We start from the raw sequence: 56,187 nt of genomic DNA, 5'->3' as shown, positions 1-56,187 counted from the left end.
GATGGGTGATGCCCTCATAACCGAGCAGCTGCTTGGAACGGGCGATGATGCGGGCGTGGATGACGGCATCGCTGATGCCGTCGTCCTCGACCTTCAAAAGCGTCACGGCCGCACCGCGGCGCTCGGCATCGGTGACGGTCAGCGACAGCAGCGGGTGCGACTTGACCCATTCGTCAATCACGGCGCGGTTGGCGGCCGAGCGGCGGTTGAGCTCGACGATAGTGCCGACCCGGGCTTCGGACTGCAGCAGGCCGAAGGTGGTCTCGGCAAAGGCGAGCGCGCTGTAGGTGTTGATGACGCCGCCGAGCATGCGGTCTTCGGCCGGATCGTAGAACGGACCGGCATCGACGGAGCGCTTGGCCGAAAACGGCTGCCGCGGATCGATCGGCGGGGCGATCTTCAGCTGGCGCGGGATCGCCCAGGCGGGATCCTGCTGGTTCTTCTCGATCAGCGCCAGCGCATGCGGGGTGAAGGAGGCGACGAAATAGCCGGAGATGCCGCCGATCGCCTTCTGGAACGGCATGAACAGGCAGCATTTCGCCATGACGGCGCTGACGAGCTCGGGCTCCCAGGGCATGGCGCCGAGCATCGAGGTGGCGTCGAACACCGCATGGCGGTTGGCCGGATCGCCGTCGAGCCAGGAGAGGAGCTCGCGGATCTCGCCGCTGGTATAGGCATTGGCGCCTGTCGTCTCATGACCGACGCCGACGAAGATCGACACGCCGAGGGCCGAAAGCTCGGCCGCCGTCGGGATCACCCCCTCGGAGGCGGCGAAATGAATGCGGCTCTCGCAGCCCTTTTCGGCGAAGCGCTGCATCTCGATCAGCTGCGTCGCCCAGGACTGGCGGAAGAAGCCGGCGGCCTTGGACGGATCGCTCTCCGGCCGCGGCGTATCGACATAGATGCGCTGGCCGGCGTCATTGGCATTCATCAGGTGCTGGATGCAGACGGTGAAACCGCTATGGCCGCCGCCGAGCCCGACCGCCATGCGGTTCTCCTTCGGGAAGCCGAAATAGCGATGGATCGCCCGCATCATGTCGGTGAGGATCTTATCGGCCGGATAGCCGCGATGCATGCTGCGGGAAATCTCGGCCGTGGTGAAGCCGCCGATATCGTTGCCCCTGTCGTCGAACTTGCGATAGGTCTGCTCGATCCAGGCGTCGAAAGCGATGCGCCGCAGGCGGCTATCGACCTCGTCCGTCGTCGCATCGGTGATCGGCCCGACGCCGAAGAACGGGTTGGACGGCAGCTTCGGCGCACCCGACGCGGTCTGTCGAAGGGCGTTCAATCGCTGTTCCTGCATCTGCGCGATATCTGTCATGGCCTGCCTGTCTCTGTCCGGAGCTGAAGTTGCCTTCATGGTGAAGCCACTGTTCCGGCGAGACAACCTCATATGCGCCGAACGACAGGCGAAACGCGTCATTGGTGGCCGTATCGTTGATGATGGCGCGATGGGCGGCGGGATGCGATCCGCTTTCCAGTCTGCAGATCGGCGGTGCTGGGATGACTGAGGAGAAGAGGTGGTGCCGCGAGCTGGATCGCCGGTGCGTCTGGCAACAAAGCCACCCACACTCTCCGTCATCCCAGGGCTTGACGGAGGAGAAGTGGTGCCCGGGATGGAGGAGGAGAGGTAGTGCCGGGACCAAAAGCGCGCCGGGCGCGATGAGCGAACCGCGAGTGCGGCGTCACAAAGCGTCACAGCCGCAACCACCCCCCACACAAAAACGGGCTTGCCGCGCGCAACCTTCCGGCGTATGTCTTGCCCGTCGCGAAAAGCGACTGCCTCCCTTGATCCGCTCAGTGGCGGAGTAAACAGGTGGACGAATGGGTCGTCCAGGCGGTCGAGCACACGCCCTCCATGCGCCTCGGCCATGGTGCGGCCAGCACCTCCCTGAAACCAGTGCCTGACCAGATCAGGCCTCATCGTGAGCCATCGGCGCACTCTGTCGGCGCTTGTGCGCTCGCGTCGACCCGGAACGCACCCATGACCAGATCCCTCATCGTCATCTTCACCGCCATTGTCCTCGATGCCGTCGGCATCGGGCTGATTTTTCCGATCCTGCCGTCGCTGCTGCAGGACATCACCCATGCGGCAAACGTCGCGCCCACGATCGGCGCGATGACCGCGCTCTACGCGTTGATGCAGTTCATCTTCGCCCCCGTGCTCGGAGCGCTGAGCGACCGGCTCGGCCGCCGGCCGGTGCTGCTGATTTCGCTGGCGGGCGCCGCCGTCAACTACCTGTTCCTCGCCTTTGCCCCCAATCTGACCCTGCTGTTCATCGGCCGGGCGATCGCCGGGCTGACCAGCGCCAATATCTCGGTGGCCACCGCCTATATCACCGATATCTCGCCGGAGGAGAAACGCGCCCGCCGCTTCGGCCTGTTCAACGCCATGTTCGGCCTCGGCTTCATCATCGGCCCGGTCGCCGGCGGCGTGCTCGGCGATCACTGGCTGCGGCTTCCCTTCCTCGCAGCCGCCGCGCTGAACGGCGCCAACCTGCTGCTTGCCATCTTCGTCCTGCCGGAATCGCGGCCGGGCAGCCGTGAGACGATCAATCTTGCGGCGCTCAATCCGCTGAAACCGCTGCGCGCGGTGCTGGAGGTCAAAAGCCTGCTGCCGATCGTCACCCTGTTCTTCATTTTCAGCGCCACCGGCGAGGCCTACGGCACTTGCTGGGCGCTGTGGGGCAGCGATGCCTTCCATTGGAACGGGCTGTCGATCGGCCTCTCACTCGGCGCCTTCGGCATCTGCCAGACGTTTGCCCAGGCTTTGCTGCCGGGGCCGGCCGTCCGGCTGCTCGGCGAACGCGGCGCCATCCTCACCGGCGTCGCCGGCGTCTCACTCGCGCTCACCGTCATGGCCTTCGTCGGCCAGGGCTGGATGATCTTCGCCATCATGCCGATCTTCACCCTCGGCGGCATCGGCGTGCCGGCGCTGCAATCGCTCGCCACCCGGCAGGTCGACGAGAACAGCCAGGGCCAGTTCCAGGGCGTGCTGGCCTCGGCCGTCAGCCTCGCCTCGATCGTCGCGCCGCTCGGCTTTTCCAGCCTCTATTTCCTCTTCAGGGCGGAATGGCCGGGCGCCATCTGGCTCTCGGTCGTCGCCGTCTACGCGCTTGCCGTGCCGCTGGTTCTGGGGTTGCGGCTGAAGATGCCGGAGCGGGCGGCGGTGAGTTAGCCGGTCGTGGTGCGCTTCTGTTGGCGCGTGGTAGCGGGGAGCCCCTCTCTGCCCTGCCGGGCAGGCACTCATCTCTCCTCCCTCATTCCTGTGACGAGCACAGGAATGAGGGAGGTTGAGGGGACGCTCCTGCCAGAGGCCGGCAATGGCAGCGTGCGTCTGTTGGCTGCGTGGCAGGGGGCACCCCCCTCTGTCCTGCCGGACATCTCCCCCACAAGGGGGGAGATCGGATAGACGTTAGGGCTTCCCCAAACAATTGCCATTTGGAATATCGGCAGAGTGGGACCGAGCCTTGGCCACTTGCCGATCTCCCCCCTTGTGGGGGAGATGCCCGGCAGGGCAGAGGGGGGCCACAGGACGCGACGCCTCCGAAGCTAAGCCGCCTCCCCCTTCTCGGCCACGCTTTCCGCGAGCTTGCGCGCCGCGACGAAATCGACCTTGCCGGAGCCGAGCACCGGCACCTTGCCGATGGTGACCTCGGCCGGGACCATCATGTCCATCGCCCCCTTCGATTTGGCGAAGGCGAGGAATTCGGCGCGGGTGGCGGTTTCGGCTTCGGTGAGCAGCACCAGGCGTTCGCCCTTTTTGGGGTCGGGGAGCGACGAGACGACCGAGAGCGCGCCGGGCCAGAGCTCGGCGGCGAGCGTTTCGACGGCGGCGAGCGAGATCATTTCGCCGCCGATCTTGGCGAAGCGCTTGGCGCGGCCGCGGATCTTGACGAAGCCGTCCTCGTCGATGGTGACGATGTCGCCGGTGTCGTGCCAGCCATCGGCGAGCGGCTCAAGCACGCCGGGCTTTTCGGCGCGGAGATAGCCGGCCATGACATTGGCGCCGCGCACGTGCAGCCGGCCGCCCTCATCGATGCCCGGCACCGCTTCGAGCTTCCACTCCATGCCCGGCAGGATTTTGCCGACCGTGCCGGAGCGGTTGTACATCGGCGTGTTGATGGAAATAACAGGCGCGGTCTCGGTGACGCCGTAACCTTCCAGGATGCGCAGGCCGAATTTTTCCATATAGGTCTGGCGGGTCGAGGCCTTCACGGGCTCGGCGCCGGAGAAGATGTAGCGGATCGAGCGGAAATCATAAGGATGCGCCGTCCGGGCATAACCGTTGAGGAAAGTATCGGTGCCGAAGATGATCGTGGCGTTGGAGACATAGATCAGCTCCGGCACGATGCGGTAATGCAGCGGCGAGGGATAGAAATAGACCGGCACGCCCGAGATCAGCGGCAGCACCGTGCCGGCCGTCAGCCCGAAGGAATGGAAGACCGGCAGGATGTTGAACACCTTGTCGCCGCTGTGGAAATCGATGCGGGCGGCGGCCTGGGCGGCGTTCGACAGGATGTTGCGGTGGGTCAGCACCACGCCCTTCGGCGTGCCCTCCGAGCCCGAGGTGAAGAGGATGACGGCCGGATCATCCGGCTGGCGCTTCACCAGCGGCCGGCCTTTGCGCAGCAGCCCGCGGATCTTGTCGAGCGCGCCGATCTCGGCTCTCAAATCATCGAGCCAGACGATCGTCACCTGCTTTTGCAGCTCCTCGACAACGGGGCCGAGCTTGGCCTGGGCGACGAAGGCGCGCGAGGTCAGCACATGTTTCACCTCGGCCGCCCGGCAGGCGGAGAGGATATTGGCGGCGCCTGCGGTGAAATTCAGCATCGCCGGCACCTTGCCCGCGCTCATGACGCCGAGAATGGTGGCGGCGGCGCCATTGGCATTCGGCAGCATGACGCCGATGTTGTCCTCCGGGAAGCGGGCGCGGAACTTGGCGCCGAGCACGGCGGCACCGGTCAGGAGCTTGCCATAGGTGAGGCTGCCGGTGACCGGATCCTCGACGGCGAGCTTTTTCATGCCGAACTCCTGGGCCGCCTGGATGACGCGGCCGAGCACGGTCGACGAGGTATCGGCGGTCTCGAACAACAGGTTCGACATCACCTGATAGAGCGCGGCACCTGCCGCCGTGCGGCGCTTGCGGCCCTTCAGCTCGGCCGGCACTTCGAGCTTCACCGGCTCGAGAATGGTGACCTTGACCTTGGGAAACAGCCGGCGGCGGATCTTGCCGTTATCGAGATAGGAGAGATAGCTCTTCTCCAGCCCGTCGATCTTGACCGGCACCACCATCGAGCCCGTCTTGTCGGCGACCATGGCGGCGCCATCATAAACCTTCATCAGCGTGCCCGTCACCGTCAGGCGGCCCTCGGGGAAGATGCCGATCGGGCTGCCGTCCTGCACCACCTTGATCAGCGAGCGGGTCGCCATCGGCTTTGTCGGGTCAAGCGGCAGGAACTTGCACATTTTCAGGAAGGGCCGCACCCACCACGCCTGGGCGATTTTGTAATCGACGGCGAAGGTCGGCTCCTCCTCGGTGATGGCGAGCGCCAAGGCACCGTCGAGCAGGCTGACATGGTTCAGCGCAATGATCGGCGCGCGGCCGGCCTTCTTGATATTCTCCAGCCCCTCGACCTCGAGGCGCATGAAGGCGCGGAACAGGATCGAGATGAAATCGCGGAAAGGGTTGGTCGGCAGCGTCTTCAGCATCAGCCAGGCGACGGCAAAATTGAGAATGCCGAGGCCGATCAGGATCTCAGGGATGGAGGCGCCGAGCGCCTGGATGACGGCGACGAGGCCGAGGCCGACGGTGATGAACAGCGCCGAGAGCACGTTGGCCGCACCGATGACGCGGGCGCGGCGGTCCTCATGCGCCCAGGTCTGCAGGGCGGCGAAGGTGGGAACGGCGATGAAGGCGCCCGAGATCGCCATGCCGGCGAGATCGATGGCGACGCGGATGGTGTTTTGACCGGCGAAGAAATCGAGGATCGTCGTCGCATGGGTCGTGGATTGCAGGCCCCAGAGGTTCCAGGCGAGATCGAGGCTGAAGAGGCCGAGCAGCGCGGTGCCGACCGGGGCCGGCAGGAGCACGATGCGGCCCGACGACATCCAGGCGGCAATGCCGGAGCCGACAGCGACGGCGATGGCGAAGACGGTGAGATAGGCTGGAACGACGAGCTTGGAGCCGCCGAGCAGCTCGGTCACCATGGTCGGCAGGATTGACAGCACGAAGGCGCCGACCAGCCAGAACCAGCAGTTCATCAGCGCCGAGCGCCACAGCCGCTTGTCCTCGCGGATTTCCCGCACGAGGGTGTAGCTGGAGCGGATGACATTGCGGTCGATTTCCAGATCCGACGCCTTGGAGCCGGTGGGCGGGATCAACCGGCTCGCCAGCCAGCAGAGCAGCGACAGCCCCATCATCATCGAGCCGAACAGCAGCACATTGTCGCCGCTGGAAAAGGCGAGTGCGGCGATGATCGTGCCGGCGAGGATGGCGATGAAGGTGCCGCCCTCGATCCAGGCATTGGCCTTCGGCAGGTCGCGACGTTCGAGATGATCGGGCAGGATGCCGTATTTGATCGGCCCGAACAGCGCCGAGATGATGCCGAAGCCGAAGAGCGCCGCCATCAGAACAAAAATCGAGGAGAAGCCGAGGCCGACGACGGCAAGGGCGGCAATAGCTATCTCGCAGCGTTTCAGCAGTTCGGCCACCTTGGCCTTGTCGTGCTTGTCGGCGATTTCGCCGCCCAGTGCCGAAAGCAGCAGGAAGGGCACGATGAGGATGACGCCGGCAAGCGTCACCAAAGCCGCGCCCTCGCTTGCCGACATCTTGAAGAGGATGAGGAAGACGAGCGTATTCTTGAGGAAATTGTCGTTGAAGGCCGTGAGGAACTGGGTCCAGAACAGCGGCGCGAATTTTCTAGACGTCATCAGATTGTGTTGCACGGCGGGAGTCCTTCTTTAGGCAGCTCGAGAAGGCCACAGAGTTGTTACCCATTGGTTGAATGCGGCAACAACTCTGCGCTGTAGTTAAGGAAGATCAATCTTCATCGCTACGATTGAATTTGACGAGCAGCTTTTCGGTGCGGGCATCCTCGACCTTGCGGATCAGCTTTTCGGATTCGGCATTGTCGCGCAGCGTCTTGGTGATGTTCACCGTCGTCTGCACCAGCATCAATATGCCCATGGCGAGATAGCCTTTCCCCCAGAGATCGAGCGGCATCATGTAAAGGCCGAGCGCCAGCATGAAGGCGGCCGCGCCGAAGGAGATGTAGGAGAAGCTGACCCAGCTGGCGGAATGTTTCTGGAAACTGTCGTTCATTGCAGTGGCCCTTCAATTTTTAGGGGTGAATGGTTGAATGGATGAATTCAGGCGGCCGGCGTGATGCGGCTCTTCAGCCGGGCGAGCACGTCATCGGCAGACGAAGTGAGCGGAGCGCCGCAGCCGGCCTTGGCAAGCTTTTCGATGATGCCGGCCGGCCGCGTGGCGCTTTCCATGTCCTTTAGGGCGGCGGCCGTCAGCTCGTTCTGGCTCTGGCGCAGACGAAGGCGGGCAAGCGTCTCCTCGGCATCGTCGAGTGTCGCCAGGCCGGAGCCGGCGACCGCGACATCGAGCTTCTGCGCCTCTTCAGTCGCCCGCGCCAGCCGCTCGCCGCGCTGCAGCTCCTGCAGCCGCGCCTCGGCGGCGCGGACGATGCCCTTCAGCTTGACGATTGCGGTGGTGAACTGCGCTTGCGCCTTTTCCGACGCATCGCGCTCGGCTTCGAGAAAGGCGATCGCCTCGGCCGCTTCCCGCGCCAGCCCGTCATTGCCCTTGCCGAGCGCCGCGATGGCGCGGCTCTCGAGATCGGCGATGCGGCCGACGATCGTCTGATGCTGCGCCCTCTCCTGCTCGTTCTGGGCGATGGCGACGGCGACGCTGCGGCGCGCCGACTGGATCGATTGCGCCGCATCGCGGATCTGCTGGGCAAGCAGCGGCACGGCGTGGCGATCGGCAAAGGCCTGCTCGGCATCATGCGCCCTGCCCCGCAAGAGAATAGAAATCAGTTTGAACATTTCTTGCCTCCGGTTTATGAACGTTGTTCACGAGTGCTGTTATGGCAGAATCATGAACGACGTTCAAGATAATTTTTGAACGTCGTTCAAAAAATCGAAATGGAATGGTGAATGGCCGGCAGGCGAGAAGAAAAACGCTGGGAATTGAAGGCGCGGCTGATCGAGGCGGCGCGCGAACGCATCGCCCGCGACGGGCTGACCAACCTGCGCGCCCGCGACATCACCCAGGACGCGGGCTGCGCGCTCGGCGGCCTCTACACCGTCTTCTCCGACCTCGCCGAGCTCGTCATCCACGTCAATTCGTCGACGCTGAAGGCCTTGGAGGCGAAGCTGACGCTGCCCGAAGCCCGCGACAAAAGCCCGACCGACCGGCTGCGCAACCTCGCCCAGGGCTACCTCGCCTTCGCCGTCGAGCACCGCAACCTCTGGAAGGCGCTGTTCGACCACTTCCCCCCCGACACCAGCCCGACGCCGCAATGGCACCTCGACGAACACCTCTTCCTGATGGACGTGATCGCCGAACCGCTCGCCGAACTGCAGCCCGACATGCCCCTCGAAGACCGCGCCATCCGCGCCCGCACCCTCTTCAGCGCCGTCCACGGGGTCGTCAGCATCAGCCTCGAAGGCCGCTTCGTCGGATTGCCGCTGGAACGGCTGGCGCGCGAGGTGGACGAGCTGGTGGTGACGATTGCGGCGGGGGCGGAGCGGAGACGGTAATTGGTGGAGGTTGGTGCGGCTGCGGGGTGGTGAGGTTGGAGCTTGGCAGAAACGCTCCCACACACTCCGTCTTCCTCGGCCTTGAGCCGAGGATCCATGCCCGCCCAACAAAACCGCCAACGATTTTACCGACCGGGAAATTTCGCGGCCTCAACCCATTCCATGTCGCCAAGATATCCCGAGCGGTAAATTTCCCTGGGCCGGCGCCAGCTACTCGCGCACAATCCGCAGCAGTGGCTCAAAGCTGTACAGAGCCGGACGCCTGCCTGCGGAGGGCTCCAATGTTCTAATGAGCTCCTTCTCGACTAGTATGCGCGTGAACCGGTGCGCAGTTGCTTCCGGAATCCCCGACTTGCTTGTAAATACATTGTTCCGGAAGACGGGACGCGAGAACAAAAAATCCAGAGCCGAGGTGCTCCATTGAGATGTGAGGATCTGCGGAAACTCCCGCTTAAGCTCGTCATAAAGGTCGCGAATCCGTTCTGCGGTAGCAAGGTTCTTATTAGCCTGGGTTTCAAGCGCCTCTAGAAAGAACACAACCCATTCGGTCCACGCACCGGACTTCGAAACCTCGCGCATCCTGTCAATATATTCGTCGCGTCGATCCTCGAAGTAGCTACTAATGTAGAAGTGAGGAGCGGATATTGCTCCATATTTCCATAGCATCAGGGTAATGAGCATTCGCCCGATCCGGCCATTGCCGTCCTTGAACGGATGCAATGCCTCAAACTCAAGGTGGGCGACGGCCGTCTTGATCAGTATCTGCCAATTCCTATCTTCGACGAATGAGAAAAGTCTCTCCATACCATCATTGAGCTGCTCCGGACGCATCGGGACAAAATGCACTTTGCGGCGCATGCGGTCGGCCAGGTAATTTTGCTCAACCTTGAATTCACCGGGAGAAAGATGTGCACCTCGGCCAAAGCCGAGCAGAACCTTGTGAGCGCTCTTGATAAGGAAGCTTGAAAGGGGCGCGGCTTGCTCAATACTGCGCTGCGCCGCGGTCAGGGCTCGGCTATAGAGGAAGACTTCGATCGCTTCATTTCGATAATGGCCTTCCGGCTCGTTACCGCCTTCCTCCCGATCTGCCTCATACCGCAGGACTTCGTCGAGAGTACTTACGGTTCCTTCCATTCGGGATGAGACGACAGCTTCCTGATTGCGCAGTGGCGCAAGCAGGATTTCGCTATTGTGCATGCCTTTGAGCATCTGATCGTAGCGGGCAAGCGCGGCTGATGCCGAAGCAATGGGCATTATAAGCTGGTTGGCGTCAATCCTCTCTGGAGGAAACTGGTCGTAGTGATATTCTACAGCATCTGATAGGTCGAGGTTCGGATGTTTGACCATGCTTGACTTTCAGATTTCAGGAAATTTGCCAGGCAAACAGCCTTGTCTGCATCATTATCAATTCAACGAGGCTTGTCTATCAAAAACCGCAGATATTGAAAGACAAACTATTTTGAGTGTGCCTCGTGAGAGTCAACCCGGCTTGAGATCTGAAATTGCTCTTTTTTGAGAGCCAACGAGATTTGACTCTTGGACCGGGAGGCAAAACTCTACGCTGCTCCTCCCCGTGCTCTATCCGAAGCTCACACCAAAGCTGGCAATGAAATGGGCAAACGCACCACGCCACCGCAAAAGGAAACCCCATGAGCCGCATCTTCATCACCGGTTCCACCGATGGCCTCGGCCTCGCCGCCGCCCGCACCCTCATCCGGGAAGGCCACGAGGTCGTCCTCCACGCCCGCTCCCGCGAGCGCGCCGCCGCCATCGCGGAGACCTCAGCCACCGCCCTCGGCCTCGTTATCGGCGATCTCGCCAGCGCCGCCGAAACGCGCTCCATCGCCGACCAGGTCAACGCCATCGGCCGGATGGACGCCGTCATCCACAATGCCGGCATCTACCTCGAAAGGAGCCGCGGCGAAACGCCGGATGGCCACGCCAAGACGCTGGCGGTGAACGTGCTCGCCCCCTATCTCCTCACAGCCTGGATCACCCGCCCCGCCCGCCTGATCTATCTCACGAGCGGCATGCACCGCAGCGGCGGCAGCAGCCTCGACGATATCGACTGGAAGCGGCGGCCATGGAACGCCAGCCAGGCCTATTCGGAAAGCAAGCTCTACATCGCCACCCTCGCCGCCGCCATCGCCCGCCACTGGCCGGATGTTCTGAGCAACGCCGTCGATCCCGGCTGGGTGCCGACCAAAATGGGCGGCGCCGGCGCGCCGGATGATCTTGAAATGGGGCATCTCACCCAGACGTGGCTCGCGACGAGTGACGACGGTGCGGCCAAGGTGAGTGGTGGGTATTGGTATCATCGGCAGCGGCGGGAGGCGGCGGCGGAGGTTGGTGATGTCGGGATTCAGGAGGCGTTGGTGGGGAGGCTGGCGGAGTTGACTGGGGTTCGGTTGTTTTGAAAGCGAGCGATAAAAGCCCAAGGCCGGTTGAGCGGGCGTTTCCGCAGTTCGAGTGCGTTACCCTCTACCACGCCGCCACCCTCGGCGGTCAGGTCGGCGGGCGTGCATCGCCACTTGGCTGTGGCCCTCATGTCGCGTCTACTTGGATGAGCAACGGATTCGCAGTTATTCCGTTGTTTCCTCAACACTAGGGATCGAACGCGCATATTGAGCTAGTGGCTGTCGGAAAGCCCCTTCCAACTTGCGTATGTGCTCCGACAACCAGGTCAGCATTTCCGGCCAGTTGTCGACGTCGAAGCCATCGAGTGGATGGGAATAGGATATCCGGCTCTGTTTCTTCTCGTCGAGCCGAGACCAACTCATCTCCCCTCCGAATTTAGCCTCGATTGCAGACTTGTCGGCTTCGAGCCGATCGAATAGCCACTTGTTCTGATCACGGTCGGCGCGCGCGAGGTTCACTTCGACACGAACTTCGTCGCGTGCAAAAACCATCGTAAAAGGACAACCTCCAACGCCAGAGCCTGCATTGAGCCAATGATCACGACTAGGATTAACATTGGCAAAGAGGGTGATGCCATCCGCACGCAATCTCTCCAAAGCGCGAGCCCAGAACTGCAGCCGGAGCTGGTGTCGACGCGCTTGAACCCCCTGCGCGTTTGTTTCCTCCACCTCCTTTGAAGAGATGCCGATCATGTAATCTGCAGCCTCCGGAGTTGGGATGATCTGCTGCAGGTCAATAAACAGCTCATCACCGAAGCTGTACGGAACAACGCGAAAGCACTGCGCACGAATGCCTCGACTAAGCAGCCACAGCACTGTCGCGGTCACCTCCCGACGGAAATTGGCAGCTATGAACATCATTCGCTGGCCGTTACCGGGATTCAGCACCGTCTCCTGAAGCTCGTCCACCTCCATGAATTCGCAGACGCGTTCAGCTGCCGAACCTCCCCCGCAATAACGGTCGAGGTACTGCTGGTAGATCTCGATAATCTGCAGTTTGTTCAGCCCCGAGACATAGGCGGTGTACTTAAGCGCCTGCCAAGTCACGTCGCGGCCTGAGTCATCAAGCTTGTTCTCGATGACGACGAGATTGCCCGCCTTGTCGAGCGCAAGAAGGTCTAGCCGCTCACGCGTCTCGTCGAACCCGTCAAACTCTTTCTGGATGATAAGCAGTTCTTCGCCAAGTGCATCTGGCTGGTGCACCAGCCATTCCTGCAGATGATCCCGCTCGCGCAATGCAAGCTCACCGAAACGTCTTTGCGCTAGGCGCGCGATTCTATTTTGGCTTCTATCAACACGAAACATTAGGCCACACTCGCAGGCCTACCGGCCAATACCTTTTTGAGAGGCATGCTTTCATCTCTCGATCATTCAACTTCCCGCTGCGTCTTCAGTAGCATGGCGTGATGCCGTTGTGTCAAATCCGATTCGGAAGATGATAAGGACCACGCACGCTCACAGGCGAAATTCGCTCGAAGGTCGATCAGGTATGGAATGCCTTTTTGGCGGGTGGCATTGCAAATCTGCTCGAGGTGATCGAGCAGATTACCTATCTACTGTTCGTGCGCGGCCTGGACGACAGCCAGACGTGGCTTGCGACGAGTGATGATGGCGCGGCCAAGGTCAGCGGCGGTTATTGGTACCCTCGGCAGCAACGGGAGGCGACGGCGGAGGTCGGCGATCCGAGTTTCAGGAGATGCCGGTGGGGAAGCTTGCAGAGTTGACCGGTGTCAAATTGTTCGAGGTACGCGGGTAAGGCAAACCCGCTTCTTATCGCATTTCTTTTTGTTCTAAGCTCTCCGACATTCTTAATGCATCAGAAATAAATTCCGCTCATCAATTTGTAGGAGTTATTTGCCCGCACTCAAAACGTGTGGCATGTCTATGCCAGCGGGGATCGGGGAATTGGGTAAAGCAGTTGTCGGCGAATTTTGATCATCTGCGGGGGATCAGTACCGAGCTCCACCGTCTCGGTGTGCTGGCGGAGCGCTTTTTTTCAGAAGACGCAAACACCTCGCTGATCAAAAGCCGTCAGTTCGGCGAATACATGGTCAAGGAAATCGCGGCTCTGTCCGGCGTGTATAATGCTGCCGACCGCGAAACGACACATGATCTTCTCCGTCGCCTCGCGACCCAGCAGGTGCTGCCCCGCGAAGTAGCAGACATCTTTCATGCGGTGCGCAAAGCAGGAAACAAGGCGAACCACGATTTCGGAGGCTCATCCGCTGAAGCGCTGTCGGCTCTGAAATTCTGCCGCGCGCTCGGCGTCTGGTATCGGCGAACCTATGGCCGCGATCCGAATTTCAAACCTGGCCCCTTCGTGCCGCCTAGGTCGTCGCAGGCAGTGGATCAGGCCACGCAGTCTGAACTCGATGCCCTCCGACGCCAAGTACAGGAAGCTGAGGCGAAGCTCGCTGCCGCGCATGCCTCAGCGGAAGAACTGGCCAAAGCACGAGCCGCCGCCGAGGAACTCGCCCGTCAAAGAGCCGTAGAAAGTGCCGCCTCGGAGAAGACGACTCTCGAGCTGGAAGCTAACCAAGCCGATATCGCTCGGAATCTGGCGGAACTGCAGAAACAGGCGGAGGCGCAGCCGCAACAGCTGCAAATGGAGTTCAAGCAGGCGGGTCTGCAGGCCGCAAGCCGCCTGGAACTCGATGAAAGACAAACCCGACGTCTCATAGACGTGCAGCTTGTCGACGCCGGCTGGGAAGCCGACAGCAGCACCCTTGTCCATCAGAAGGGAGCGCGGCCGGAGGAAGGACGAAACTTGGCGATTGCCGAATGGCCGTCAGAGGGTGGACGAGCCGACTATGCCCTCTTCATTGGGCTTATCTGTGTCGGTGTCATCGAGGCAAAGCGCGAGAGTGTGGATGTTCCGTCGACGCTGCATCAGGCGGAACGTTATGCTCGGACGATCGAGCTTCCGCCGGAGCACCAACATCTAGACGGGCCTTGGAAACATGGGCTTGCAGATCCTTTCCGCGTGCCGTTCGTCTTCGCCACCAATGGTCGCCCTTTCGTCCGCCAGTGGCAAACCAAATCTGGTATTTGGTTCTGCGACCTGCGCCGCGACAACAACCATCCGCGACCGCTCACGGCATGGTTCTCGCCAAAAGATTTGCTCGACATCCTGGAGACGGATGTCGACGCAGCCGCCCAGGGCTTAGCCGAGGAAAGCTTCGGCAAGGGCAAGATGCGCCCCTACCAAGAGGAAGCGATCGCCGCAGTCGAGGATGCGATCGTCGCCGGCAAGCGCGACATCCTTGTCTCGATGGCGACCGGCACTGGCAAGACACGCACCAGTATTGCGCTGATGTACCGCCTGCTCAAGCACAAGCGGTTCCGCCGCATCCTCTTCCTTGTCGACCGCAAAGCTCTTGGCAAACAGACGAACGACGCTCTCGAAACGACTGAGATCGAGGGCATGCTGAACTTCGCGCAGATCTACAAAGTCGCTGGCCTCGAAAAGAAAGTTCCCGAAGACGAGGATCAGGTGCAGGTCGCCACCGTCCAGTCCCTGATTGCCCGCATCTTGAACGAGCCCGACCCAGCCAAGCGTCCGACGCCCGGCACCTTCGATTGCATCATCGTCGACGAAGCCCATCGCGGCTACACGTTGGATGCGGAGCTGAGAGAAAACGATATTGGCTTCCGCAATCTTGATGACTATCAGTCAGCCTATCGCCAGATCCTCGACTATTTCGATGCCGTGAAAGTGGCGCTGACGGCAACGCCCGCTCTGCACACCCGCGAGATCTTCGGGCATCCGGTGTTCCATTATGGCTACCGCCAGGCCGTGGTCGAAGGCTATCTGAACGATCACCTGCCGCCGAAGCGTATCACCACGGCACTTTCGGAAGCCGGCATCCACTTCGATGGCGGCGAAGAGGTTGAGATCATCGACCGCACAACCGGAAAGATCGACCTGTTCGAACTTCCGGATGAAGTGTCGCTCGATTACGACGTCGCCGATTTCAACAAGCGCGTCTATTCGGAAGCCTTCAATCGCATTGTCTGCCGTGCCATCGCCACGGAAATTCCTCCCACCAAACCCGGCAAGACGCTGATCTTTGCCGCCCGCGATGCCCATGCCGATGATATCGTGCGCCTGCTGGTCGAGGAATTGCAGGAGGAACATGGCAAGGACGCCGTGCCGCATGCCATGGTGATGAAAATCACCGGCAATGTCGACAAGGCCGACGATCTGATCCTGAAGTTCAAGAACGATCCCTATCCGAAATATGTCGTCACCGTCGATCTCTTGACCACCGGCGTCGATGTGCCCTCCATCTGCAACCTCGTTTTCGTCCGCCGCGTGAAGAGCCGCATCCTCTACGATCAGATGATTGGCCGCGCCACGCGCCTTTGCCCGGAGATCGGCAAAGAGCATTTCCGCATCTTCGATGCCGTCGACCTCTATGCCGAGTTGCAGGAGATGACGGACATGCGCCCGGTCGTCGTCAAGCCGGATGTCTCGCTCGGCCAGTTGGTCACTGATCTGCAGAACGCCGAAACGGAAGAGGACAAGAGCTGGGTCGCAGGACAAGTGATCGTCCGCATGCGCATGATGAGCAAGCGCATGGATGCCGAGACGCGCGAAAGCTTTGAGCGCCACACCGGCGAAAGCCCGGAGATGACTGTACAGCGGCTCTCCACCCGCTCCGGCGCCGAACTGCAAAACTGGCTGGCCGCCCATCCCCGCGCCGTCGAGCTCCTGGAGCGCCTTCCGGTGCAGACGGCAAGGGGCAATGACGGCGTCATCATCTCCACCCATGAAGACGAGCTGCTGCGCATCGAAGAAATCTTTGGCAAGAACACCACGCCAGAGGATTACATCACCGGATTTGAGCGCTTCGTCCGTGAGAACATGAATCAGGTTCCGGCGCTGATTGCCGTTACCCAGCGCCCGCGTGACTTGACCCGCAAGGAATTGTCGGAACTCGCCGGCCTTCTGGACGAGAGGAATTATTCCGAAGCGATGTTGCGCGCCGCCTATGGCAAAGCCCGTAACGCCGATATCGCTGCCCATATCATTGGCTTCGTGCGGCAGGCAGCCCTCGGCGACCCGCTGATCCCCTACGCAAAGCGCGTGGAACACGCGATCCTGAAAATTGAGCAGTCACGCCCCTGGACGCAGAAGCAGAAGGAATGGCTGCGCCGCATCGGTCGCGCACTGAAGGACAAGCCGGTGGCGGATCCGACGCTGCTCGACCATGGCGTCTTTGCCGACAAAGGCGGTTTCAAGCGCATCTCTCAGGAATTCGATGGCGAACTGGACGACGTCCTCCACACCTTCAACGAAGCAATCTGGGCGCCACCTGCCGCCTGAGTTGACGTAAGCCCCACGCCCGTTACAAACGCTCCTCATCGATCCGCGATCAGAAAAGACTCAGCCATGAATGCCAATGCCATCGTCCAGAAACTCTGGCGCCTCTGCACTGTCCTCAGGAAGGACGGCATCACCTATCAGCAATATGTGACAGAGCTGACCTATTTACTGTTTCTGAAGATGATGGCCGAGCGCAATCGCGAGACGGGCAGCCTGCCGAAGACCATGCGCTGGGCGGATCTTGTCGCGGAGAACGGCCTGCGCAAGCTGGAGCATTATCGCAAGGTGCTGGTCACGCTCGGCGCCACCAGCACCCGCCTTGGCAAGGAGGATGCCCTTGTCCTGCCGCCGGGCGACAACGCCGCGCCGGAAGAGCGCAAGCGTTATGCCGATGCAAGGCCGCTGCCGGAAATGGTGCAGGAAATCTTCGACAACGCCTCCACCTTCATCCGCGAACCGCAGAATCTCACCACGCTGGTTACCGCCATCGACGAACTGGACTGGTTCTCCGAAGAGCGCGACCAGTTCGGCGATCTCTACGAAGGCCTGCTGCAAAAGAACGCGGAAGAGACCAAGCGTGGCGCTGGGCAGTATTTCACTCCCCGTGTGCTGATCGAGCTTCTGGTGCGTCTGATGCAGCCCATACCCGGCGAAGTGATCCAAGACCCTGCCGCCGGCACCGGCGGCTTCCTCATTGCCGCCGATCGCTACATGCGCGCCCGCACCGACAATTATTTCGACCTCGGTGAGAAGGAGCAGGAATTTCAGAAACGCCATGCCTTCCACGGCATGGAAAACGTCCCGGGCACGCTGCGCCTGCTGCTGATGAACCTCTATTTGCACGACATCGACAGCGACCATGTCGATCTGGGAGACACGCTCTCGGACAAGGGCAAGGGGCTTGGCCGAGCCAACCTCATCCTCACCAATCCGCCCTTCGGCCCGGCGGGTGGCGCTCCGACGCGCGACGATCTCTCCGTCACCGCAACGGTTTCCTCCTACCAGCTTCCCTTTGTCGAACACTGCATTCGAGCGCTTCAGCCCGGTGGCCGCGCCGCCATCGTCGTGCCGGACAATGTGCTGTTTGAAGACGGACGCGGCAAACAGCTTCGCCAGATGATGATGGACTGGTGCGACCTCCACACCATCCTGCGCCTGCCGACCGGCATCTTTTACGCGCAAGGGGTGAAGACCAATGTCATCTTCCTGACGCGTGGCAAGACCGAGAACGGCAACACAAAGGCCGTCTGGATTTACGATCCTGCGCGCCCAGATGCCGAAATTCGGCAAGACGACGCCGCTGACGGGGGCCCATTTCGAAGGCTTTGAACAGGCCTTCGGCACGAGCCCCCATGGTGCGCAACGAGGACCGGACGAAGGCGAGACCGGTCGCTGGCGCAAGTTTGAACGCGAGCACATCGCCAAGCGCGGCGACAATCTCGATATCGCCTGGCTGCGTGAAGCGGAAGAAGAGGCGGAAGAAGGCCTGACCGAACCGGATGACATCGCCGCCGCAATCATCGGCCACTTGCAGGCCGCCACGCTGGAGATCGAGGCGTTGATGATCGAGCTAGGCGACGAGGTTCCGGAGGCGGCCGAATGAGTGGGCTGCCAAGGGGATGGGTTGAGACTACCTTGGGGGAGATCGGTGAGTGGTCAAGTGGCGGCACACCATCACGAGCTCGGCCCGATTACTATGGAGGCGACATCCCATGGGTGAAGACCGGCGACTTGGAAGATCGGGTACTTTTGGACACCCCCGAGAAGATTACTCAAGCTGGCCTGAGGAATAGCTCGGCTAAGCTCTTTCCGTCCGGTACGCTTCTGATTGCGATGTATGGAGCAACCATCGGCAAAACGGCTCTGTTGGGTATCTCGGCAGCCACCAATCAGGCTTGCGCAGCATTCGTGCCCTCATATCACTCGAAGGAACTGGTCCCGTTCCTTTGGAAGTTCGCTCTCGCCAACAAGCCACGGTTCATCGCTGCTGGGCAAGGAGGAGCTCAGCCCAATATTAGCCAGACCCTCATCAAGCAGTTCCCTATCAATATTCCACCGCTCGCCGAGCAAAGGCGCATCGTGGCCAAGCTGGATGCGCTGAACGCGAATTCCTCCCGCGCCTGCATAGAACTCGCCCGCATCAAAACCCTCGTCTCTCGCTACAAGCAAGCCGTGCTCAGCAAGGAGTTCAGCGGAGAGTTGGCTCGGAAGGACTTGGGTGACCTGGTCGCTTGCATTAAAGCTGGAAAAAATCTCCGGTGTGAAGAAAGGCCGCCTCTTTCCTACGAGAATGGCGTTGTGAAGGTGAGCGCTGTGACATGGGGCGAATTCCGACCGGATCAGTCTAAAACGCTCCCTCCGGATTTTGAGCCCGACCCGGGCACCCGCATTAGATCGGGTGACTTTCTCTTCTCAAGAGCGAACACGATCGAGCTCGTAGGCGCCGTAGTGATTGTCGCTGAAGCACCCGACAATTTGTATCTAAGCGATAAGATTCTGCGGCTTGAGTTCAACGAGCCCATTGATGCTTGGCTTCTCTGGTATTTGCGGTCACCAATGGGCCGCGAAGCATTGATGAACATCTCGTCCGGCAATCAGCTTTCCATGCGGAACATTGGGCAGAAAAGCTTGCTTTCGCTCTCCATTCCTTACGCTGATGCAAAATTGCGAACCGAAATCGTCCATCGCATCGAAGCCGCCTTCACTAAAATCGACCGGTTGTCGGCGGAAGCCAAGCGCGCGCTGGAGTTGGTGGGTAAGCTGGACGAGGCGATCCTCGCCAAGGCCTTCCGTGGCGAACTGATTCATCAGGACGAAAATGACGAGCCCGCCGAAAAGCTGCTGGAGCGCATCCGCGTTGAACGCGCGGCGGCGCCGAAGGCGAAGCGCGGGCGGAGTAGTGAGCGATGACGACGCTATGTGATCTCGCGGCAAAACTACCAGTTCTGGTTGGGGCTCTACTAGACCGCGAGACGAAGCTGAAAAAGGGCCGGTTCCGGGAAGAGACTTTGACGGATGTAGTCACCGCCGCCCTGGCAACATTTGCGGGGCCGAGCATGGTTATCGAATATCCGGATGAAGCCGCCACGGGAGGGGACCTTGATCTCGATTTCTGGCAGGTGTCCACCGGTCGCCGATTGCGCCTTCGAATCCAGGCGAAACGCCTCAATGCCACGGAAAACAATAAGAAAACGATTTCGATAAAAAATCGCGCTTACAACGAGCTTCTGCATGTGGTGCCATCCACCGGCGCCTATCAGTTCAAAACCCTGCTGAATTCCGCGGGTCCGTGTCTGCCGCTCTACATGTTTTATAATCATGCCTCGGTAGTACAAGATGCCTATTTTGCGGGCGCGATCCCCAGGGTCTGCGGCATAAATTTGGCATTCGCATATGACATCGCTTTCGAACTCGAAGCGAAGCTGACAGCAAAGCCGAAAAGGCTGCATCACAAACGGCTTTCTCATCTTCGAACGCATTTCTTCGATCTAGCCACAATTCTTTGTCCGCCAGTAGCGCCGGGCGACGATGTACCTTCTCCGGATGCCGTGGCGAATGCTCTTCAGCGTGTGTGGTTGGGGGGTGTCGATGAGGCGAAACGAAGCGATCATGATTACCTGGTACGATGGCTGTCTGCGCGTGAGTCACTTCTTCCTGACCGGGAGAGTTATCGCAGGATAGAAGACGGTCCTCCTATTCGCTTTAATCCGAGGCTGCGGCGACCTACCATTACGTTTTTGTCTGGCAGGACCGATGATGATCGGACACCGAAGATTTCAGATCAAGACCCACCGGCTTAGGGGCCCGCAATGCCAATACCCGATTACCAGACCCTCATGCTCCCTGTCCTGCGCCTCGCCGAGAGAGAGACCCGCGTGGCCGACGTCGCGGAGCGAATTGCTGACGAGCTGGGTTTGGCGCAGGAGGAACGTGAGGAGCTCCTGCCAAGTGGACGCCAGCGCCTGCTACACAATCGCATTCACTGGGCGAAATTCTACATGAGCAAGGCTGGGTTTATCGCCTCGCCAGCGCGGGGTCGCTTTGTGGCGACAGAAAGAGGCAAGGCGCTGCTGGCGACGGCGCCTGAACGCATCGATGTGGCTCTCCTGCTGCAGGAGCCGATGTTCCGCGAATTCTACAGAAACGAAGGCGCCGTCGAACAGGCCGGCGTCATCGCGAAGCCGCTTGAGACGGCGTCTCTCCGGACGACGCCAGAGGAGCAAATCGACGCCGCCCATGCGGCACTTCAGTCCGCACTCCGCGACGAACTTTTGCAGCGTGTTCTCGCGAACAGTCCCGCCTTCTTCGAGTTGCTGATTGTCGATCTCCTGGTCGCCATGGGCTATGGCGGCAGCCACAAGGACGCCGCCACCCAACTTGGCCGCTCCGGCGACGGCGGTGTCGATGGTATCGTGAATGAGGATCGCCTTGGTCTTGACCGTATCTACGTTCAAGCCAAACGCTATGCACCCGCCAATCCGGTCGGCCGCCCGGACGTGAATGGTTTCGTCGGAAGTCTCGTGGGCCTCGGCGCCACCAAGGGCGTCTTCGTCACCACCTCCACCTTCAGCCAGCCGGTGCGTGACTACGTTAAGCATCTGGCCCAGCGGGTCATCCTCATCGATGGGCAGGAGCTGGCCGATCTGATGATCGAGCATGGCGTCGGAGTTCGCAGCTATCGCACAGTCGAGTTCAAGCGGCTGGACGAGGACTTCTTCGGCGAGGAGTGACGGCAGAATCGCAACTTTCGGGCTCAAAAAACTTGCGTATGTCTCAGGAATAGCCGTAACCGATGTGTCCAGAACGGACTCGATTTGATTTGGCTGGGGCGCCTGGATTCGAACCAGGGGATGGCGGTACCAAAAACCGCTGCCTTACCGCTTGGCTACGCCCCACCAGAGCTTTCGGCGCTCAGCGCCGGCTCAAATCGACGCCTGATTAGCAAAGCTCTCCGTCTGTCACAATGACTAAGTTGCGCATCGCGCAGATTTATGCGCTGCAGAGTGCCAAGGGCCGTGCTAGGAATGGGCGACGTCATCGGCCGCGAGATCATCGCCTTCATGGAAAGCCCCGCATTCGACCTTGCTTTCGAGCCGGCCTATGGGCGCGCCGTGCCGGTTGCGGCTGGGGTCGCGCGGGTCACGGCGGAGAATCCCGGGCCTTTCACCTTTTACGGCACCAACAGCTATATTGTCGGCGGCTCCTCGGTGGCGGTCATCGATCCCGGGCCGGAGGACGAGGCGCATTTTCAGGCGCTGATGGCGGCGATTGCCGGGCGGGAGGTGACGCATATCTTCGTCAGCCATACGCATCGCGACCACTCGCCGCTTGCCCGCCGGCTGCAGGCGGCAACGGGGGCAGTGACGGTGGGGCAAGGGTCGCATCGGCCGGCGCGGCCGCTCAGGGCCGGTGAGGTCAATCCCTTTGCCGAAAGCTCGGATATGGAGTTCGTGCCGGATCTGACACTCGGCGACGGCGAGACGATTACGGGGGATGGCTGGGCGCTGACAGCGGTGCTGACGCCGGGGCATACGGCCAATCATGCCGCCTTCGCGCTCGAAGGCCGGGAGATCCTGTTCTCCGGCGATCATGTCATGGCCTGGTCGACCTCGATCGTCGCACCCCCGGATGGTTCGATGGCGGATTATATGGCTTCGCTCGACAGGCTGATGGAGCGCGAGGACAGCCTGCTGCTGCCCGGCCATGGCGGGCCGGTCAACGAGCCGAGGAGCTTCCTGCCGGCGCTGAAGGCGCATCGGCGGGGGCGCGAGCAGGCGGTGCTGGCGCGGGTTGCGGCCGGCGACCAAGGGATAGCGGAGATGGTGAAGGCGATCTATCGTGATACCGATCCGAAACTGCATGGGGCGGCTGCCCTTTCCGTGCTCGCCCATATCGAGCATCTCATGGAGCGCGGCGCGATTGTCGCGGATGGGCCGCCTTCGCTTGCCGCGCGCTACCGGCCGGCGTAAAGAGAGGCGGAGGGAGATCTGCATGGGCCGCGCCGATTACAGCTATCGCAACGATCCCGCCGTTCCCGCCTTTGCCGATGACCGGCCGCTCATCGTCTTCGATGGCGAATGCGTCTTCTGCTCCGGCTGGGTGAAATTCGTGCTGAAGCATGACAGGCGCCGGCGATATCGGTTCCTCGCGGCGCAGACGCCGCTCGGCGAGGCGCTTTACCGGCATTACGGCCTCGATACGCGCGACTACGAAACCAATATCCTCATCGAAGGCGGCCGCGCCTTCTTCAAGTCCGACGGCACGATCCGCATGGTGGCGAGCCTCGGCTTTCCCTATTCGCTGGCGAAGCTCTTTCGGCTCCTGCCGCGGCGCGCGGCCGACGCGCTTTATGAATTCATTGCCCGCAACCGGCTGAAGATCGCCGGCCGGCAGAGCTGCATGGTGCCGACACCGGAGCAGCGCAGCCGCTTCATCGCATGAGCGGCGGCACCTTTTCCCTGCTGATCATCGGCGGCTATGGCAGCTTCGGCGGCCGGCTCGCCCGGCTGCTCGGCGAGGAGCCCAGGCTCAGGCTGCTGATCGCCGGCCGCTCGCTCGAAAAGGCCGATGATTTCGTCTTCGATCTCCGCTCACCGAAAGGCGGCGCCGGGCGGCTCGGCAGCAACGATCTCGGCGCCTGGCTGCAGGCGGTGGTCTTCGATCGCGACGGCGATCTCCGGGAGCAGCTGACACGGCTCAGGCCCAATCTCGTCGTCGATGCCTCCGGGCCGTTTCAGAGCTTCACCGGCGATGGCTATAAGGTGGTGCGGGCCTGCATCGAGCTCGGCATCGATTATGCCGATCTCGCCGACAGCACCGGTTTCGTCGCCGGCATCGGCGGGCTCGATGCCGAGGCGAAGGCGAAAGACACCTTCGTGCTCTCGGGGCTCAGCAGCCTGCCGGCGCTCTCCTTTGCGGCGCTGGAGGCGATGGCGCCGCATTTTGCCCGCGTCGAAAGCGTGGCGGCCGGCATTGCCCCCTCGGCGCATGTGAAGATCGGGCTCAATGTCGTGAGAGCCATCGCAAGTTATGCCGGCAGGTCAGTGGCGCTGCTGCGCGAGGGGCAGCCGGCCGAGGGGCGCGGGCTGATCGACGAGATGCGGGTGGCGATCGCGCCGCCCGGTGTGGCGCCGCTCGCCAGCCGGACTTTCCTGTTGGTCGATGCACCCGATCTGGCGCTGCTGCCGCGGCACATTGCCGACCTGCAATCCACCTTCACCGGCGTCGGCACCGAGCCGCAGGCGCTGCAGCGGCTGCTGAGCTTTGCCGCCCGGCTGGTGGAGATCGGGCTCTTACCCTCGCTCACGCCGTTTGCGCGGCTGCTGCAGGCCGCCAGCCATCGCTTCGCCGTCGGCGCCCATCGCGGCGGCATGTTCGTGCGCCTGGGCGGCCTTGATCGCGATGGGCGGCGGCTGACGGCGGACTGGTCGCTGATTGCCGAAGGTGATGACGGGCCATTCATCCCGGTCCTCGGCGTCGAGGCGCTGGTGCGCCGGCTGCTCGATGGCCAGCGGCCGCAAAGCGGCGCCCGGCCGGCAGCGGGGGAATTGCCGCTGGCCGATTTCGAGGCGGCCTTCCAGCGTTTCTCGATCACCTCCGGCATCCGGCTGGAGCACGCGGAAGAGGCCGAACCGCTCTACCGGCGCGTCCTCGGCGACGCCTGGGAGAGCCTGCCGCCGGCGCTTGCGGTGATCCATGGCGGCGGTACCCGGCTTGCCTCCGGCCGGGCGCGGATCGAGCGCGGCCGCGGCCTGCTCGCCCGGCTGATCGCCGGCATCATCGGCTTTCCCGCCGCCGGCGAGGATGTGCCGGTCGCGGTGCGCTTTGTCGCGGATGGCGACCGGGAGATCTGGACGCGGTCTTTCGGGGGCAAGACCTTCCGCAGCTGGCAGGCCGCCGGCACGGGCCGCGAGCGCCACCTGCTCGCCGAGGTGTTCGGGCCGTTCCGGGTGCTGCTGGCGCTGGTGCCGGAGGGGCAGAAGCTCAGGCTCGTGGTGCGCGGCTGGCGATTTTGCGGCATTCCGCTGCCGCTGTTCCTGGCGCCGGGTGGGGATACTTACGAGGAGGAGCGCGATGGGCGCTTCCACTTTCACGTCGAGATCGGCGGGCGGCTGACGGGGCTGGTGGTGCGGTATTCGGGGTGGCTAGTGTTGGAGTGAGGGGGTGGCGCGTCTTCTCTCCAGCCTCATCCTTGCTGAGGTGCGTAGCCCACAGGGCGAAGCCTCGAAGGGCGGGGCTGGCCACAGGTGGATGCGGCTGAGGGGTCAACCGCCCTCTCCGTCATTCCTTCCTCCAAGCGTGCCCGGCCACTCCAGGCGATCTCAACATCGGGCGGTGGGTCTTCTTGCAACGAGTGCTATATTCAATTCCGGTCGTTTCACCCGAGACGATCCGGAAAGGAATGACTCCATGGGAGACCAGAAGCGCCCGCTGCAACCTGGAAACACCGCGCCCGCGTTCGAACTCGCCACGGCCAATTTCGACGGAACGGTCTCCTTGGCCGACTTGAGCGGCCGGCCGTTCCTGATCGGATTCTTTCGCGGGCTGCACTGCCCCTTCTGCCGACGCCAGCTAGAACAGCTTGCCGGCATCGAGCCCACCCTCAACGCCGCCGGGGTGAAGACCGTGGCCGTTATCAACACGCCGGTGGAACGCGCTCGCCTGTATTTCCGCCACCGTCCGACGCCGGTGACGCTGCTCTGCGATCCCGACTGCCACACGCATCGGGCCTATGGTGTGCCACATGCCGAGTTCCTGCCCGATGGCAGCAGCGAGCAGCCCGAATGGCCCTATAGCGCGACGATGGCGCAGTTCCAGGCGGCGCGCATCAACCCCACCGGCGAGTTCCCGGAACCGCTGCAGCCGATGGAAGCCAACACGGTGCTCAACGCCAGGGATCGCTTCGCGCTTGATGAAGCCGATCAGGCGATCTTCGCCAAGCACGCCACCCAGCTCGTCGGGCACTTCCTGGTCGATCAGAACGGCACCATCGCCTGGGCACAGATCGAGGCGCTGGACGGACCCAGCAGCCTTTGCATCTTCCCGACCGCAGCGGAGATCATCGCCGCCGTGGGTGATCTTGCACGCTGATCTGCATTGGTGGCCGGATGATTGCCGGCGCCTTCGGCACTTGTGCGGAGGGCTCATGGGTGCAAGGTGGTGGTTGGATCGAGAGGGGTATGGCAAGCATCTGCTGGTCAAGCCACATAAAACTTGTTCAAGGGATGGGGCTCGGTCGTGTATTCCATTGAGACAATTGAGATTGTCAAACTGCTCAATAGCTGAACATCAATCTCACAGCTCTCCGGAACGTATATGTAGATATCATCCGGCCTGGTATAGGCAGCTACGCTTATGCCTCCCTGCTTTCTAATGGCGAACGTATGAATGACTGATTTTTTAACATCGGGCTGAATCTTCAGGACGCATTTCACAACCCGATCAAACTCTAAAAAGTCATCCGGAACATGGAGAGAAAAGATCTTCCCAATAGGGAACTGTAAAAAGTGGCAGCCGCCGACAAATTTAAGATAAGTCTCACCTGAAAGAGTTTTGACGAAACCGAATTCATCAAGGGTCTCCTGGTCAGACACATTCAGAAAATCGACATTGCTTCCCACAGCAGCCCCTCTCCTCCTTTGATGCGGTATAAAATGTTGCGTTCGCCGCGCCGTATCCCGGCCCTTCGCTTGGGCTCAGTGCGTTCGCCGCTGCAATCGATTCACTGGATCGATTGCTGCCGCCTTTGGCGGCACCGCGGCTCACCCACCCGCAATCCCCAAGAGTTCGGCATCCAGCGCCTTCAGATAATCGCCGGCGATTTCGGCGCTGAAGCCGAGGTCGTGCTGGCCGTAGCGGGAGGCGACGCGGATGTCGACGAAGGTGGTTTCGGCCTCTTCGCGCAGCCGGATGATCATATCGAAGCGCAGGCCGAGGATCAGCGTGCGGGTGGTCGCCTGCAGCGTCACGCCGTTGGCGCCACGGATCAGCTTGGCGACGTCGTCGTCATAGGGGCGCGGCGTCGGCACGGGAATGATGCCGGGCGCGTCGGTCACGGCATCGTCGCCGGGGGCGGGCTTTGCCGGCCTGTCCTCGAGATCGCGGTCCGGCTCGCTCGTGCCGGTGCTCTTGACGATCGTAAAGCCGCTCTGCTTCGCGACCTTGCGCACCGCCTCCAGCACGCGGTCGAGCGCGCCTTCGTAACGCCGGCCGGTCAGTTCGGGATAGGCTGAAATCTGCTTTTCGCGATCCTCGGGCGTCACGAGATTGCGCTTCAGCCAGATCTGATCGGCCTTCGGCGGCGACAGCCAGTCCGGTTCCGAGACCGGATCGGTGGAGACGTCATAGATGTCAGGCAGCGTCAGGTAACGCTCGGCGGCAAAGGCGCCGATGCCGAGTGGAAAGGCGGCGTAGATCAGCGCGGCAAGGGCGGCCAGCCCGCCTTCGGCCCCGGTCATCCAGAGGCTGCGCAGGCCGATTGCGGCAAGCAGGGCGGCAAGCAGCGCGAAGCCGGCGGCGGTGAACAGCAGCAGCACGAGATAGGGCGTGGCGAGCCCCCCGAAGCGATGGGCGATCAGCACGGCCAGCGCCAGAACCAGCGAAAATGCCCCGAGCAGCCGCGAAAAGCGGGCGGCGCTGGAAACGGGGCGGTCGTAGCGGATGGCCATCAAACTTACCGGTTGCTCGTCAGCGCCGCGTCCTCAACCACGCAAATCGCCATGTCCCTGTTTAGTGCAAGATTCGGCTGAATTGAAACTGTTGTCTCGGAATATCAGATGGAATTCAGCGGAGACCGCCGGGCAATCGGCCGCCCACTTTCATAAGCCCTTGCTGATATGTAAAAAAAAGGCCATTCTGCCGCGGTTTCATCTCCGAGGTCATGTACAGGAGAGACGGGATGATTTCACCCGAGATAACAGCAAGGCCGCAGGCGTCTGCGCTTGGCGGGATCGACCACACCGAACCGGCGCTGCCGATGGAGCTCGTCGAGCTCGAACTTTCACTCGAAGGTTATGCCGGCGGCGATGCCGGCTTCTGCGAGGCGGTGCGCCAAGCAGCCGGCCGTTCCGGCGGCGAATTGCTGTTCGACCTGCCGGCCGCCGGCCTGATCGAGGATTGCCGCCGCATCGCAGTGCTGCGCATTCCCGATGGCGAGAACATGCGCGTCGTGCTGGCGCTGCTCGATCAGAACGGCACCGAGATCCGCATGCAGGCGCCCGACGAGGACACCGCGCATCTCGTGCGTTTCGCCGATGCCTTCATCGAGGTGCTGGAGCGGATCTGAGTGTCATTGTTGAGATTCAACGCCGCTCGGCCGCGGCTTCCGCCAGGCTGCGGAAGGGGAACTTGCGGCCGCACTCGCACTTGATCATGAAGCTTTCCTGGTGATTGGCGGCGCGCTGCACGCCAAAGCCGCGCGGCAGCTGATCGACCTTGAAATCCGGGTGCTTGCGCTTGGGATCATCGATTTCCGAAGCCTCGGCAAAACCCGCATTGCCGCATTGCGGGCAGTTCAGTTTCTTCGAAAATCGATCGCGGATGGCCATGCTCGTTCCAATATTTGCAAGCCCCTCATACAGAGGAATCGCCGGCGGCGAAAGTGGAACCATCTGCCTGGGCTGCCGTTCCTTTTTTCAAAAGGAGGCGATCATGCCCAACAGAGACCCGATACCGAATGCCGATACCCCACGCGGCCCGACGCCAACACCCGGCATTCCCGACCGAACCCAGGAAAAACCACCGCTGACACCGGCGCAGGACCCCGGCGATACGAAAAACCCGCAAGACCCGCCGCTCGATCCCGCGCTGCTGCCGATCGGGGATCCGGCGGGGGCGGCGTGAAAGCCTGATGAGAGCGCATACTCACGCTCCTCCTTCCTGTCCTCAGGGCTTTACCCGAGGGATGTCACAGGAATGAGGGAGAATGAGGAGAGTGCCCTCGGCCGATCTCCCCCCTTGTGGGGGAGATGTCCGGCAGGACAGAGGGGGGTGCCCCTGCCGCTACGCGAACCAAAACAAAGGGCACGATCACCATAATTGATAGTATGAAAGCCGTCCGACTGCGACGCACTGAGGGCTTTGAACCCCCCTCTGCCCTGCCGGGCATCTCCCCCACAAGGAGGGAGATCGGCAGGTGGCCGGCGCCTCGCGAAAAACGGGCGCTTCTCCTGGGGCGGCAGTCGCAACTTGACGCCAACACCCGAATGGCATTTCCTCCGGGAAAAGCAAGGAATACCCCGATGCGCATCCCTCTTATCTTCACCCTCCTCGCCACCATCACTGGCCTTTCCGCCTGTCAGACGATGACGCCGGAGGAGCGGCGGGCGGCGGATGAGCAGCGGTGCCTGAGCTATGGTTTCCGCCGCGGCACGGATGGGTTTGCCACCTGCCTGCAGCGCATCGATCTCGACCGGCGGGCCGAATCGCGGGCTGCGAGCGCGGAGATGATGGACCGCATGGCCTGGGATCTGAACGGGCCCTATGTCTACCGCGACCGCTGGCGCTATCGTCACTGACGAGCCCGGCTTACCTGCTCGCGGCAATGACCGCCTGTGCCGCCGCCAATCTGGCGATCGGCACGCGAAACGGCGAGCAGGAGACGTAATCGAGGCCGATCGTTTCGCAGAAGCGGATCGAGGCCGGGTCGCCGCCGTGTTCGCCGCAGATGCCGAGCTTCATGTCGTTGCGGGTGCGCCGGCCGCGTTCGGCAGCGATGCTGATCAGCTCCCCGACACCGTCGAAATCGAGCGAGATGAACGGGTCGTGCTCGATGATGCCCTTGCGCTGGTAGGTAGGGATGAAGGCCGACGCATCGTCGCGCGAGATGCCGAAAGTGGTCTGCGTCAGGTCGTTGGTGCCGAAGGAGAAGAATTCGGCCGCCTCGGCGATCACATGGGCGCGAAGGGCCGCACGCGGCAGCTCGATCATCGTGCCGACGAGATAATCGATCTTCATGCGGGCCTCGCGCATGACATCGCCGGCGATGGCATCGATGCAGGCCTTGACGTAATCGAGCTCGGAGCGCAGGCCGACGAGCGGCACCATGATCTCGGGCACGACGGCCGCTCCGGTCTCCTGGGCGGCCGCCACCGCCGCCTCGAAGATGGCACGGGCCTGCATTTCGACGATCTCGGGATAGGAGATCGCCAACCGGCAGCCGCGATGGCCGAGCATCGGGTTGAACTCGTGCAGCGCGTCGACGCGCTGGCGCAGCGCTAAGGGCTCCATGCCCATGGCGAAGGCGACCTCGGCCACCTCGTCGTCGGTCTTCGGCAGGAATTCGTGCAGCGGCGGATCGAGCAGTCGGATCGTTACCGGCAGGCCGTGCATGACGGTGAAGAGGCCGGTGAAATCCAGGCGCTGCATCGGCAGGAGCTTGTCGAGCGCCAGCCGCCTGCCCTTCTCATCCTCGGCAAGGATCATCTCGCGCATGACATGGATGCGCTCGCCCTCGAAGAACATGTGCTCGGTGCGGCAAAGGCCGATGCCTTCGGCGCCGAAAGAGCGGGCGGCGCGGGCATCGGCCGGCGTATCGGCATTGGTGCGGACCGTCATGCGCCGGACACGGTCGGCCCAGCCCATGATGCGGCCGAAATCGCCCGACAGTTCCGGCTGGATCATCGGCACCTCGCCCTTCAGCACCTGGCCGGCGGAGCCGTCGATGGTGATGATATCGCCCTTCTTCAGCGTCACGCCGATGCCGAGCAGCCGCTCGTTGCGGCTATCGATGCGCATGGTGCCGGCGCCGACGACGCAGGGAATGCCCATGCCGCGGGCGACGACCGCCGCATGGCTGGTCATGCCGCCGCGCGTCGTCAAAATGCCTTCGGCGGCATGCATGCCGTGAATATCCTCCGGGCTGGTTTCGACCCGCAGCAGGATGACCTTGCGGCCTTCCGATTCCGCCTCGACCGCCTCCTCGGCGGTGAAGACGATGGCGCCGGTCGCAGCCCCCGGTGAGGCCGGCAGGCCGGTGCCGATCACCTGGCGGTTGACGCGCGGATCGATCGTCGGATGCAGGAGCTGATCGAGGCTCGAAGGTTCGATGCGCAGCACCGCCTCCTCCTCGGTGATCACTTTCTCATCGACCATGTCGACGGCAATCTTCATGGCCGCCCGGGTCGAGCGCTTGCCGGAGCGGGTCTGCAGCATCCACAGCTTGCCGCGCTCGATGGTGAACTCGATATCCTGCATGTCGCGGTAATGGATCTCGAGCTCGGAACAGATGCGGCTGAGCTCGTGGAAGGCCTCCGGCATCAGCTTTTCCATCGAGGGCTTGTCGGAGCCGGAGGAAAGCCGCCCCTCCTCGGTGATGCTGTGCGGGGTGCGGATGCCGGCAACGACATCCTCCCCTTGCGCATTGACGAGGAATTCGCCGTAGAGCGCCTTTTCGCCGGTCGAAGGGTTGCGGGTGAAGGCAACGCCGGTCGCCGACGAATTGCCGAGATTGCCGAATACCATCGCCTGAATATTGACGGCTGTGCCCCAGCCTTCCGGAATATTGTGCAGCTGGCGATAGGTGACGGCGCGCGCGCTCTTCCAGCTGGAAAAGACCGCGCCGACCGCGCCCCAGAGCTGGACTTCCGGATCCTGCGGGAAGTGCTGTCCCAGTTCCTCCTCGATCAGCCTTTTGTATAGGGAGACGATATGCTGCCATTCGGTGGCGCTGAGTTCGGTATCTAATTCATGGCCGAGCTTGGCCTTTTCGTCTTCGAGGATCTCCTCGAAGGCGTCGTTGCCGAGGCCCATGACGACGTCGGCATACATCTGGATGAAGCGGCGGTAGCTGTCCCAGGCAAAACGCGCGTCGCCGGCATCGTGGCCGAGCGCCTGCACGGTCTCGTCATTGAGGCCGAGATTGAGCACCGTGTCCATCATGCCGGGCATCGAGACGCGGGCGCCGGAGCGCACCGAAAGCAGCAGCGGCTGGCTGGTGGAGCCGAAATGGCGGCCGGTGATCGCCTCGATCGCGGCTATGCCGTCGCGCACCTCGGCCTTCAGCCGCTCGTCGATATGGCCGCCATTTTTATAATAGGTGTCGCAGGCATCGCTGACGATCGTCAGTCCCGGCGGAACGGGAAGGCCGAGCGCACACATTTCGGCGAGATTGGCGCCCTTGCCGCCGAGCATCTCATGGTCGCGCGCGCCGCCCTCAGCCTGCCCGTCGCCGAACCTGTAGACCCACTTGGTCATCTTCCCCCCAACACCACGGAAGGATCAGCGTGATCCCTCAGCTGTCGACAACGCCGCCAACTTCTCTTTCGTCATGCTCGGCCTTGTGCCGAGCATCTGCATCCGCTTGATAGGGCAGCAGATCCTCGGCACAAGGCCGAGGATGACGCCGAGTAGAAAGCGACGTCCGTCAACAAACTTAGGAATTAGCTTAATGCCTTGGTGTTGAAATGAAAATCCACAAATGCGGCGAAAATGCTGCGGCGCACAATAATTTTCGCAATCAAGCGGTCGAAGGCCTGAACCGCACCTGATGTGAACAAGGCATAAAAAAAGCTTTGCGGGACTGCAACAATGTCCCGCAAAGCCTTGTTTCCGTCCGGCCAGGAAAACCGGACGGGGGGTCCCTCAACCCAGGACGGTTCATGGAACCGCCCTGATCTTCGTTTGTGCAATACCTCAGGATTTCCCGGGATTGCTCAAACACCTTCCGGGTCCTTGCCCTCTACCCGGAAAGCGCATCGCAAATTCGACAATGCACAACGCTGACCGCCCGCTTTTCAGCAAAGTCATCAGGTTGCGTTGAAACAACTTCTAATGCAAGTCAGAGAAAAGAGCATCATCCAAATGGGGTACGGACCCCAAGACAGCCGACCTTTTTTGGTGTTTATCGCCGAATGCGGGAAAATTGCGCGCGATTTGTGCGGAGTCCGTCTCGAGCGCGAGTCCCGACGGGCCGGTGAACAACCGCCTCGTCGTCGATGCGACCCTCTCGAAACGAGACGGCGGTGAGTGTCGGAATCCCGTTGGGCCACACGTCTTCAATGCAGACTAGCGATGGAGAAAGCGATGACGATCACCATTACCGCCTTTGAACGTTCGCCCGATCGCGGCCGCGGCCTGGCGCGCGACATGCGGGTTCGCTGGGCGCTCGAGGAAGCGGGCCAGCCCTATGAGGTTCGCCTCGTCTCATTCGAGACGATGAAGCAGCCGGCGCATCTGGCGCGCCAGCCTTTCGGGCAGATCCCGACCTATGAGGAAGGCGATCTTACCCTGTTCGAATCCGGCGCGATCGTCCTGCATATCGCCGAGCGTCATGGCGGCCTGTTACCTAGGGATGCCGACGGCCGGGCGCGGGCGATCGCCTGGATGTTTGCCGCGCTCAATACGGTGGAGACGCCGATCTTCGAGCACAGCCTCGCCAGGATCCTCGAGCGCGACGAACCATGGTACGAGCAGCGCCTGCGCGCCCTCGAGGGCAGCATCCGCAAACGGCTGGACAGTCTTGCCGCTCATCTCGGCGACGCCGACTGGCTCGATGGCACCTTCAGCGCCGGTGACTTGCTGATGGTGTCGGTGCTGCTGCGGCTGAAGTCAGCCAATATCCTCGACGATTATCCGAGCCTCGCCGCCTATGTCGCCCGCGGCGAAGCGCGCCCGGCCTATCAACGCGCATTCGCCGCGCAGCTCGCGGTCTTCCAGGCCGCCTCGGCGGGCTGATCCCAGGCGGGCCGGTGTCAGGGCCGAGCCTATCCGCGCAAGGCGTGCGAGCAGCTGGGCGACCTCGGCAGCAGAACGGCGACGGATCCGAACGGAAATGCAATGACGCGCCCCACCGGTCCGCGCCTCCTGCCGCTCCGTCCCCTCAATCTCCGTCATCCCAGGCCTTGAGCCTCGGATCCACGGGCTGGCGCTGGTGGATGCCGCATGGATCCTCGGGTCAAGCCCGAGGAGGACGGAGGGTGGGGTGACAGCCGCAGCAAAACAGCGGCGGACGGATCCACAGCCTCCTCGCAAGGCCTCAGGCGATTTCGCGCAGGCGCTCGGCCGTCTGCAGGTCGACGGAGACGAGGGTGGAGACGCCCTGCTCGGCCATGGTGACGCCGAAGAGGCGGTTCATGCGGGCCATGGTGATCGGATTGTGGGTGATGATGACGAAGCGGGTTTCGGTCGACGCCGCCATTTCGTCCATCAGGTTGCAGTAGCGCTCGACATTGTGGTCGTCGAGCGGCGCGTCCACCTCGTCGAGCACACAGATCGGCGCCGGATTGGTGAGGAAGACGGCAAAGATCAGCGCCATCGCCGTCAGCGCCTGCTCGCCGCCCGAGAGCAGCGTCATCGTCTGCGGCTTCTTGCCGGGCGGCCGCGCCAGGATTTCGAGGCCGGCTTCGAGCGGATCGTCGGATTCGATCAGTTGGAGCTCGGCCGTGCCACCGCCGAACAGATGGGTGAACAGCCTCTGGAACTGGCCGTTGACGACGTCGAAGGCGGCGACCAGGCGCTCGCGGCCCTCGCGGTTCAGACTCTGGATGGCGCCGCGCAGCTTGCGGATCGCGTCGATGACGTCGTCGCGCTCCTTGATCAGGGCTTCGAGCTTTTCGCTCAGCTCCTTCTGCTCCTCGTCGGCGCGCAGGTTGACGGCGCCGAGCCGCTCGCGCTCCATCTTCAACCGCTCGAGATCGCGCTCGACCTCGCGCGGATCGGGCAGCGCCTGCATCGGCTGCAGCCCGGCGAGCCGCAGTGCTTCATGCGGCGGCACGTTCAGCGCCTCGCGAATGCGGATCTCGCTTTCGTGCCGCCGTTCGCGGGCCGAGACCAGGCGCTCCTCGGCGCGGCCGCGGCGTTCGCGGTATTCGGCAAGCTCGGAAAGCGCGGTCGCCGCCTTATGATCGGCCTCGCGCTGGATGCGTTCGGCCTCGGCCAGCAGATCACCGGCATTGCGGCGCGCCTCCTCGGCCTTCTGCAATTCGCTGAGCAGGGCGCGGCGCTTGTCGTCGAATTCATCCGGCGCCATTTCCAGATCGGCCGCCTCTTCGCGCGCCTCTTCCTCGCGCTCGCGCAGCGTGGCGACATGATCCTCGCCGCTTTCCGCCCGCTGGCGCCAGGTTTCGCGCTCCTGGCCGATCGCGATGATGCGGCGCTGGCGGGCCTCGTTTTCCCTTGCCAGGCTTTCATGGCGGGCGCGGGCTTCAGCGAGCGCGCCGCGGTCGGTCGCGACCTCCGCCTGCTGGAAGCGCAGCCGCTCATCGATCTCGGTCAGATCGGGCGCATCCTCCAGCTCGATGCGGGCATTTTCCTCCTGGATGCCGATCTCTTCCAATTGCGCGCCAAGCTGGCTCGCGGCCTCGCTGACGACGTCGCGGCGGCGGATCAGATCACCGGAAGCACGCTCGGCGGCAGCCAGCGCCTCGCGCGCTTCAGCCAGATGACGCGCCGACAGCCGGCTCATGTCGCGGGCCTCGGCCAGCCGCCGCTCCTCGATGCGGATCGCTTCGGCCGCCGCTGTCTGCCGCTCCTCGGCCTCGGCAAGCACGTCGCGGGCGATTGCCGCTTCGCTTTCGAGTTCGGCCAGGCGGTTTTTCTGGGCAAGGCGCAGCGCTGCTGCGCTCGGGGCGTCGGCGCCGGTGACATGGCCGTCCCAGCGATAGACGGCGCCCTCTTTCGTCACCAGCCGCTGGCCGGGTTTCAGCGCCGCCATCAGCGCCCGCGCGTCGCCCTCGCCGACCAGGCCGATCTGGCGCAGGCGGCGGGTGAGAGCTGATGGCGCGCTGATATGGACGATGAGCGGCGTGGCGCCCGCGGGAAGCGCGGGATCGGCGGCGCCATCGCCATTGACAGACCAATAGGCCGGCGCCTCGGCATCAAGCGGCGATTCCAGATCGTCGCCGAGTGCTGCACCCAGCGCCGTTTCGAAGCCGCGATCGACCTTCAGCTCCTCGGCCACCGGCGGAAACTTGCCGGCCGCCGCACCGGCGGCGAGCATGCGGGAAATGGTGCGGGCCTCGGTTTCCAGCGCGTTCAGGCCGGCGCGGGCCTGATCCACCGGGGCGCGCGACAATGCCTCGGCCTGGCGGGCGGCGGCGAGCGCCTGTTCAACCGTCTGGGCCGCGGCTTCGGCATCGGCAAGTGCGATCTCGCCGGCCTCGACGATCGCGCGTTTTTCGTCCGGGTCGGGCAGGCCCGATATCTTCTCGCCGATGGCCGACAATTCCCCGTTCGCCTCGTGCATCTGCCGTTCCAAACGCATGCGGCGGTCGGCCAGATCGCGGATGGCGCGCTCCAGCTGGTTGCGGCCGGCGGCGGCTTCCGCGCGCTCGGCCGTCAGTTGGGTGAAGACGCGTTCGCTGTCGGCAAGTTTTGCCGCCGCCCCTTCGAAGGCTTCGCGGCTCTCCTCGGCATGGCGGCCGGAATCGGCCAGCACCTCTGAAATCTCGACCTCTTCGGCGTCGAGCTTGGCGAGGATGACGGCATTGTCGGCCACCAGCCGCTCCTCGCGGCGGATATCCTCGGCAAGCTGGGCGAGACGGCGGGTCAGTTCGTCGCGGCGGCGCAGGATGCGGCCGGCATCCTCCTCCAGCTGGCTCCTGGCGATCTGCAGGCGCTGCAGGGCGGCGGCGGCACGCGCCTCGCCCTCGCGCAGTTCCGGCAGCTTCAGGCTGGCGATGCCCTGGCTTTTCGCGGCCTCCATCTGGATCTGCGCCTTTTCGGCGACGATGACGGTTGCCTGGTTGAGGGCGCTGTCGGCCTCGGCCTCGGCTTCCTTGGCCTGCACCCAGCGAATATGCAGCAGCATCGCCTCGCGGGCGCGGATATCGGCCGACAGCGTCTTGAAGCGGTTGGCCTGGCGGGCCTGGCGCTTCAGGCTCTCGATCTGGCTTTCGAGCTGCGAGGTGACGTCGTCGAGACGTTCGAGATTGGTTTCGGCGGCGCGCAGCCGCAGTTCGGCCTCGTGGCGGCGCGAATGCAGGCCGGAGATGCCGGCCGCCTCTTCAAGGAGCTGGCGGCGGGCCTGCGGCTTTGCTTGGATCAGCTCGCCGATGCGGCCCTGGCCGACCATCGACGGCGAGCGGGCGCCGGTGGAGGCGTCGGCAAACAGCAGCTGCACGTCCTTGGCGCGGCTTTCCTTGCCGTTGATGCGATAGAGCGAGCCCTGCTCACGCTCGATGCGGCGGGTGACCTGGATCTCGTCGGCATCGTTGAAGGCGGCAGGCGCGGTGCGCTCGCCATTGTCGAGATAAAGCGCCACTTCGGCGGTGTTGCGGGCCGGGCGGTTTCCCGAGCCGGAAAAGATCACGTCGTCCATGCCGGAGGCGCGCATGTTCTTGTAGGAATTCTCGCCCATCACCCAGCGCAGCGCTTCGACGAGGTTGGACTTGCCGCAGCCGTTCGGGCCGACGACACCGGTCAGCCCCCGCTCAATGATGAATTCCGTCGGCTCGACGAAGGATTTGAAGCCGACCAGGCGCAGCTTGTTGAACTTCATGCAGAAGCTCCGGGGCGCTCAGAGGGCTTGGACCCCCCCTCTGCCCTGCCGGGCATCTCCCCCACAGGTGGGGAGATCGGCAAGCGGCTAGGCCTTTCCCAAACAATGGAGCGCTTACGCGGCGCAGTCGTGAGAGGGGTCACGATGGATGAGACGTCTCCCCCAGCCGATCTCCCCCCTTGTGGGGGTCCGAAGGACGGGTCGAGACCCGTGGCTCGACCCCGGGTCCGGCAGGACAGAGGGGGGTGTTCCCCGCCACTACGCAGCCACAAAAAAACGGGCGCACAGCTTTCGCCGTCGCCCGTTGTGGTCGAACGATCCGGTTCAGATGAGGCTGTCGATGAGCTTCGACATGGTGTCAACCGGCATGTCTCCAGAATAGCGCTTGCCATTGATGAGGAAGGTTGGCGTGGCGTTGACGCCGAAATCCTTCGATCCCCTTTCCCGCGTGGCGTTCACTTCATCCAGAAGCTTCTGGTTCGTCAAGCATTTCGTGAAGCTATCCTCAGTAAATCCGGCAAGCTTCGACATCTGCAGCAGTGCGGCGCGGCCGTCATCGGCGGCGGCCCAGACCTGCTGCTGCTTGAACAGCATGGAAACCATCGGGAAATACTGTTCCGGCGTGCTGAGCTGCTCCGGATTGGACGCGCTGCAGCGGGCGAGCATGAAGGCGGCCGCGGCGCGCGGATCGAAGGGGAATTCGCGGATGATGAACTGCACCTTGCCGCTGTCGACATATTTCTGCTTGATGGCGTCGAAGGTGGTGTTGTGGAAATGGGCGCAATGCGGGCAGGTCATCGACATATATTCGACGATCTTGACCGGGGCATCGGCCTTGCCCAGCGCCATCTCCGGCAGCGCGCCGGGTTTCAGCACCTCGGCCATATCGACATCGCCGTCGGACTGAGGCATGTCGGTCCCCGAGGTGGCCGCCGTCTGCATGGTGTCGACATTGGTGCCGTCGGCCATGGTCTTGCCGGAAGACGACGCATCGGCAGCGTCCTTGCTGTCGTTGCAGGCGGCAAGCGCTGCGGCAGCTGCGGCGATGGCGATCCCACCCAGGAGGCGGCGTTTCGTCAGTTGCATTTCGGACATCTGCATGGGTTCCCCATAGGTAATGAGAGTGACGGCGTGACTGTGCGATATAACGCCTGACGGCCGCTCACAAGCCACGGTGAACCAACTTCCTTCAAAGAATTGTGACCGTGATGGGACCGAGAGCCCGAAATGCGTGATTCTCAGTTTCGGTGGAAGGCCGAAGGCGTATTCCGGCCAGCGTAGAACAGCCTCAGCACTTGTACCCGATGCTTGGTGATCCGGTAAGCAATGGTCACACGCCGTTCGAATACCAAAATGCGGACGCCCGGAGCAAAATCCTCGCGCGGTGATCCCCTTTCCGGCATGTCTTCCAACTGATGACAGAATTGTCTCAGCCGGCGAATGAATTCGATCGCCGCCGGAAAATTATCGGCAGCAACGAATTCATAAATATCAAACGGATCCTTCTCCGCCCTGGGGCGAAACGCGACCTTAAACGCCACCGCGCCCAGCCTTCACGCGTTCGGCATGGAGATGTTCGAGCCGCTCAAACACCGTATCGGCATCAATATCCGAACCCGGATCGTCGATAGCCTCGCGAATTTTCTGGCGCATGATTTCGTCGATCGCATCTTCTTCCCGGTCGAGCGCGCGCAAAGCAGCTCGGATAACCTCGCTTGCAGAGCTATAGGCACCCGATTGCAGCCGGGCGTCCAAGCTTTTCTGCTGGCTGCCGAGCGTGACCGTAATGGGTTTGCTGCTGCGCATCCTGTGCCTCCGTCAGATGATTACAGTGTAATACACCCGTGGAGCACTTCAAGTGAAGTTTAACATTTGGCGCAGTTCATCGTCCCCGCTTGCCCATCACCGCGGTGCCCAGCCGCTGGATCGCCTGGCGCAGCTTGTCGCCCTCGATCCCCTCCATCATGCCTTCCAGCTTGCGGGCGGCTTCGCCCTTCAGCGGCTGCGGGGTGCGGGAGCGGCGGGCGAGATTTGAGACCGGCTTTTGGACGATGCGGATCTGGTGGACGGCGGCGAAGCCGAAGAAGCTGTTGATGCGCTGGATCAGTTCGCCCTGGGCATGGGTGAGGAAAAGCGCGCGGGCGCCTTCGCAGGCGATCGTCAGCACGCCGGGACGGAAGCTGCCGTCATCGCCGCCGCCGCGGGCCCAGGCGATCTTTTCCGGGCGGGTGCAATCGGCGAAATCCTCGCCGGCGATTTCGCTCCAGGAGCCAAGCAGAGCCGTGTTGATGCCGGCGCGGCGCGCCAGGACGGGATCGATCAGCCCGTTCGCCAGCTCGGAAATCTGCTTTGCACCTTTGCGTGGATAACTCATCGAAAACCTTGGGCGCTGCCGCGAAGTGACGGGACCGACTTGATCGCGCGGCATTGCTTCGCCAAGTATAGGCACTTCCCCCGATCCCGGCAAATCATGACGATCACGACACTCGACACGCCCTCCGCCAAGCCCCTGCTCGACTGGTACGACCGCCACCACCGCGATCTGCCCTGGCGCATCTCACCCGGCATGGCGACGCGCGGCGTCAAACCCGATCCCTATCGTGTCTGGCTTTCCGAAGTGATGCTGCAGCAGACGACAGTGCAGGCGGTCAAACCCTATTTCGAGAAGTTTCTTGAGCGTTGGCCCGAAGTGACCGATCTGGCCGCGGCCGAGAACGACGCTGTCATGGCCGCCTGGGCGGGGCTCGGCTATTACGCCCGCGCCCGCAATCTGAAGAAATGCGCCGAGGCGGTTGCAAAGGAGCATGGCGGCGTCTTTCCCGACACCGAAGAGGGATTGAAGTCGCTTCCCGGCATCGGCGATTATACGGCAGCAGCCGTCGCGGCGATCGCCTTCAACCGGCAGGCTGCCGTGATGGATGGCAATGTCGAGCGGGTGATTTCAAGGCTTTATGCGATCGAAACGCCCCTTCCGGCCGCCAAGCCGGCGATGAAGGCGAAGGTGGCGCTGCTGACGCCGTCAGGCCGGCCCGGCGATTTCGCCCAGGCAATGATGGATCTCGGAGCGACGATCTGCACGCCGAAGCGGCCGGCCTGTTCGCTCTGTCCGTTCCGCAATGCCTGTCAGGCACTGAAGCATTCCGATCCCGAGCTCTTTCCGGTCAAGGCGGCGAAGAAGGAAAAGCCGGTGCGCCATGGCGCTGCTTTCGTCGCGGTGAGCGGCGATGGCGAGATCCTGCTGCGGCGGCGCGCCGAAAGCGGGCTGCTCGGCGGAATGACCGAGGTACCGACGACCGCCTGGACGGCGCGGCTCGACGGCGAGACCTCTTCTGCGGCCGCGCCCTTCGAGGCGGCCTGGCAGGCCTGCGGCACCGTGATCCATGTCTTCACCCATTTCGAGCTCCGGCTGTCGATCTGGCGGGCGGCAATCCCCGCAAAGCCGAAGCCGAATGATGGCGTGAATGACGAATGGTGGGAGCCGGTTACAAATCTTGAAGCCCAGGCGCTGCCGACCATCATGAAAAAAGCAATTGCAGCGGCTATTCCTCTCGCATTCAAAACAGCCAAGGCATGACCATGACGACTGAGATAAAACATATCGTTTTCGATATCGGCAAAGTCCTTATTCATTACGATCCGCATCTTCCCTTCGCCCGCCTCATCCCTGATGAGACCGAACGCAACTGGTTCTTCGCCAATATCTGCACCCACGACTGGAACGTCGAGCAGGACCGCGGCCGCACCTGGGAAGAGGCCGAGGCGCTGCTGATCGAGCAGCACCCTGCCCGCGAAGAGCACATCCGCGCTTTCCGCAAACACTGGCACGAGATGGTGCCGCACGCCTATGCCGAGAGCGTCGCAATCATGGAAGGGCTGATCGCCGAAGGCCGCGACGTGACGATGCTGACCAATTTTGCCTCCGACACCTTTCGCGAGGCGCAGCAGCGCTTCCCCTTCCTCACGCTGCCGCGCGGCGTCACCGTTTCCGGCGATGTTGGCCTGATCAAGCCGGATATTGCCATTTACGAGACGCATACGAACAGCTTCGGCCTCGATCCGAAGGCAACGATCTTCATCGACGACGCGCCTGTTAATGTCGAAGGCGCCAAGACGTTCGGCTGGAACGCGGTGCTGTTTTCGGGCGCCGAGAAGCTGCGCAGCGATCTCGCCGTTTACGGATTGAAGGTCTGAGACCATGGCTTTCGACCCGGCAGAGGAAATCGAGCGCTTCCACGCCGCCATCAACGCTCTCGATTTTCCCGCAATCGAGGCCTATTTCGCCGAGGACGCGACCTATGTCTCGAACGGCGTCGGCAGCCTTTCCGGGCGGAGCGAGATCATGGCCGCGTTCCGCCGCTATTTCGACGATTATCCCGATCAGACGGCCGGGAATTCGTTGGTGGAGCGGCTGACGCCCCTCTCCGGCCGCGCGGTCTGGTCGCTCCGCGCCACCCACAGCCGGACCGGCAAGCCGCTGATCCGCGAGGGCGAGGAGACGATCACCTTCAATGAAGACGGCCGGATTACGCGGGTCGAAGTCACCGACTATCACCAGTTCTGATCATCGCGCTTCCCCGCTCAAATAGAAGACGCCCGAGGCTCGAGCCCCGGGCGCCTTGGCCTTCTTCCGCAACTGGAGGAAACCGGAAGAAGGTATCTCGATCCCGCGAAGGCGCTGCTCAATCCACCTTTGCCAGATCACTGCGGATGACGGACCTGAGATCGTCGATCGGGCGCAGGGATTGCCCGTCTTCGAAATGCCAGAAGGTCCATCCGTTGCAAGCATCGAGGCCCTGCACCTTGGCGCCGAGACGATGAATGGAGCCGGCCTCGCCGCCTGAGGCTACCGTGCCGTCGGCGCGAACGATGGCGCTGTAGCGGCGTTTGGCGTCGGTCAGCACCTGGCCGGGCTTGATCAGGCCGCTTTCGACCAGCACGTTGAAGGCGACGCGAACCTCGGCCTTCTTGCCGGTCATGACGGTCAGCTCCGCCTTCCCCAGCGGCTCGACGGCGGCGATGCGGGCGGAGGCCGCATCGATATAATCCTGCTCGCGCTCGATGCCGACGAAGTGGCGGCCGAGACGCTTGGCGACGGCGCCCGTCGTGCCGGAGCCGAAGAAGGGATCGAGCACGATATCGCCTGGTTTGGTCGAGGCCATGATGACGCGGGCAAGCAGCGCTTCCGGCTTCTGCGTCGGATGCACCTTCTTGCCGTCCTCGCCCTTCAGCCGCTCGTTGCCGTTGCAGATCGGGAACAGCCAGTCCGAGCGCATCTGCACGTCGTCATTGGCGGCCTTCATCGCATCGTAATTGAAGGTATAGCCCTTGGCCTTGGCATTGGGGCTTGCCCAGATCATCGTCTCATGGGCGTTCTGAAAGCGGCGGCCCTTGAAATTCGGCATCGGATTGGTCTTGCGCCAGATGATGTCGTTGAGGATCCAGAAATTCAGATCCTGCAGCGTCGCGCCGACGCGGAAGATATTGTGATAGGAGCCGATCACCCAGATCGAGCCCGTCGGCTTCAGCACGCGGCGGCAGGCGAGCAGCCAGGCGCGGGTGAAGGCGTCATAAGCCTCGAAGGAGGCGAACTGGTCCCATTCGTCATCGACCGCATCGACCAGCGACTGGTCGGGACGATGCAGCGATCCGCCGAGCTGGAGATTATACGGCGGGTCGGCGAAGATCACGTCGACGGAGTGGTTGGGCAAGGCTTCAAGGGCGCTCACGCAGTCGCCCTTGATGATCGTGTCAACCCAGGAGTCCGCCTTGGCGGAAGCCTTGAGGTCGGCAAGCGGAAAAACTGACGCCATTCTGATACTCACTCATACGCTGTACGCTTAACTCTCCGTTATGGTTACCCAACTTAGTTACCAAAGCCTGAAGCGCTGGCTGATTTCGGGAATTTATTGTGGCGGCCACCCCTTCCCTCATCACGCGGCGTCATGAACCCTGCGGCTGTCGGCCGGCGCCTCGTCGCGTTCGAACATGCCGTAATCGCGCACCACATTGGCGATCCGCAGCCGGTAATCGGCGAAGACGCCGCTGCGGCCGGCTTGCTGGGCGGCTCGGTGCGCCTCGAGGTTCCGCCATTTTCTAACGGCCTCCTCGTCGCGGAAGAAGGAGAGCGACAAAAGCTTGCCGCGGTTGGTCAGGCTCTCGAACCGCTCGATCGAGACGAAGCCGTCGATCTTTTCGAGCTCGGCGCGCAGCTCGCCGGCGAGATCGAGATATTTGTGGCGTTCGCCCATATAGGGCACGACTTCGAAGATGACGGCGATCATGGCAGCACCAGCCTGGCGTGAGGAGCGGAGACGTTTTTCAGGAAGATGCGGTCCTCCTTGAGGATGAAACGCTCGCGTCTGGAAAATTCATAATTCTCGCGGCCGAGCGGATCGGCGGCCAGCCTGGCGCGATAGGCCTCGTAGGCGGCGAGGCTTTCGATGTTGTAGACGCCGTAAGCGGTCGTCGCCGATCCCTCGTGCGGGCCGAAATAGCCGATCAGGTCGGCGCCGTTTTTCGGGATGGCCTGACCCCAGTTGCGGGCATATTCGGCAAACGCCTCCTTCTTGAAGGGATCGACCTCATAACGGATGAAGCAGGTGATCATCGGTTTCTCCTTTGTGCCTGCCCGTTTTCGCACATTGCCTGACGGCGATGCTTCGGTTACGATCGAACTATGAAGGAAGGTCCTGACATTGCGCAGATCGGTGCGCTGATCGGCGATCCGGCGCGGGCCAACATGCTGGCGGCGCTGACCGGCGGGCGGGCGCTGACGGCGACCGAGCTTGCCGGCGTCGGCGGCATTACGCTGCAGACGGCGAGCACCCATCTTGCCAAGCTCGAAGCCGGCGGCCTGCTGGCCCAGCGCAAGCAGGGACGTCACCGCTATTTCACGCTCGCCGATGAAGCCGTCGCCCGGCTGATCGAAAGCATGATGGGCTTTGCCGCCGGGCGCGGGCATCTGCGCCACCGGCCGGGACCGAAGGAGCCGGCGCTGCGCAAGGCGCGCATCTGCTACGATCACTTGGCCGGCGATTACGGCGTGCGCATGCTCGACAGCCTGATCGCCTCAGGCGCGATCGAGGCGGTCGGAGACGGCCTGTCGCTGACCGAAAAGGGCGAAAGCGATCTTAAGCGCATCGGCATCGACGTCGGCAATCTCAGATCCTCGCGCCGCCCGCTCTGCCGCTCCTGCCTCGACTGGAGCGAAAGGCGGGCCCATCTGGCCGGCAGCCTCGGCAAGGCGCTGCTGTCAAGCTTCCTCGACAAGGGCTGGGCCCGGCGCACCGCCGAGAGCCGCTCGATTATCTTTTCGCCGGAAGGCGACCGACAGTTCCTGAGGCTGTTTCCGGTCGAAACGTAGAGCAAATCCATCGGAGGGATGGGGTTGCCGTTATTACGCCTGCCCGATCAGAGAGAGGAAACCTACGAGAACATCTCCGCTTGCAATAACGCTTCTGCAATGCAGATCAAAAGTCTGCATCCTGCGCTTCGGGCAGAACGATCACATTCCTTCCTGTCTGATTTTTTGCCATTCGCGCGAGCGTCGGCAAAAACTGTTCTTCTGTGAACGCGATGTCGATCGTGGCGCGAGGTGACCGCCTTCTGATTGACTTTGCAAACCCTTCAAAATCATGACGCACGATCTTATCCGGCTGCCCATTATCGCACCACTCCCGGACCCACCAAACCCAAAAATCTGCCGCTTGCAAAGGTGGAGCGGTTTTGTCGTTTTCGAATACTGGAATTGCTGCGTAACGGTCCCGAATATCGCTCGGTCGATGAGCGATGTACTCCGCCCACATCCGCTCGACGGATTTTCTGTCTGACGTCTCGTCCATATGAAATTGAACTACCTCATTCTGCGGAATGACTCGATCGAGCTGCGGCCGTTCTAAATGGAACTTGTCCATAAGACACCGAAAGGCGATCCAGTAGTAGTTTTGCCGGTCCCATTCCATCGCAGCTCCTGGAACGTAAATGCGCTTCAGCGCGCGGTTGAATTCTGACCTGTTGAAGCGAGCGGATATAAAGACGGGTACGTGCTCGCTAATGACAGAATAGAAAAAGCCGACATCTTCCAAGCGGTTCGCCATCTCGGCCATGTGAAAATACCGATGGCCCCGAGCATCAACGCGGCCAAATCGCTGTGCAAACAAGCGCCATTCGCCGGAGAACGTTGCCCAATCCCGATCTGTCGCAATGCAGCCGCCGATCACGTAAGCATCGCCATCTGGCGTGTAGCTTTCATCGATGTAACCATGCCAACCCAAGATGGCGCTCCCTCGCTCCTCCTATGCTCTATCACCTTCTGGCTCTCCCCTTCAAACCAGAGCGCAGCCCGCGATGTTGATCGACTTACGGACGGGGACTCGGGCGGTCCATCAACTCCTTACTTTGCTCTCGTCCTGCTTTTTTTGCAGCTGGTCCGTTCCGCGGTCTGATGTCGCTTGCCAGATGACATCATCTCTGCCGCTCCTGCCTCGACTGGAGCGAAAGACGGGCGCATCTGGCCCGCAGCCTCGGCAAGGCGCTGCTGTCCAGCTTCCTCGACAAGGGCTGGGCCCGGCGCACCGCCGAGAGCCGCTCGATCATCTTTTCGCCGGAAGGCGACCGGCAGTTTCTCAGGTTGTTCCCGTTACAGGCGTAAGGCATAGAACGGATGTCATGCGTTCCTCCGCAACCCGCGGAGCGACGGACCAGACCAAGGTCCGACGCCTCTCGGACTGAGTGCCCAGAATAGGAACAGTGGGATGTAACCGAAGTTTGTCAAACAGCTGTCCATCCGCTCGGGAAGCGACAGCAACTCAAAGACAAATGGAGGTATACACCATGATGAAGGTAACCCATCTGGCATTGGCAGCGGCCTTTCTGGCCGGCACGGCTGTTTCCGGCTTTGCGCAATCGTCCAGCACGGTCGGCACGGGCGGTTCGTCCGCCGGCGGCGGAACTGCGAGCAGCACGGTCGGTACTGGTGGCAGCTCTGCCGGAGGCACCTGCCCTGCCGGCGCGACCAACTGCACCCCCGGCTCGTCCTCGACGGTTGGCACAGGCGGCTCGTCGGCTGGCGGCGGCACATCGAGCAGTTCGGTGGGTACCGGCGGCTCGGCCGCGGGCTCCGGATCGGGCTCCGGTTCTGCTTCGACGCTCGGCACGGGCGGCTCCTCGGCCGGCGGCGGCACATCGAGCAGCTCGGTCGGCACAGGCGGCTCCGCCGCAGGCTCGGGCGATGCGAATTCGGCCTCGAGTGTCGGAACGGGTGCCTCGTCCGCTGACGGAGACAAGACGGGCAGCACCGTCGGTACCGGTAGCAGCGCTGCAGGAAGCTCGCATGACAACAAGGGCAAGAAGGGCTGCGCGCCCGGCCAGGTCAAGAAGGATGCCGCCGGCACCAAGGACTGCTGACGCTGTCGGCCGGCGCCTTTACGGCGCCGGCCAAACCCCTGGAGGAAAACAATGGCCCAACTTTCCACAATTGCACTGACCGCTTCGCTCGCCCTAATCGCCGGGGAGGCAATGTCGGAGGAAATCAAGCTCGATGACGGAACGACATGCACGATCGTCCAGTCGCAGGCGGGGGATACGTCCACCACCGTGACGGCTGGCAACGGCCACGTCTCCTCGTCGACAACGACCGGAAGCGGCTCAGCCGGCTCCACTTCCTCATCCGCCTCTGCCGGCTCCTCGGCCGGATCCGGAAGCGTCGACAGCTATTCCACCGCAAGCATCACCCGGCCCGACGGCACCGTCATCACCAAGCGTTCCGATGGGACCTGCTCGGTAACGAAACCTGCGAAATAGGAGACGGCAATGAAACCTATCCACCTCATCGCAGCCGCCTCGGTCGCGCTGCTCGCCTCGACTTCGGTCGGTCTTGCGGAGGAATGCAACGCAGCTGGAACGGTCGGAACCGCCGGCAGCGCTTCGGCCGGAGGCACCTCGGCCAGCTCGGTCGGAACGGCCGGCGCCTGCCGCACCGATGGCGGCACGACCTCCTCAATAGGATCGGGGGGAAGTGCGGCCACCACCGACGGCAAGGCGCAGAGCAAGACGCATATCAACGACAATAATGGCGACAAGCTCAAGGCGCAGACCAAGGCCCAGGCCGTCGACAAGGGGACGTTCAGCAAGTCCCGCACCAAGACCAGCACCGACGGCGACACGCTGCAGAGCACGACCCGCACCATGTCGCACGTCCCCGGCGAGAAGCCGGTCAAGAGTACCACCACCAAGAAAATCATCCTGCCGGAGCAGTGAGGTTAGATGGGCTCGCTTCGCGTGAACCGAAGCGAGCCCATGCCCTCGATGAGCCGGCGTCGAAGCGCTTGCTGATATCTGCGTCTCGGTGAAGAGCTGGACTCTGACCGGCCCGTGTTCAGTTCATCGCGTGGAACGTCTCGAAGATAAGCGCCCTCAGCCAGCGATGAGCGGGATCTGCGTCCATGCGCGGGTGCCAAGCCTGGACGATGTTGAAACCCGGCACCGCGACTGGCAGTTCGAAGGTTCTGATCTCTCTCGTCGCCGCGGATTTGCAGTAAGACTTCGGAACCGAACCGATCAGATCGGATGCGGCTGCAACTGCGATCACCGCCGGGAAACTTGGCACGATCAGTTTGGCATCCCGATGCAAGCCCAGTTCGGCGAGCGCCCTGTCGACTGGACCGGCATAGTCCGCCTGCGTCGAGAAGAGCACGTGGCCGCAGGCGGCATAGCGCTCGGCCGTTATCCGGTCTGCCTCGAAGATCGGATGCCCCACCCTTGCGACGCCGACGAACCGATCCTCGAAGAGGCTCTGGCAACGCAGCTCGCCGCTGTCGCGCGGGAGCACACCGATGTCCAGATCTATCGCCGCCTCCCGCAAAGCCTGAACATCCTTGTCGGATCTCGGCGCAAAGCGAAGCCTTATTCCCGGCGCGGCATTCGTCACCGCGGCGCTCAGATCCGCCGCGTAGAGAAGCACGAAGGCTTCATTGGCGCGGATCGTGAAGTGGCGCCGCACCTCCCGAATGTCGACGCCCGACGGCGGGCTCAGCACCGCTTTCACAGCGTCTTTCAACAGATGCACGTCTTCGGCAATCGCCAGGGCATGGGGTGTCGCAACCATGCCGCGGCCGGCCGGCACCAGGATCGGATCACCGATCGCAGTCCTCAAGCGTGACAGTGTCCGGCTCATGGCGGATGTGCTGAGGCCAAGTCGGCGGGCGGCAGCCGATACGCTTTGTTCGGCCAGCAAAGCGTCCAGCGCGACGAGAAGGTTCAGATCGAGATCGGACATGGCGCAATCCTATCAGACGTGGCGCCACACGCAACTGAGCATTGCTTCCGTTGCGTCTGGCGCAATGTCCCGGCCGGGGCTAACTAGTCTCTATCCCAGGCACACCGAGGATTTCCCATGTCTTTCACCTACACCGCACCCGTTTCTCAAGAAGGTCTGGCATCGCCCCGACGCTATCTGGCGGTCGCCCTCCTGCTTCTGGCGGTTGTTCTCGTCGTACTGGACGGAGCGATCGCCAATGTCGCCTTGCCGTCGATTGCGCTCTCGCTGCAGGCGGAAGCGGATAACACCGTGTGGGTCGTCTCGGCCTACCAGCTGGCCGTGCTCGTCGCCATTCTTCCATGTGGGGCGCTCGGCGAGATCTACGGCGCCCGGCGGGTCTTCCTGATCGGCGTTGCGCTGTTCACCGCGGCTTCCGCAGCCTGCGCCTTGGCGGGCGACCTGCCCTTGCTGATCCTTGCGCGTTTCGCCCAGGGCCTTGGCGCAGGTGCGATCATGGCGCTGGCGATGATGAACCTGCGCCAGGCCCTGCCGCAACGCATGCTGGGTCCGATCATCGGCATCAATGCCATGGTCATCGCGATTTCCTCCGCCGCGGGCCCAGGCATTGCCGGCGCCATTCTTTCCGTCGCGACCTGGCCTTGGCTGTTTGCGGTCAATCTACCGCTCGGCGTCATCGTTCTCCTCGGCGGCGGCCTGCTCGGCCATGTGGAGGGCGTAAAGCGGGAGCTGAAGGCAAAGGCGTTGCTGGCCAATACGCTGATGTTCATCCTGTTCTTCTCAGGAGCCGACCGGATAGCCACCGCGCCGGTCAGCGGTGCCGCGCTCATCGCCGCCTCACTCGCCTGCCTCTGCGGCCTGCTGCGTCTGGAACGAAACAGTGACGTGCCTCTGTTTCCCACGGATCTGCTGGCGGGGCCGGCATTCCGCATGGCGGTGATCGCCTCGGTATCCTGCTTCTGCGGACAGATGCTGAGCTACATCGCCCTGCCCTTCTACCTCCAACACGGGCTGCACATGACGCCGGTTGTGGCTGGTCTCTACATGATGCCCTGGCCTGCCGCGACCGCAATCATCGCGCCCGTCTCGGGACGCCTGGCAAACCGGGTCAAGACGTCATGGCTTTGCGCGATCGGCGGGGCGCTCATGGCGCTTGGCCTTCTGGTGGCCGGCCTCACGCCGCCTGACCCGAGAGGTATCGGATTTCTCGTCGGCACAGTGATCGCCGGCCTCGGCTTCGGGCTGTTCCAGACTCCCAACAACCGAATTCTGCTGCTTTCGGCACCGAAAGCCAGAAGCGGTGCGGCAGGCGCCATGCAAGGGACTGCGCGGCTTCTCGGCCAAACCCTGGGCGGGGTCTCGATGTCGATCATTTTCGCGACGCTGCCATTGTCGGCGGCGCTCAACGTCGCGGTCGCCATTGCAGCCGGCTGCACGGCGATCGCCGGCCTGGTCAGTCTGAGCCGGGCTCGTTACGAAATGGGGCAGGCTGTAGCGGCCTGAACTGCCCGCTTCTTGGGCGTCCGGCGACAGTGGTTTCACCGAGCCGGTCGCCTGCCGCATCGCAGCCATGCTTGCGATCAGGTTGAGCTTTGCCCGGTCATCGTGTAAAGCCGCAGCATCCCCGGACAAGACCAGATTTCCAGCAAGGCGTGAACATATGGAAGGCTTCGACCTCATCATCTTCGACTGCGACGGCGTTCTCGTCGATTCCGAAATCATCGCCGCGGAGGTCGAATCCGCGCTGTTGACGGACGCCGGATATCCGATCAGCGTCGAGGAAATGGGCGAGCGTTTCGCCGGCATGACCTGGCACAATATCCTGCTGCAGGTCGAGCGTGAGGCCAGCATCCCGCTTTCGGCCTCACTGCTCGAAAAGTCCGAGAAGCTGCTCGACATGAGGCTGGCGAACGACGTCAAGGCGATCCCAGGCGTCGAATTCGCCGTCTCCAGGCTGCCGATGAAGCGCTGCATCTGCTCGAATTCGAGCACCAAGCGGCTCGACATGATGCTGGGCAAAGTGGGCCTGAAGCCGCTGTTCGCGCCCAACATCTTCTCCGCCAAGGATCTCGGCCCCGACCGCGTCAAGCCGAAGCCGGATATCTTCCTGCACGGCGCAAGCCGCATGGGCGTCTCTCGCGAGAAGACGGTCGTCGTCGAGGATTCGGTGCACGGCGTGCACGCGGCGCGCGCCGCCGGCATGCGCGTTATCGGCTTTACCGGCGCCTCGCACAGCTACCCCGCCCATGCCGACAAACTGACCGACGCCGGCGCCGAAACGGTGATCTCGCGCATGAACGACCTGCCAGGCGTGGTTGCCGCGCTGGCGGCTTGGGAAGGCGTGCTTTAGGGCAATCTCTGCCCACTTCGCTATTTGCCGCCCACGCTCCCCCGCCCTCCGTCGTCCTCGGGCTTGACCCGAGGACCCATGCGGGCGGGCACTTCGTTCCTATCGAACTGGCAAGCGACCCCCGCCGAACAAATTGAAGCGGAGTGCTTGCGACGTGGATACTCGGGTCAAGCCCGAGTATGACGGAGGGTGGGGCGCGTGGCCGGCAAGAGGCGAGACGTCTGCAGAAACTTCATGCGCGGGCGGTTTCCTGTGAGAATCGGGCGAACAGCGGTCGCCAACTCCCACAAACCGCTGCGCCTGTGGCACCTGCCGCATCCGCTCCCCCGCCCTCCGTCGTCCTCGGGCTTGACCCGAGGACCCATGCGGGCGGGCACTGAACAGCAATGGCGTCGCACTGCAGAGAAGTGGAAGCCGAGTGCTTGGATGTGGATACCAGGGTCAAGCCCTGGGATGACGGAGTGTGGGGTTGGCGTTCTCGGCAAACGCACCGGTGGCGCAGTGTGGTCCCCGTGTTCGCCGCCATCTCGCCACAGTCAGCCCCGCGCCATCTCTTCTCACCCCGACACCCACCTCTCCTCCGTCATCCCAGGGCTTGACCCTGGGATCCATGCGGCTGGCACTGAACAGCAATGGCGTCGCACTGCAAGAGAAGTGGAAGGCGGGCTTGGCTGTGGATCCCAGGGTCAAGCCCTGGGATGACGGAGTGTGGGGTTGGGGTTCTCGCCAAAACACCGGCGGCAGAGCTTGAGCGCCGCCGCTTTTTTGCCATCGCTCCGTCGCGGCTGCGGAGGCATCGCGCCGGCGCGCCAGACTGCAGGTTGCCGAAATAATCAGCTGCTCTTCTTGCCCTTGGCCGGCTGAGTGTCGAAGCCGACGTTGACGCGCACCAGGGCGCCGGCGCCGACCGGCATCTTGATGCCTTCCTTGCGGAAGATGACCTGCGTGCCCGGTGAGCCGGCCGGGATTTCGGTCGGGAACTTGGTGACCTCGGAATAGAGCACGTTCTCGCCGTCGAGGATGCTGACGCGGATCGGCAGCGTCACCGGGCCGGGAGCACCGGCCGGGCCGGTGATCAGGCGCAGCTGGGCGACGACGGTCATCGTCAGGTTCGTGTCGTTCAAGGTGCACTGGCGGGTATAGTCGCCGAAGGAGGCCTGGACGACGATCTGCTGCGGATCGTCCTTCTTGCCCTTGGCGTAAGTGCGGAAGATCGCATCCTGGTCACGCATGAAGATCTGCGGGCAGGCGCCCTGCACGACCGGGGCGACGGTGCCCTGCGCCGTCTTGGCCGTGCCGATCGACGGGTTGTTCGAGGAGGGGTTGGCCGGCGCCAGCGGCATGATCTGGGCATTGCCGTTCGGCTGCGCCGGCGCCGCCTCCGGCTTGCTGTCGCCGCCGATGCCGAGCGAGTTGCAGCCGGCAAGCAGGGCAACGAAAGAAGCGGAGATGATAAGACGCGAGACCTTGCCGAGCACTATGTTCCACCCTTTGCACAAGCGTTTCTTGGAGGCCCCAGTCTTTTCCGCGAGGCCTTTCACGACGGTTTGCGATGGTCTATATCAGCGGCGCAAACAAAAATCGATTGGGTACGCGCCGTTTTGATGCACTTTTCGCCGCCGGATGCGGGCAACTTCAACAAGATAACGGCGATGGTATGGCCGCAAGCGCAGCCCCTGCCGGTTTCCGGCGGAGCGGCCCACGGCCCGGCCCGGCCAAATTTCTTCCAGCGATAGATCAAGGATGACCAACGTGGACTATATCTCGACCCGCGGCGAGGCCCCTTCCCTCGGCTTTTGCGACGCCCTTTTGACGGGACTGGCGCGCGATGGCGGGCTCTATGTTCCCCGCGAGTGGCCGCAGTTTTCGAAGAAAGAAATCCGCGCGCTGAGGGGCAAGACCTATCAGGAAATCGCCTTCACCATCCTGTCGCCCTTCACCAATGGCGAGATCCCCGAGGAAACCTTCCGGGCGATGATCGACGAGGCCTACGGCACCTTCCGCCATCCGGCGATCGCGCCGCTCGTCCAGACCGGCCCGAACAGCTTCGTCATGGAGCTCTTCCACGGCACGACGCTTGCCTTCAAGGACGTGGCGATGCAACTGCTCGCCCGGCTGATGGATTATGCGCTGGAAAAACGCGGCGAGCGGGCGACGATCGTCGGCGCCACCTCGGGCGACACCGGCGGGGCGGCGATCGACGCCTTTGCCGGGCGCGAGCGCACCGATATCTTCATTCTGTTCCCGCACGGCAAGGTCTCGCCGGTGCAGCAGCGGCAGATGACCACCTCGACGTCGTCAAATGTGCATGCGCTCGCCGTCGAAGGCAATTTCGACGACTGCCAGAACCTGGTGAAGGCGATGTTCAACGACGCGGCCTTCCGCGACAAGGTTCGGCTTTCCGGCGTCAACTCGATCAACTGGGCGCGCATCATGGCCCAGATCGTCTATTATTTCACTACCGCCGTGGCGCTCGGCGGGCCGGACCGCAAGGTCTCGTTCACGGTGCCGACGGGCAATTTCGGCGACATCTTCGCCGGCTACTGCGCCAAGCGCATGGGCCTGCCGATCGACCGGCTCGTCATCGCCACCAACGAGAACGACATCCTGACACGGACGCTGAAGACCGGCCGCTACGACATGAAGGCGGTCAAGGCGACGAGCTCGCCGTCGATGGATATTCAGATCTCGTCGAACTTCGAGCGGCTGCTGTTCGAAGCCTGTGGTCGCGACGCCTCGAAGGTGCGCGCGGCAATGGAAAGCCTCAAGCAATCCAATGGCTTCGAGATCGGCGCGCAAGCGCTGAAGGCGATCCGACGCGACTTCCGCGCCGGCCGCGCCAGCGAGCGGCAGGTGGCCGAGACGATCCGCAAGACCCATGCCGAAACCGGTTATCTCCTCGATCCGCATTCGGCGATCGGCGTCTTCGTGGCGAAGAAGAAGGAAAAGCCGAATACGCCGATGGTGACGCTTGCGACCGCGCATCCGGCGAAATTCCCGGTCGCCGTAAAATCGGCCAGCGGTATTGACCCGGCGCTTCCGACGTGGCTTGCTGGTCTGATGCACAGGGAGGAGCGCTTCCAGATCATCAAACCGGAGCTGAAAGCCGTTGAAACCTTTATCGGCCAGCACGCCCGCAGCGAGACGACAGCAGGCGCAGAAAGATAGCCAATGACAGTTGAGTGCACCCGGCTCAAATCCGGGCTGACAGTAGTCACAGAAACCATGCCGCACCTGGAAAGCGTTGCGCTCGGAGTCTGGATCAAATCGGGATCGCGCAACGAGACGGAAGACGAGCACGGCATCGCCCACCTGCTCGAACACATGGCCTTCAAGGGCACGGCGCGGCGCACGGCCCGCCAGATCGCCGAAGAGATCGAGGATGTGGGCGGCGAGGTCAACGCCGCCACCTCGACCGAGACGACCTCCTATTACGCCCGCGTGCTGAAGGATCACGTGCCGCTCGCCGTCGACATCCTCGCCGACATCCTGACGGAATCGGCCTTCGAGGAGGAGGAGCTGGAGCGTGAGAAGCAGGTGATCCTGCAGGAGATCAACGCCGCCAACGATACGCCCGACGACGTGGTGTTCGACCGCTTCTCCGAAGCCGCCTATCGCGACCAGACGCTCGGACGCGCCATCCTCGGCACGCCACAGACCGTCGTCTCCTTCACGCCCCAGCAGATCCGCACCTATCTCGGCCGCAACTATACGACCGACCGCATGTTCGTGGTGGCGACCGGCGCCGTCGAGCATGAAGAATTCCTGCGCATGGTCGAGGATCGTTTCGCCAGCCTGCCGACTTCGCCATCGGCGCCGCCGGTCATGGAAGCGGCCCGTTATATCGGCGGCAGCGTGCGCGAGCCGCGCGACCTGATGGATGCGCAGATCCTGCTCGGCTTCGAGGGCAAGCCCTACCACGCCCGCGATTTCTACTGCTCGCAGATCCTCGCCAATATCCTCGGCGGCGGCATGTCCTCCAGGCTGTTCCAGGAAGTGCGCGAATTCCGCGGTCTCTGTTATTCCGTCTATGCCTTCCACTGGGGCTTTTCCGATACCGGCATCTTCGGCATTCATGCCGCGACCGGCGGCGAAAACCTGCCGGAGCTGGTGCCCGTGATCATCGACGAGCTGCACAAGTCGGCCAATGAGATCCACCAGAAGGAAATCGAGCGCGCCCGCGCCCAGATCCGCGCCCAGCTGCTGATGGGCCAGGAGAGCCCGGCCGCCCGCGCCGGCCAGATCGCACGGCAGATGATGCTCTACGGCCGGCCGATCTCCAATCCGGAGATGATGGAACGGCTGGAAGGCATCACCATCGAGCGGCTGACCGACCTCGCCGGCCGGCTGTTCTTCGACACGGTGCCGACGCTGTCGGCGATCGGGCCGCTGGAACAGCTCGCGCCGATGGAAGACATCATCGCCTCGCTTTCGGTCCCGGCGCCGAAGACGATGCAGGCCAGCTGAGCCGACGTCCGTCTGCCGGGAGTGATCGATGCCAAAATCGGTGTTTCGGTTCCTGTCGCGGCAGCCCGATGCGGTGGAGCTGGAGAATGAGAAATACCTCCTGCGCCTGCCGCGCTACCAGGATTTCAACCAGTGGCACCGGCTGCGCGCCGAAAGCCGCAATTTCCTCGAACCCTGGGAGCCGACCTGGCGGCGCGACGAGCTGACGGAGGGCGCCTACCGCGCCCGCGTTATCCGCGGCAAGCAGGAATACGCCTCGGGACAGTCAATCCCGCTGTTCATCTTCCTCAAGGAAAACCGTACCCTCGTCGGCGGCATCACCATCGGCTATATCAGGCGGGGTGCGGCACAAAGCTGCATGATCGGCTACTGGATGGGCGAACGCCATGCCGGCCAGGGGCATATGTATGCCGCGCTTCAGTTGGTTATTCCTTACATCTTCTCCGGGCTTGAGTTGCACCGTATTGAAGCAGCCTGTATTCCAGATAACGCGCGCAGCATGCGTCTGCTTGAAAAGGCCGGGTTTCAACGGGAAGGCTATTTGCGCGGATATTTGAAGATCAACGGTCAGTGGCACGACCACGTGATGTTCTCACGGCTCGCCACCGATACGGATAAAGGCAGGAAAACCGACAGCCGATGACCAGAAACAGCATGCTGCCCAAGTCACCGTCCGGACGAGTGATCGCGGTGATCGCAGCCCTTTTCCTGGCGGTCTTCGCCCTTTCGGCGGGTCTTGCCCGGGCGGCCGAGCCGGTGAAGATTTCCCGTGACGATACCGCGCTCGATCTCACCGCGACGACCGAGATCTACGCCAACCAGGGCGAGGCCTTCCAGGTTTCGACGGCGGCCGGGGCCGACGGCATCCGCCGCCGCATTGAGGTCCGGGCGAGCTCGGAAAACCACCAGGGCGACTGGGCGGTGTTTGCGCTTGCCAACGTTTCCGAGGAACAGCTCGAACGCGTTATCGTCGCCCCGCATTTCCGTCTGGTCAATTCCAAGCTGTTCTGGCCGGATCTCGGCTCGCAGCGCATCAGCGCGATCACGCCGAGCGAAGGTTTTGCGCTCGACCGGCAGCCGAGCGACGAGGCCGATGTCTTCCGCATCACGCTGAACCCCGGCGCCGTCATCACCTTCGTC

The 56,187-nt window shown here is 62.7% G+C and carries 52 protein-coding genes, 1 tRNA gene and 2 pseudogenes (2 of these 55 running past the window's edge); 32 read left to right on the top strand and 23 right to left on the bottom strand.

Features of this window, described 5'->3' with window-relative positions; all coding sequences use genetic code 11:
* Positions 1–1,321, bottom strand: partial view of an NAD(P)-dependent oxidoreductase gene (locus AMK00_RS05230; protein ID WP_064809785.1) — the 5' portion only. The gene continues 1,655 nt to the left of window position 1, outside the view; 1,321 of the gene's 2,976 nt are visible here — the first part of the coding sequence; its start codon is at positions 1,319–1,321; its stop codon lies off the left edge, out of view.
* Positions 1,322–1,984: 663 nt separating this feature from the next.
* Between AMK00_RS05230 and AMK00_RS05225 the strand changes: the two genes are divergently transcribed.
* Positions 1,985–3,178: a TCR/Tet family MFS transporter gene (locus tag AMK00_RS05225; protein ID WP_064809784.1), complete on the top strand. Its 1,194-nt coding sequence runs from the start codon at positions 1,985–1,987 to the stop codon at positions 3,176–3,178.
* A 374-nt stretch (positions 3,179–3,552) separates the two neighbouring features.
* Here the strand turns inward: AMK00_RS05225 and AMK00_RS05220 are convergent, their stop codons facing one another.
* The 3 genes from AMK00_RS05220 to AMK00_RS05210 all read right to left on the bottom strand — a co-directional run bounded on the left by AMK00_RS05220 (position 3,553) and on the right by AMK00_RS05210 (position 8,058).
* A complete protein-coding gene (locus AMK00_RS05220; RefSeq protein ID WP_064809783.1) occupies positions 3,553–6,948 on the bottom strand; it encodes an acyl-[ACP]--phospholipid O-acyltransferase in 3,396 nt (1,131 codons plus the stop codon).
* A 94-nt stretch (positions 6,949–7,042) separates the two neighbouring features.
* Positions 7,043–7,324, bottom strand: a complete 282-nt coding sequence (locus tag AMK00_RS05215) for a YiaA/YiaB family inner membrane protein (RefSeq protein ID WP_011424367.1) — start codon at positions 7,322–7,324, stop codon at positions 7,043–7,045.
* Between the two features lie 47 nt (positions 7,325–7,371).
* Entirely contained in the window at positions 7,372–8,058 is a 687-nt protein-coding gene (locus tag AMK00_RS05210) for a PspA/IM30 family protein (protein WP_064809782.1), read from the bottom strand.
* A gap of 111 nt (positions 8,059–8,169) precedes the next feature.
* Between AMK00_RS05210 and AMK00_RS05205 the strand changes: the two genes are divergently transcribed.
* Positions 8,170–8,775, top strand: a complete 606-nt coding sequence (locus tag AMK00_RS05205; RefSeq protein ID WP_064809781.1) for a TetR/AcrR family transcriptional regulator — start codon at positions 8,170–8,172, stop codon at positions 8,773–8,775.
* Between the two features lie 210 nt (positions 8,776–8,985).
* On the opposite strand, the gene AMK00_RS05200 is transcribed toward AMK00_RS05205, so the two are convergent.
* Positions 8,986–10,122 (bottom strand): Fic family protein, encoded by a 1,137-nt coding sequence (locus AMK00_RS05200; protein WP_064809780.1) that lies wholly within the window; start codon positions 10,120–10,122, stop codon positions 8,986–8,988.
* On the opposite strand from AMK00_RS05200, the gene AMK00_RS32410 reads away from it, so the two are divergent.
* Both AMK00_RS32410 and AMK00_RS05195 read left to right on the top strand, forming a co-directional pair.
* Positions 10,121–10,291, top strand: coding sequence for a hypothetical protein (locus AMK00_RS32410; protein ID WP_167377176.1), 171 nt, complete (start codon positions 10,121–10,123; stop codon positions 10,289–10,291). The genes AMK00_RS05200 and AMK00_RS32410 overlap by 2 nt on opposite strands.
* Before the next feature lie 133 nt (positions 10,292–10,424).
* Positions 10,425–11,192 (top strand): SDR family NAD(P)-dependent oxidoreductase, encoded by a 768-nt coding sequence (locus AMK00_RS05195; protein ID WP_064809779.1) that lies wholly within the window; start codon positions 10,425–10,427, stop codon positions 11,190–11,192.
* Positions 11,193–11,357: 165 nt separating this feature from the next.
* Here the strand turns inward: AMK00_RS05195 and AMK00_RS05190 are convergent, their stop codons facing one another.
* Positions 11,358–12,497, bottom strand: coding sequence for a DUF4268 domain-containing protein (locus tag AMK00_RS05190; protein WP_064809778.1), 1,140 nt, complete (start codon positions 12,495–12,497; stop codon positions 11,358–11,360).
* Positions 12,498–12,694: 197 nt separating this feature from the next.
* On the opposite strand from AMK00_RS05190, the gene AMK00_RS33555 reads away from it, so the two are divergent.
* The 6 genes and pseudogenes from AMK00_RS33555 to AMK00_RS05155 all read left to right on the top strand — a co-directional run bounded on the left by AMK00_RS33555 (position 12,695) and on the right by AMK00_RS05155 (position 21,251).
* Positions 12,695–12,916 (top strand): hypothetical protein, encoded by a 222-nt coding sequence (locus AMK00_RS33555; protein ID WP_064809777.1) that lies wholly within the window; start codon positions 12,695–12,697, stop codon positions 12,914–12,916.
* A gap of 194 nt (positions 12,917–13,110) precedes the next feature.
* Positions 13,111–16,521 (top strand): type I restriction-modification system endonuclease, encoded by a 3,411-nt coding sequence (gene hsdR, locus AMK00_RS05180; RefSeq protein ID WP_064809776.1) that lies wholly within the window; start codon positions 13,111–13,113, stop codon positions 16,519–16,521.
* A 66-nt stretch (positions 16,522–16,587) separates the two neighbouring features.
* Positions 16,588–18,124: pseudogene (locus AMK00_RS05175) on the top strand (N-6 DNA methylase).
* Entirely contained in the window at positions 18,121–19,431 is a 1,311-nt protein-coding gene (locus AMK00_RS05165) for a restriction endonuclease subunit S (protein WP_064809773.1), read from the top strand. The pseudogene AMK00_RS05175 and the gene AMK00_RS05165 overlap by 4 nt, the downstream one beginning before the upstream one ends.
* On the top strand, positions 19,428–20,321 hold the full coding sequence (locus tag AMK00_RS31805; RefSeq protein WP_123876177.1) for a DUF6615 family protein: 894 nt from the start codon (positions 19,428–19,430) through the stop codon (positions 20,319–20,321). The genes AMK00_RS05165 and AMK00_RS31805 overlap by 4 nt, the downstream gene beginning before the upstream one ends.
* 9 nt (positions 20,322–20,330) lie before the next feature.
* Positions 20,331–21,251, top strand: coding sequence for a restriction endonuclease (locus AMK00_RS05155; protein ID WP_064809771.1), 921 nt, complete (start codon positions 20,331–20,333; stop codon positions 21,249–21,251).
* A 90-nt stretch (positions 21,252–21,341) separates the two neighbouring features.
* Here the strand turns inward: AMK00_RS05155 and AMK00_RS05150 are convergent.
* A tRNA-Gln gene (locus AMK00_RS05150) sits at positions 21,342–21,416 on the bottom strand.
* A gap of 165 nt (positions 21,417–21,581) precedes the next feature.
* Between AMK00_RS05150 and AMK00_RS05145 the strand changes: the two genes are divergently transcribed.
* From AMK00_RS05145 to AMK00_RS05130, 4 genes are all read left to right on the top strand, one after another.
* Positions 21,582–22,490, top strand: coding sequence for an MBL fold metallo-hydrolase (locus AMK00_RS05145; protein ID WP_064811644.1), 909 nt, complete (start codon positions 21,582–21,584; stop codon positions 22,488–22,490).
* Positions 22,491–22,512: 22 nt separating this feature from the next.
* A complete protein-coding gene (locus tag AMK00_RS05140) occupies positions 22,513–22,962 on the top strand; it encodes a thiol-disulfide oxidoreductase DCC family protein (protein WP_064809770.1) in 450 nt (149 codons plus the stop codon).
* Positions 22,959–24,680: an SDR family oxidoreductase gene (locus AMK00_RS05135; RefSeq protein ID WP_064809769.1), complete on the top strand. Its 1,722-nt coding sequence runs from the start codon at positions 22,959–22,961 to the stop codon at positions 24,678–24,680. The genes AMK00_RS05140 and AMK00_RS05135 overlap by 4 nt, the downstream gene beginning before the upstream one ends.
* A 250-nt stretch (positions 24,681–24,930) precedes the next feature.
* Positions 24,931–25,611 (top strand): peroxiredoxin-like family protein, encoded by a 681-nt coding sequence (locus AMK00_RS05130; RefSeq protein WP_064809768.1) that lies wholly within the window; start codon positions 24,931–24,933, stop codon positions 25,609–25,611.
* 107 nt (positions 25,612–25,718) lie between these two features.
* Here the strand turns inward: AMK00_RS05130 and AMK00_RS05125 are convergent, their stop codons facing one another.
* Both AMK00_RS05125 and AMK00_RS05120 read right to left on the bottom strand, forming a co-directional pair.
* Positions 25,719–26,141: a hypothetical protein gene (locus AMK00_RS05125; protein ID WP_064809767.1), complete on the bottom strand. Its 423-nt coding sequence runs from the start codon at positions 26,139–26,141 to the stop codon at positions 25,719–25,721.
* Between the two features lie 141 nt (positions 26,142–26,282).
* Positions 26,283–27,188 carry a DUF1499 domain-containing protein gene (locus tag AMK00_RS05120; RefSeq protein WP_064809766.1) on the bottom strand — a complete coding sequence of 302 codons (906 nt, stop codon included), beginning with the start codon at positions 27,186–27,188 and terminating at the stop codon, positions 26,283–26,285.
* A 230-nt stretch (positions 27,189–27,418) separates the two neighbouring features.
* On the opposite strand from AMK00_RS05120, the gene AMK00_RS05115 reads away from it, so the two are divergent.
* On the top strand, positions 27,419–27,805 hold the full coding sequence (locus AMK00_RS05115) for a hypothetical protein (RefSeq protein ID WP_064800966.1): 387 nt from the start codon (positions 27,419–27,421) through the stop codon (positions 27,803–27,805).
* Between the two features lie 16 nt (positions 27,806–27,821).
* Here AMK00_RS05115 and AMK00_RS05110 read toward each other — a convergent pair whose 3' ends face one another.
* On the bottom strand, positions 27,822–28,067 hold the full coding sequence (locus AMK00_RS05110) for a hypothetical protein (protein ID WP_064800965.1): 246 nt from the start codon (positions 28,065–28,067) through the stop codon (positions 27,822–27,824).
* Between the two features lie 103 nt (positions 28,068–28,170).
* On the opposite strand from AMK00_RS05110, the gene AMK00_RS05105 reads away from it, so the two are divergent.
* Positions 28,171–28,362, top strand: coding sequence for a hypothetical protein (locus AMK00_RS05105; RefSeq protein WP_041678836.1), 192 nt, complete (start codon positions 28,171–28,173; stop codon positions 28,360–28,362).
* Between the two features lie 398 nt (positions 28,363–28,760).
* A complete protein-coding gene (locus AMK00_RS05100; RefSeq protein WP_064809765.1) occupies positions 28,761–29,036 on the top strand; it encodes a hypothetical protein in 276 nt (91 codons plus the stop codon).
* 10 nt (positions 29,037–29,046) lie between these two features.
* Here AMK00_RS05100 and ppdK read toward each other — a convergent pair whose 3' ends face one another.
* Together ppdK and AMK00_RS32405 are read right to left on the bottom strand one after the other, a co-directional pair.
* A complete protein-coding gene (ppdK, locus tag AMK00_RS05095) occupies positions 29,047–31,713 on the bottom strand; it encodes a pyruvate, phosphate dikinase (protein ID WP_064809764.1) in 2,667 nt (888 codons plus the stop codon).
* A 185-nt stretch (positions 31,714–31,898) separates the two neighbouring features.
* Positions 31,899–32,057, bottom strand: a complete 159-nt coding sequence (locus tag AMK00_RS32405) for a hypothetical protein (RefSeq protein ID WP_164517758.1) — start codon at positions 32,055–32,057, stop codon at positions 31,899–31,901.
* Between the two features lie 484 nt (positions 32,058–32,541).
* Between AMK00_RS32405 and AMK00_RS05090 the strand changes: the two genes are divergently transcribed.
* On the top strand, positions 32,542–33,192 hold the full coding sequence (locus AMK00_RS05090; RefSeq protein ID WP_064809763.1) for a glutathione S-transferase family protein: 651 nt from the start codon (positions 32,542–32,544) through the stop codon (positions 33,190–33,192).
* Positions 33,193–33,493: 301 nt separating this feature from the next.
* On the opposite strand, the gene AMK00_RS05085 is transcribed toward AMK00_RS05090, so the two are convergent.
* The 5 genes from AMK00_RS05085 to AMK00_RS05065 all read right to left on the bottom strand — a co-directional run bounded on the left by AMK00_RS05085 (position 33,494) and on the right by AMK00_RS05065 (position 39,329).
* Positions 33,494–36,955, bottom strand: coding sequence for a chromosome segregation SMC family protein (locus AMK00_RS05085; protein WP_064809762.1), 3,462 nt, complete (start codon positions 36,953–36,955; stop codon positions 33,494–33,496).
* A 324-nt stretch (positions 36,956–37,279) separates the two neighbouring features.
* Positions 37,280–38,050, bottom strand: a complete 771-nt coding sequence (locus tag AMK00_RS05080) for a DsbA family protein (RefSeq protein ID WP_406869898.1) — start codon at positions 38,048–38,050, stop codon at positions 37,280–37,282.
* Positions 38,051–38,193: 143 nt separating this feature from the next.
* Positions 38,194–38,496 carry a type II toxin-antitoxin system RelE/ParE family toxin gene (locus tag AMK00_RS05075; RefSeq protein ID WP_064800959.1) on the bottom strand — a complete coding sequence of 101 codons (303 nt, stop codon included), beginning with the start codon at positions 38,494–38,496 and terminating at the stop codon, positions 38,194–38,196.
* The gene (locus tag AMK00_RS05070; protein ID WP_064800958.1) at positions 38,486–38,761 is read right to left on the bottom strand and encodes a type II toxin-antitoxin system ParD family antitoxin; all 276 of its coding nucleotides are present in this window, start codon (positions 38,759–38,761) and stop codon (positions 38,486–38,488) included. Before AMK00_RS05070 ends, AMK00_RS05075 begins: the two co-directional genes overlap by 11 nt.
* Before the next feature lie 76 nt (positions 38,762–38,837).
* Positions 38,838–39,329, bottom strand: a complete 492-nt coding sequence (locus AMK00_RS05065; RefSeq protein WP_064805944.1) for a DUF721 domain-containing protein — start codon at positions 39,327–39,329, stop codon at positions 38,838–38,840.
* 96 nt (positions 39,330–39,425) lie between these two features.
* On the opposite strand from AMK00_RS05065, the gene mutY reads away from it, so the two are divergent.
* The 3 genes from mutY to AMK00_RS05050 are packed head-to-tail and all read left to right on the top strand — an operon-like array spanning position 39,426 to position 41,516.
* Positions 39,426–40,529, top strand: a complete 1,104-nt coding sequence (gene mutY, locus AMK00_RS05060) for an A/G-specific adenine glycosylase (protein WP_064800957.1) — start codon at positions 39,426–39,428, stop codon at positions 40,527–40,529.
* 2 nt (positions 40,530–40,531) lie between these two features.
* Entirely contained in the window at positions 40,532–41,146 is a 615-nt protein-coding gene (locus tag AMK00_RS05055) for an HAD family hydrolase (protein ID WP_064805943.1), read from the top strand.
* Between the two features lie 4 nt (positions 41,147–41,150).
* Entirely contained in the window at positions 41,151–41,516 is a 366-nt protein-coding gene (locus AMK00_RS05050) for a nuclear transport factor 2 family protein (RefSeq protein WP_064800956.1), read from the top strand.
* A gap of 118 nt (positions 41,517–41,634) precedes the next feature.
* Here AMK00_RS05050 and AMK00_RS05045 read toward each other — a convergent pair whose 3' ends face one another.
* The 3 genes from AMK00_RS05045 to AMK00_RS05035 all read right to left on the bottom strand — a co-directional run bounded on the left by AMK00_RS05045 (position 41,635) and on the right by AMK00_RS05035 (position 43,562).
* Complete coding sequence (locus AMK00_RS05045) at positions 41,635–42,765, bottom strand: site-specific DNA-methyltransferase (RefSeq protein WP_064800955.1); 1,131 nt, start codon at positions 42,763–42,765, stop codon at positions 41,635–41,637.
* A 120-nt stretch (positions 42,766–42,885) separates the two neighbouring features.
* Positions 42,886–43,236, bottom strand: coding sequence for an antibiotic biosynthesis monooxygenase family protein (locus AMK00_RS05040; protein ID WP_064800954.1), 351 nt, complete (start codon positions 43,234–43,236; stop codon positions 42,886–42,888).
* Positions 43,233–43,562: an NIPSNAP family protein gene (locus AMK00_RS05035; RefSeq protein ID WP_064809761.1), complete on the bottom strand. Its 330-nt coding sequence runs from the start codon at positions 43,560–43,562 to the stop codon at positions 43,233–43,235. Before AMK00_RS05035 ends, AMK00_RS05040 begins: the two co-directional genes overlap by 4 nt.
* 69 nt (positions 43,563–43,631) lie before the next feature.
* Here AMK00_RS05035 and AMK00_RS05030 point away from each other — a divergent pair, with 69 nt between their 5' ends.
* Complete coding sequence (locus AMK00_RS05030; RefSeq protein WP_064800952.1) at positions 43,632–44,318, top strand: ArsR/SmtB family transcription factor; 687 nt, start codon at positions 43,632–43,634, stop codon at positions 44,316–44,318.
* Positions 44,319–44,424: 106 nt separating this feature from the next.
* Here AMK00_RS05030 and AMK00_RS05025 read toward each other — a convergent pair whose 3' ends face one another.
* Positions 44,425–45,228 carry a DUF3800 domain-containing protein gene (locus tag AMK00_RS05025; protein WP_064800951.1) on the bottom strand — a complete coding sequence of 268 codons (804 nt, stop codon included), beginning with the start codon at positions 45,226–45,228 and terminating at the stop codon, positions 44,425–44,427.
* Between the two features lie 194 nt (positions 45,229–45,422).
* Between AMK00_RS05025 and AMK00_RS31795 the strand changes: the two are divergent.
* The 4 genes and pseudogenes from AMK00_RS31795 to AMK00_RS05010 form a co-directional block, all read left to right on the top strand.
* Positions 45,423–45,605: pseudogene (locus AMK00_RS31795) on the top strand (transcriptional regulator); the annotation flags it as partial.
* A gap of 182 nt (positions 45,606–45,787) precedes the next feature.
* Positions 45,788–46,360: a hypothetical protein gene (locus tag AMK00_RS05020; protein WP_064800950.1), complete on the top strand. Its 573-nt coding sequence runs from the start codon at positions 45,788–45,790 to the stop codon at positions 46,358–46,360.
* A 51-nt stretch (positions 46,361–46,411) separates the two neighbouring features.
* On the top strand, positions 46,412–46,756 hold the full coding sequence (locus AMK00_RS05015) for a hypothetical protein (protein ID WP_064800949.1): 345 nt from the start codon (positions 46,412–46,414) through the stop codon (positions 46,754–46,756).
* A gap of 9 nt (positions 46,757–46,765) precedes the next feature.
* Positions 46,766–47,212: a hypothetical protein gene (locus AMK00_RS05010; protein ID WP_064800948.1), complete on the top strand. Its 447-nt coding sequence runs from the start codon at positions 46,766–46,768 to the stop codon at positions 47,210–47,212.
* Between the two features lie 118 nt (positions 47,213–47,330).
* Here AMK00_RS05010 and AMK00_RS05005 read toward each other — a convergent pair whose 3' ends face one another.
* Positions 47,331–48,230, bottom strand: a complete 900-nt coding sequence (locus AMK00_RS05005) for a LysR family transcriptional regulator (RefSeq protein WP_064809760.1) — start codon at positions 48,228–48,230, stop codon at positions 47,331–47,333.
* Between the two features lie 117 nt (positions 48,231–48,347).
* Here AMK00_RS05005 and AMK00_RS05000 point away from each other — a divergent pair, with 117 nt between their 5' ends.
* A complete protein-coding gene (locus AMK00_RS05000; protein WP_189636995.1) occupies positions 48,348–49,733 on the top strand; it encodes an MFS transporter in 1,386 nt (461 codons plus the stop codon).
* A 157-nt stretch (positions 49,734–49,890) separates the two neighbouring features.
* Entirely contained in the window at positions 49,891–50,580 is a 690-nt protein-coding gene (locus AMK00_RS04995) for an HAD family hydrolase (protein WP_064800946.1), read from the top strand.
* Between the two features lie 833 nt (positions 50,581–51,413).
* Here AMK00_RS04995 and AMK00_RS04990 read toward each other — a convergent pair.
* A complete protein-coding gene (locus tag AMK00_RS04990) occupies positions 51,414–52,061 on the bottom strand; it encodes a hypothetical protein (protein ID WP_189637014.1) in 648 nt (215 codons plus the stop codon).
* A gap of 262 nt (positions 52,062–52,323) precedes the next feature.
* Here AMK00_RS04990 and thrC point away from each other — a divergent pair, with 262 nt between their 5' ends.
* The 4 genes in view from thrC to AMK00_RS04970 are tightly spaced (at most 28 nt apart) and all read left to right on the top strand, a layout consistent with a single transcriptional unit that may run on beyond the window.
* Entirely contained in the window at positions 52,324–53,748 is a 1,425-nt protein-coding gene (gene thrC, locus AMK00_RS04985) for a threonine synthase (RefSeq protein ID WP_064800944.1), read from the top strand.
* A 3-nt stretch (positions 53,749–53,751) separates the two neighbouring features.
* Positions 53,752–55,047, top strand: a complete 1,296-nt coding sequence (locus AMK00_RS04980) for a M16 family metallopeptidase (protein WP_064800943.1) — start codon at positions 53,752–53,754, stop codon at positions 55,045–55,047.
* A gap of 28 nt (positions 55,048–55,075) precedes the next feature.
* Positions 55,076–55,690 (top strand): GNAT family N-acetyltransferase, encoded by a 615-nt coding sequence (locus AMK00_RS04975; protein WP_011424324.1) that lies wholly within the window; start codon positions 55,076–55,078, stop codon positions 55,688–55,690.
* On the top strand, positions 55,687–56,187 hold the 5' portion of the coding sequence (locus tag AMK00_RS04970) for a sensor domain-containing phosphodiesterase (RefSeq protein ID WP_064809759.1). It continues 2,412 nt past the right edge of the window; only the first 501 of its 2,913 coding nucleotides appear in the window; its start codon is at positions 55,687–55,689; the stop codon falls past the right edge of the window. Before AMK00_RS04975 ends, AMK00_RS04970 begins: the two co-directional genes overlap by 4 nt.

This window comes from Rhizobium sp. N621 (assembly GCF_001664325.1).
In the GTDB taxonomy this organism is placed as follows: Bacteria; Pseudomonadota; Alphaproteobacteria; order Rhizobiales; family Rhizobiaceae; genus Rhizobium; species Rhizobium esperanzae.
This window is presented reverse-complemented; position numbering and strand designations above follow the sequence as displayed.

What these genes read in the sequence shown, in the direction of transcription:
- AMK00_RS05225 (WP_064809784.1), top strand. Translation starts at nt 1,985, where the DNA reads ATGACCAGATCCCTCATCGTCATCTTCACCGCCATTGTCCTCGATGCC.
- AMK00_RS05215 (WP_011424367.1), bottom strand. Translation starts at nt 7,324, where the DNA reads ATGAACGACAGTTTCCAGAAACATTCCGCCAGCTGGGTCAGCTTCTCC.
- AMK00_RS05210 (WP_064809782.1), bottom strand. Translation starts at nt 8,058, where the DNA reads ATGTTCAAACTGATTTCTATTCTCTTGCGGGGCAGGGCGCATGATGCC.
- AMK00_RS05205 (WP_064809781.1), top strand. Translation starts at nt 8,170, where the DNA reads ATGGCCGGCAGGCGAGAAGAAAAACGCTGGGAATTGAAGGCGCGGCTG.
- AMK00_RS32410 (WP_167377176.1), top strand. Translation starts at nt 10,121, where the DNA reads ATGCTTGACTTTCAGATTTCAGGAAATTTGCCAGGCAAACAGCCTTGT.
- AMK00_RS05200 (WP_064809780.1), bottom strand. Translation starts at nt 10,122, where the DNA reads ATGGTCAAACATCCGAACCTCGACCTATCAGATGCTGTAGAATATCAC.
- AMK00_RS05195 (WP_064809779.1), top strand. Translation starts at nt 10,425, where the DNA reads ATGAGCCGCATCTTCATCACCGGTTCCACCGATGGCCTCGGCCTCGCC.
- AMK00_RS05190 (WP_064809778.1), bottom strand. Translation starts at nt 12,497, where the DNA reads ATGTTTCGTGTTGATAGAAGCCAAAATAGAATCGCGCGCCTAGCGCAA.
- AMK00_RS05165 (WP_064809773.1), top strand. Translation starts at nt 18,121, where the DNA reads ATGAGTGGGCTGCCAAGGGGATGGGTTGAGACTACCTTGGGGGAGATC.
- AMK00_RS31805 (WP_123876177.1), top strand. Translation starts at nt 19,428, where the DNA reads ATGACGACGCTATGTGATCTCGCGGCAAAACTACCAGTTCTGGTTGGG.
- AMK00_RS05155 (WP_064809771.1), top strand. Translation starts at nt 20,331, where the DNA reads ATGCCAATACCCGATTACCAGACCCTCATGCTCCCTGTCCTGCGCCTC.
- AMK00_RS05145 (WP_064811644.1), top strand. Translation starts at nt 21,582, where the DNA reads ATGGAAAGCCCCGCATTCGACCTTGCTTTCGAGCCGGCCTATGGGCGC.
- AMK00_RS05140 (WP_064809770.1), top strand. Translation starts at nt 22,513, where the DNA reads ATGGGCCGCGCCGATTACAGCTATCGCAACGATCCCGCCGTTCCCGCC.
- AMK00_RS05135 (WP_064809769.1), top strand. Translation starts at nt 22,959, where the DNA reads ATGAGCGGCGGCACCTTTTCCCTGCTGATCATCGGCGGCTATGGCAGC.
- AMK00_RS05130 (WP_064809768.1), top strand. Translation starts at nt 24,931, where the DNA reads ATGGGAGACCAGAAGCGCCCGCTGCAACCTGGAAACACCGCGCCCGCG.
- AMK00_RS05120 (WP_064809766.1), bottom strand. Translation starts at nt 27,188, where the DNA reads ATGGCCATCCGCTACGACCGCCCCGTTTCCAGCGCCGCCCGCTTTTCG.
- AMK00_RS05115 (WP_064800966.1), top strand. Translation starts at nt 27,419, where the DNA reads ATGATTTCACCCGAGATAACAGCAAGGCCGCAGGCGTCTGCGCTTGGC.
- AMK00_RS05110 (WP_064800965.1), bottom strand. Translation starts at nt 28,067, where the DNA reads ATGGCCATCCGCGATCGATTTTCGAAGAAACTGAACTGCCCGCAATGC.
- AMK00_RS05105 (WP_041678836.1), top strand. Translation starts at nt 28,171, where the DNA reads ATGCCCAACAGAGACCCGATACCGAATGCCGATACCCCACGCGGCCCG.
- AMK00_RS05100 (WP_064809765.1), top strand. Translation starts at nt 28,761, where the DNA reads ATGCGCATCCCTCTTATCTTCACCCTCCTCGCCACCATCACTGGCCTT.
- ppdK (WP_064809764.1), bottom strand. Translation starts at nt 31,713, where the DNA reads ATGACCAAGTGGGTCTACAGGTTCGGCGACGGGCAGGCTGAGGGCGGC.
- AMK00_RS05090 (WP_064809763.1), top strand. Translation starts at nt 32,542, where the DNA reads ATGACGATCACCATTACCGCCTTTGAACGTTCGCCCGATCGCGGCCGC.
- AMK00_RS05085 (WP_064809762.1), bottom strand. Translation starts at nt 36,955, where the DNA reads ATGAAGTTCAACAAGCTGCGCCTGGTCGGCTTCAAATCCTTCGTCGAG.
- AMK00_RS05080 (WP_406869898.1), bottom strand. Translation starts at nt 38,050, where the DNA reads ATGTCCGAAATGCAACTGACGAAACGCCGCCTCCTGGGTGGGATCGCC.
- AMK00_RS05070 (WP_064800958.1), bottom strand. Translation starts at nt 38,761, where the DNA reads ATGCGCAGCAGCAAACCCATTACGGTCACGCTCGGCAGCCAGCAGAAA.
- AMK00_RS05065 (WP_064805944.1), bottom strand. Translation starts at nt 39,329, where the DNA reads ATGAGTTATCCACGCAAAGGTGCAAAGCAGATTTCCGAGCTGGCGAAC.
- mutY (WP_064800957.1), top strand. Translation starts at nt 39,426, where the DNA reads ATGACGATCACGACACTCGACACGCCCTCCGCCAAGCCCCTGCTCGAC.
- AMK00_RS05055 (WP_064805943.1), top strand. Translation starts at nt 40,532, where the DNA reads ATGACGACTGAGATAAAACATATCGTTTTCGATATCGGCAAAGTCCTT.
- AMK00_RS05050 (WP_064800956.1), top strand. Translation starts at nt 41,151, where the DNA reads ATGGCTTTCGACCCGGCAGAGGAAATCGAGCGCTTCCACGCCGCCATC.
- AMK00_RS05045 (WP_064800955.1), bottom strand. Translation starts at nt 42,765, where the DNA reads ATGGCGTCAGTTTTTCCGCTTGCCGACCTCAAGGCTTCCGCCAAGGCG.
- AMK00_RS05040 (WP_064800954.1), bottom strand. Translation starts at nt 43,236, where the DNA reads ATGATCGCCGTCATCTTCGAAGTCGTGCCCTATATGGGCGAACGCCAC.
- AMK00_RS05035 (WP_064809761.1), bottom strand. Translation starts at nt 43,562, where the DNA reads ATGATCACCTGCTTCATCCGTTATGAGGTCGATCCCTTCAAGAAGGAG.
- AMK00_RS05030 (WP_064800952.1), top strand. Translation starts at nt 43,632, where the DNA reads ATGAAGGAAGGTCCTGACATTGCGCAGATCGGTGCGCTGATCGGCGAT.
- AMK00_RS05020 (WP_064800950.1), top strand. Translation starts at nt 45,788, where the DNA reads ATGATGAAGGTAACCCATCTGGCATTGGCAGCGGCCTTTCTGGCCGGC.
- AMK00_RS05015 (WP_064800949.1), top strand. Translation starts at nt 46,412, where the DNA reads ATGGCCCAACTTTCCACAATTGCACTGACCGCTTCGCTCGCCCTAATC.
- AMK00_RS05010 (WP_064800948.1), top strand. Translation starts at nt 46,766, where the DNA reads ATGAAACCTATCCACCTCATCGCAGCCGCCTCGGTCGCGCTGCTCGCC.
- AMK00_RS05005 (WP_064809760.1), bottom strand. Translation starts at nt 48,230, where the DNA reads ATGTCCGATCTCGATCTGAACCTTCTCGTCGCGCTGGACGCTTTGCTG.
- AMK00_RS05000 (WP_189636995.1), top strand. Translation starts at nt 48,348, where the DNA reads ATGTCTTTCACCTACACCGCACCCGTTTCTCAAGAAGGTCTGGCATCG.
- AMK00_RS04995 (WP_064800946.1), top strand. Translation starts at nt 49,891, where the DNA reads ATGGAAGGCTTCGACCTCATCATCTTCGACTGCGACGGCGTTCTCGTC.
- thrC (WP_064800944.1), top strand. Translation starts at nt 52,324, where the DNA reads ATGACCAACGTGGACTATATCTCGACCCGCGGCGAGGCCCCTTCCCTC.
- AMK00_RS04980 (WP_064800943.1), top strand. Translation starts at nt 53,752, where the DNA reads ATGACAGTTGAGTGCACCCGGCTCAAATCCGGGCTGACAGTAGTCACA.
- AMK00_RS04975 (WP_011424324.1), top strand. Translation starts at nt 55,076, where the DNA reads ATGCCAAAATCGGTGTTTCGGTTCCTGTCGCGGCAGCCCGATGCGGTG.